General features: G+C 42.3%; 42 protein-coding genes (2 of these 42 cut by a window edge). 25 read left to right on the forward strand and 17 right to left on the reverse strand.

Annotation, left to right across the window (positions count from 1 at the left end):
- The 3 genes from mrdA to SY85_RS18685 form a co-directional block, all read left to right on the forward strand.
- Nucleotides 1-1,489 carry the 3' portion of a penicillin-binding protein 2 gene (mrdA, locus tag SY85_RS18675; RefSeq protein WP_066406452.1) on the forward strand. 617 nt of this gene lie to the left of the window's left edge, so the window shows 1,489 of its 2,106 coding nt (coding positions 618-2,106); its start codon lies beyond the left edge, outside the window; the stop codon is at nucleotides 1,487-1,489.
- The gene (gene rodA / locus SY85_RS18680) at nucleotides 1,489-2,826 is read left to right on the forward strand and encodes a rod shape-determining protein RodA (protein ID WP_066406453.1); all 1,338 of its coding nucleotides are present in this window, start codon (nucleotides 1,489-1,491) and stop codon (nucleotides 2,824-2,826) included. The genes mrdA and rodA overlap by 1 nt, the downstream gene beginning before the upstream one ends.
- A 198-nt stretch (nucleotides 2,827-3,024) precedes the next feature.
- Entirely contained in the window at nucleotides 3,025-3,762 is a 738-nt protein-coding gene (locus tag SY85_RS18685; protein ID WP_066406454.1) for an MBL fold metallo-hydrolase, read from the forward strand.
- Nucleotides 3,763-3,897: 135 nt separating this feature from the next.
- On the opposite strand, the gene SY85_RS18690 is transcribed toward SY85_RS18685, so the two are convergent.
- Nucleotides 3,898-5,049 (reverse strand): tryptophan 2,3-dioxygenase, encoded by a 1,152-nt coding sequence (locus SY85_RS18690; protein ID WP_082886590.1) that lies wholly within the window; start codon nucleotides 5,047-5,049, stop codon nucleotides 3,898-3,900.
- 147 nt (nucleotides 5,050-5,196) lie between these two features.
- On the reverse strand, nucleotides 5,197-6,483 hold the full coding sequence (gene purD, locus SY85_RS18695; protein ID WP_066406456.1) for a phosphoribosylamine--glycine ligase: 1,287 nt from the start codon (nucleotides 6,481-6,483) through the stop codon (nucleotides 5,197-5,199).
- Between the two features lie 124 nt (nucleotides 6,484-6,607).
- Here purD and SY85_RS18700 point away from each other — a divergent pair, with 124 nt between their 5' ends.
- From SY85_RS18700 to SY85_RS18710, 3 genes are all read left to right on the forward strand, one after another.
- Nucleotides 6,608-8,185, forward strand: a complete 1,578-nt coding sequence (locus SY85_RS18700; RefSeq protein WP_066409981.1) for a peptide MFS transporter — start codon at nucleotides 6,608-6,610, stop codon at nucleotides 8,183-8,185.
- Between the two features lie 69 nt (nucleotides 8,186-8,254).
- Complete coding sequence (locus tag SY85_RS18705) at nucleotides 8,255-9,886, forward strand: peptide MFS transporter (RefSeq protein WP_066406457.1); 1,632 nt, start codon at nucleotides 8,255-8,257, stop codon at nucleotides 9,884-9,886.
- 64 nt (nucleotides 9,887-9,950) lie between these two features.
- Entirely contained in the window at nucleotides 9,951-11,459 is a 1,509-nt protein-coding gene (locus SY85_RS18710) for a peptide MFS transporter (protein ID WP_082886592.1), read from the forward strand.
- A gap of 150 nt (nucleotides 11,460-11,609) precedes the next feature.
- Here the strand turns inward: SY85_RS18710 and SY85_RS18715 are convergent, their stop codons facing one another.
- Together SY85_RS18715 and SY85_RS18720 are read right to left on the reverse strand one after the other, a co-directional pair.
- Nucleotides 11,610-12,815 carry a DUF1501 domain-containing protein gene (locus SY85_RS18715; protein ID WP_066406460.1) on the reverse strand — a complete coding sequence of 402 codons (1,206 nt, stop codon included), beginning with the start codon at nucleotides 12,813-12,815 and terminating at the stop codon, nucleotides 11,610-11,612.
- A 222-nt stretch (nucleotides 12,816-13,037) separates the two neighbouring features.
- Complete coding sequence (locus tag SY85_RS18720; RefSeq protein WP_066406461.1) at nucleotides 13,038-14,495, reverse strand: DUF1800 domain-containing protein; 1,458 nt, start codon at nucleotides 14,493-14,495, stop codon at nucleotides 13,038-13,040.
- 104 nt (nucleotides 14,496-14,599) lie between these two features.
- On the opposite strand from SY85_RS18720, the gene SY85_RS18725 reads away from it, so the two are divergent.
- Complete coding sequence (locus tag SY85_RS18725; RefSeq protein WP_066406463.1) at nucleotides 14,600-15,646, forward strand: alkane 1-monooxygenase; 1,047 nt, start codon at nucleotides 14,600-14,602, stop codon at nucleotides 15,644-15,646.
- 14 nt (nucleotides 15,647-15,660) lie between these two features.
- Here SY85_RS18725 and SY85_RS18730 read toward each other — a convergent pair whose 3' ends face one another.
- The 5 genes from SY85_RS18730 to SY85_RS18750 all read right to left on the reverse strand — a co-directional run bounded on the left by SY85_RS18730 (nucleotide 15,661) and on the right by SY85_RS18750 (nucleotide 20,376).
- The gene (locus tag SY85_RS18730) at nucleotides 15,661-16,125 is read right to left on the reverse strand and encodes a GNAT family N-acetyltransferase (protein ID WP_226998902.1); all 465 of its coding nucleotides are present in this window, start codon (nucleotides 16,123-16,125) and stop codon (nucleotides 15,661-15,663) included.
- Nucleotides 16,126-16,227: 102 nt separating this feature from the next.
- The gene (locus SY85_RS18735) at nucleotides 16,228-16,872 is read right to left on the reverse strand and encodes an autotransporter outer membrane beta-barrel domain-containing protein (protein WP_066406465.1); all 645 of its coding nucleotides are present in this window, start codon (nucleotides 16,870-16,872) and stop codon (nucleotides 16,228-16,230) included.
- Nucleotides 16,873-16,983: 111 nt separating this feature from the next.
- Entirely contained in the window at nucleotides 16,984-18,018 is a 1,035-nt protein-coding gene (locus tag SY85_RS18740) for a M48 family metallopeptidase (RefSeq protein ID WP_066406467.1), read from the reverse strand.
- 1 nt (nucleotide 18,019) lies between these two features.
- Nucleotides 18,020-19,288, reverse strand: coding sequence for a serine--tRNA ligase (serS, locus tag SY85_RS18745; protein WP_066406470.1), 1,269 nt, complete (start codon nucleotides 19,286-19,288; stop codon nucleotides 18,020-18,022).
- Nucleotides 19,289-19,926: 638 nt separating this feature from the next.
- Nucleotides 19,927-20,376, reverse strand: a complete 450-nt coding sequence (locus SY85_RS18750; RefSeq protein ID WP_066406471.1) for a GNAT family N-acetyltransferase — start codon at nucleotides 20,374-20,376, stop codon at nucleotides 19,927-19,929.
- 124 nt (nucleotides 20,377-20,500) lie between these two features.
- On the opposite strand from SY85_RS18750, the gene SY85_RS18755 reads away from it, so the two are divergent.
- The 7 genes from SY85_RS18755 (at nucleotide 20,501) to SY85_RS18780 (ending at nucleotide 24,377) form a co-directional block, all read left to right on the forward strand.
- Nucleotides 20,501-20,845 (forward strand): hypothetical protein, encoded by a 345-nt coding sequence (locus SY85_RS18755; RefSeq protein WP_066406472.1) that lies wholly within the window; start codon nucleotides 20,501-20,503, stop codon nucleotides 20,843-20,845.
- Between the two features lie 19 nt (nucleotides 20,846-20,864).
- A complete protein-coding gene (locus SY85_RS18760; protein WP_226998903.1) occupies nucleotides 20,865-21,437 on the forward strand; it encodes a peptidylprolyl isomerase in 573 nt (190 codons plus the stop codon).
- Complete coding sequence (locus SY85_RS26090) at nucleotides 21,386-21,556, forward strand: peptidylprolyl isomerase (protein WP_226999098.1); 171 nt, start codon at nucleotides 21,386-21,388, stop codon at nucleotides 21,554-21,556. The genes SY85_RS18760 and SY85_RS26090 overlap by 52 nt, the downstream gene beginning before the upstream one ends.
- Before the next feature lie 400 nt (nucleotides 21,557-21,956).
- On the forward strand, nucleotides 21,957-22,334 hold the full coding sequence (gcvH, locus tag SY85_RS18765; protein ID WP_066406473.1) for a glycine cleavage system protein GcvH: 378 nt from the start codon (nucleotides 21,957-21,959) through the stop codon (nucleotides 22,332-22,334).
- Nucleotides 22,335-22,406: 72 nt separating this feature from the next.
- Entirely contained in the window at nucleotides 22,407-22,943 is a 537-nt protein-coding gene (locus tag SY85_RS18770; RefSeq protein WP_066406476.1) for an RNA polymerase sigma factor, read from the forward strand.
- The gene (locus tag SY85_RS18775; protein ID WP_066406478.1) at nucleotides 22,944-23,726 is read left to right on the forward strand and encodes an anti-sigma factor; all 783 of its coding nucleotides are present in this window, start codon (nucleotides 22,944-22,946) and stop codon (nucleotides 23,724-23,726) included.
- Between the two features lie 282 nt (nucleotides 23,727-24,008).
- Complete coding sequence (locus SY85_RS18780; protein WP_066406480.1) at nucleotides 24,009-24,377, forward strand: VanZ family protein; 369 nt, start codon at nucleotides 24,009-24,011, stop codon at nucleotides 24,375-24,377.
- Nucleotides 24,378-24,882: 505 nt separating this feature from the next.
- Here SY85_RS18780 and prfA read toward each other — a convergent pair.
- The gene (gene prfA, locus SY85_RS18785) at nucleotides 24,883-25,947 is read right to left on the reverse strand and encodes a peptide chain release factor 1 (protein WP_066409983.1); all 1,065 of its coding nucleotides are present in this window, start codon (nucleotides 25,945-25,947) and stop codon (nucleotides 24,883-24,885) included.
- A 296-nt stretch (nucleotides 25,948-26,243) separates the two neighbouring features.
- On the opposite strand from prfA, the gene SY85_RS18790 reads away from it, so the two are divergent.
- Entirely contained in the window at nucleotides 26,244-27,404 is a 1,161-nt protein-coding gene (locus tag SY85_RS18790) for an amidohydrolase family protein (protein WP_082886594.1), read from the forward strand.
- Here SY85_RS18790 and recO read toward each other — a convergent pair.
- On the reverse strand, nucleotides 27,396-28,133 hold the full coding sequence (gene recO, locus SY85_RS18795) for a DNA repair protein RecO (RefSeq protein WP_066406482.1): 738 nt from the start codon (nucleotides 28,131-28,133) through the stop codon (nucleotides 27,396-27,398). The genes SY85_RS18790 and recO overlap by 9 nt on opposite strands.
- A gap of 282 nt (nucleotides 28,134-28,415) precedes the next feature.
- Complete coding sequence (gene porZ, locus SY85_RS18800) at nucleotides 28,416-30,695, reverse strand: type IX secretion system anionic LPS delivery protein PorZ (protein WP_066406483.1); 2,280 nt, start codon at nucleotides 30,693-30,695, stop codon at nucleotides 28,416-28,418.
- Nucleotides 30,696-30,966: 271 nt separating this feature from the next.
- Between porZ and SY85_RS18805 the strand changes: the two genes are divergently transcribed.
- The 3 genes from SY85_RS18805 (at nucleotide 30,967) to SY85_RS18815 (ending at nucleotide 38,118) form a co-directional block, all read left to right on the forward strand.
- Nucleotides 30,967-33,300, forward strand: coding sequence for an efflux RND transporter permease subunit (locus SY85_RS18805; protein ID WP_066406487.1), 2,334 nt, complete (start codon nucleotides 30,967-30,969; stop codon nucleotides 33,298-33,300).
- Nucleotides 33,301-33,496: 196 nt separating this feature from the next.
- Nucleotides 33,497-36,649, forward strand: a complete 3,153-nt coding sequence (locus SY85_RS18810) for a SusC/RagA family TonB-linked outer membrane protein (RefSeq protein WP_066406489.1) — start codon at nucleotides 33,497-33,499, stop codon at nucleotides 36,647-36,649.
- Nucleotides 36,650-36,666: 17 nt separating this feature from the next.
- The gene (locus SY85_RS18815) at nucleotides 36,667-38,118 is read left to right on the forward strand and encodes a RagB/SusD family nutrient uptake outer membrane protein (protein WP_066406490.1); all 1,452 of its coding nucleotides are present in this window, start codon (nucleotides 36,667-36,669) and stop codon (nucleotides 38,116-38,118) included.
- A 186-nt stretch (nucleotides 38,119-38,304) separates the two neighbouring features.
- Here SY85_RS18815 and SY85_RS18820 read toward each other — a convergent pair whose 3' ends face one another.
- Nucleotides 38,305-38,979 (reverse strand): hypothetical protein, encoded by a 675-nt coding sequence (locus SY85_RS18820; RefSeq protein WP_066406491.1) that lies wholly within the window; start codon nucleotides 38,977-38,979, stop codon nucleotides 38,305-38,307.
- Nucleotides 38,980-39,381: 402 nt separating this feature from the next.
- On the opposite strand from SY85_RS18820, the gene SY85_RS18825 reads away from it, so the two are divergent.
- From SY85_RS18825 to SY85_RS18840, 4 genes are all read left to right on the forward strand, one after another.
- Nucleotides 39,382-42,486 carry a SusC/RagA family TonB-linked outer membrane protein gene (locus SY85_RS18825; protein ID WP_158513003.1) on the forward strand — a complete coding sequence of 1,035 codons (3,105 nt, stop codon included), beginning with the start codon at nucleotides 39,382-39,384 and terminating at the stop codon, nucleotides 42,484-42,486.
- Between the two features lie 97 nt (nucleotides 42,487-42,583).
- On the forward strand, nucleotides 42,584-44,062 hold the full coding sequence (locus tag SY85_RS18830; protein ID WP_158513004.1) for a RagB/SusD family nutrient uptake outer membrane protein: 1,479 nt from the start codon (nucleotides 42,584-42,586) through the stop codon (nucleotides 44,060-44,062).
- Nucleotides 44,063-44,695: 633 nt separating this feature from the next.
- On the forward strand, nucleotides 44,696-47,917 hold the full coding sequence (locus tag SY85_RS18835; protein WP_066406494.1) for a SusC/RagA family TonB-linked outer membrane protein: 3,222 nt from the start codon (nucleotides 44,696-44,698) through the stop codon (nucleotides 47,915-47,917).
- A gap of 23 nt (nucleotides 47,918-47,940) precedes the next feature.
- Nucleotides 47,941-49,410 carry a RagB/SusD family nutrient uptake outer membrane protein gene (locus SY85_RS18840; protein WP_066406496.1) on the forward strand — a complete coding sequence of 490 codons (1,470 nt, stop codon included), beginning with the start codon at nucleotides 47,941-47,943 and terminating at the stop codon, nucleotides 49,408-49,410.
- 75 nt (nucleotides 49,411-49,485) lie between these two features.
- On the opposite strand, the gene SY85_RS18845 is transcribed toward SY85_RS18840, so the two are convergent.
- From SY85_RS18845 to alaS, 3 genes are all read right to left on the reverse strand, one after another.
- Nucleotides 49,486-50,664, reverse strand: a complete 1,179-nt coding sequence (locus tag SY85_RS18845; RefSeq protein ID WP_066406498.1) for a TlpA disulfide reductase family protein — start codon at nucleotides 50,662-50,664, stop codon at nucleotides 49,486-49,488.
- Between the two features lie 122 nt (nucleotides 50,665-50,786).
- Nucleotides 50,787-51,746: a PDZ domain-containing protein gene (locus tag SY85_RS18850; RefSeq protein WP_066406499.1), complete on the reverse strand. Its 960-nt coding sequence runs from the start codon at nucleotides 51,744-51,746 to the stop codon at nucleotides 50,787-50,789.
- A 95-nt stretch (nucleotides 51,747-51,841) separates the two neighbouring features.
- Nucleotides 51,842-54,460 (reverse strand): alanine--tRNA ligase, encoded by a 2,619-nt coding sequence (alaS, locus tag SY85_RS18855; RefSeq protein ID WP_082886597.1) that lies wholly within the window; start codon nucleotides 54,458-54,460, stop codon nucleotides 51,842-51,844.
- 203 nt (nucleotides 54,461-54,663) lie between these two features.
- Between alaS and SY85_RS18860 the strand changes: the two genes are divergently transcribed.
- The 3 genes from SY85_RS18860 to SY85_RS18870 all read left to right on the forward strand — a co-directional run bounded on the left by SY85_RS18860 (nucleotide 54,664) and on the right by SY85_RS18870 (nucleotide 57,013).
- Nucleotides 54,664-55,635 carry a M23 family metallopeptidase gene (locus SY85_RS18860; RefSeq protein WP_066406500.1) on the forward strand — a complete coding sequence of 324 codons (972 nt, stop codon included), beginning with the start codon at nucleotides 54,664-54,666 and terminating at the stop codon, nucleotides 55,633-55,635.
- A gap of 199 nt (nucleotides 55,636-55,834) precedes the next feature.
- Nucleotides 55,835-56,338 carry a MerR family transcriptional regulator gene (locus SY85_RS25190; RefSeq protein ID WP_082886599.1) on the forward strand — a complete coding sequence of 168 codons (504 nt, stop codon included), beginning with the start codon at nucleotides 55,835-55,837 and terminating at the stop codon, nucleotides 56,336-56,338.
- Between the two features lie 162 nt (nucleotides 56,339-56,500).
- On the forward strand, nucleotides 56,501-57,013 hold the full coding sequence (locus SY85_RS18870; RefSeq protein ID WP_066406501.1) for a thioredoxin family protein: 513 nt from the start codon (nucleotides 56,501-56,503) through the stop codon (nucleotides 57,011-57,013).
- Between the two features lie 312 nt (nucleotides 57,014-57,325).
- On the opposite strand, the gene SY85_RS18875 is transcribed toward SY85_RS18870, so the two are convergent.
- Nucleotides 57,326-57,671: the end of a mechanosensitive ion channel family protein gene (locus tag SY85_RS18875; protein ID WP_066406502.1), read on the reverse strand. The gene runs 734 nt beyond the window's last position; only the last 346 of its 1,080 coding nucleotides appear in the window; its start codon lies off the right edge, out of view; the stop codon is at nucleotides 57,326-57,328.

Raw genomic sequence — 57,671 nt, forward strand, 5'->3', positions numbered from 1 at the left:
GTTTATGATCAAAGACAACAAGAACCGCTTGGTAGGTCAATATGAGAATGGGCAGTTTGATACAGCAGCGATAGCTGGTAGAGGACTGCGCACCTTTATAGATATAGATATTCAGCAGCTGGCTGAGAAACTAATGGCCAATAAAGTAGGGGCTGTGGTAGCACTCGAGCCTAAAACGGGTGGTATCATTGCCATGGTCTCCGGCCCCAATTATGATCCCAATGCCTTGACCGGCTCTGAAAAAAAGAAAAACTATTCTAAGCTAGTATTAGATGTAGCCGGCCCCTTGTTGAACCGAGCTATTGCTGGTACCTATCCTCCAGGCTCTACGTTTAAACCAATTGGTGGTCTTGTGGCGCTAGATGAAGGGTTGATCACGCCTAGGTTTGGTTACCCATGTGGCGGTCGTTACTATGCCTGTGGTATTGGAAAGCCTGCTTGTACACACTCTGGTGGTGGCCACGCTGCCACTTTGCGCCTGGCAATTGCTAACTCTTGTAACTCCTATTTTACCCATGTATACCGCATGGCAGTAGATAACCCCAAGTACCGTAATGTAGAAGAGGGCTATGCTGTATGGAGGCATTACCTCAATAACTTTGGATTGGGGGTACAATTGGGTGTTGACTTACCGGGTGAATACAGAAAATCCGGTATTCCGGATACATCCGTTTATAACCGGGTTTACCGCAACTCCTGGAGTTCTTGTACCAACCTGACCTTGGGTATAGGACAGGATATGATGCTGGCTACCCCACTGCAGTTAGCCAACTCCATGTGCATCATTGCAAACAAAGGCTATTACTATACCCCACATTTTGTAAGAGATATTGATGGCGAAACAAAAGATGATACCATCCTAAATAAATTCCGTCAAAAACACGAAGTTTTGACACATATCTCCGATACAGCTTTTGAAGCAGTGATCAGTGGTATGCAGGATGTGGTAGAAATAGGTACAGCTCGTGTGGCCAAAGTACCGGGCTTTAATGTATGTGCTAAAACAGGTACGGCAGAAAACTACCGGATCATTGATCGCAAAAAGGTGAAGCTGAAAGATAACTCCATGTTTGTGTGCTTTGCTCCACGCGAAAATCCAAAGATCGCTATTGCTGTAGTAGTAGAGAACGCGGGCTTTGGTGCTACCTGGGGTGGTAACATTGCACAGCTCTTAATGGAAAAATACCTGACGGATTCGCTGCGTCCTGAGCGGGCTAAAGAGGCCGAGCGTATTGCCAGTAGCAATCTGATGCCTCCTTATCTATCACGGTTACAATACATTGAGGACTCTACGCGTGCACGTCTCTATTTTGACCTGACCAAAGACAGCAGCTATCTTAGAAAATATATTCACAGAGGATTACCGTCTGCCCCGGCTAAGAAAGACTCTTCGGCCCCCAAGCCCAAGACCCGCCTGGCCTACTTGCCAATTTGGGAAGCTGTATTGCCTAAAGAACTAATTGATCTTAAAAAGAAATCCGTAGCCTAATGAGCAAGAGTAAGGGAAGTATTTCAAAAGGAGTGGATGTTATAACCATCTGGTTGTATATCCTGTTAGTGGGTATCGGGCTGACGGCCATCTTTGCGGTAACGTATAAGGAAGGCGATCCCATCATCTCCAGCTTTTTTACCTTCAAAACTGATTACAGTAAGCAGTTTGTCTTTTTTATCGTTTCGTTTATCATAGGAATCTTCATACTGGTCACCGATAGTAAGTTCTTCCCGGCAACCGCCAACCTCTGGTATGCCGTAGGGATCTTCCTGCTATTGCTGGTGTTTCCATTTCACTCCAATGTAAAGGGAACAGAGTCGATCATCCGTTTGGGAGGTATTCAGTTTCAGCCGGCCGAGTTCTGTAAGGTCTGTGTATGCCTGGCGCTGGCCAAGTACATTTCTCTACCCGATATGGATTTTAGCAAAAAGCGCTCGCAGCTTATTGCAGCAGCTATTGCCCTTACCCCGGCATTGATCACTATCGCGCAAAAAGAAACAGGTCTGGCCCTGGTGTATTTCTCTTTCTTTTTAGTGATGTACCGAGAAGGCTTACCACCTACCATTTTGATCATTGCCTTTTCTATTGCCGCCCTGGTAATTGCTTCCATAGTAATTGAGCCTAATACACTAGCTATTTCGCTTACTGTTATTGCGGGGTTGGTTATCCTGTTGAACAGGCGCCAGATTCGGAAGCATAAAGGTCTTTTGGTGCCCATTATCGCCTTGTGGTTTGTATGTGTAGGTATACAGCGTTTTGCCGTGCCATTCCTGTTTGCCAATGTGTTACAAAAGCACCAGGTGGAGCGTATTTATTCACTGTTCGGTAAAGACAATCCTTATTCAGAAGGCCCAATGATTGCTAACGCTGCCGGAGCTCCCAAAAAAGACAATACCGCCGACTACAATGTGCGACAATCAAAGATTGCCATTGGCTCGGGAGGATTACTGGGTAAAGGTTTGTTACAGGGTACCCAAACCCGCTATGACTTTGTACCCGAGCAGCGTACCGACTTTATCTTTTGTACAATAGGAGAGGGCTTTGGCTTTGTAGGTACTACCGTATTGTTATTGGTCTATCTCTTGCTGCTTTTCCGGATTATTATTCTGGCCGAGCGACAACGAAGTGTGTTCAGTCGATGCTATGCCTATGGTGTAGCCGCCGTTTTATTCTTCCACATTGCCATTAATGTGGCCATGACGGTGGGACTAGCACCCGTAATTGGTATCCCATTACCATTTGTAAGCTATGGCGGTACGGCCTTACTTACGTTTACCATTCTGCTGTTCATCCTGATTCGACTGGATGCAGACCGGCAGATGGTATTGCGATAACCCCCTGTCCCCCCTAAAGGGGAGACTTAGGCTTATTATACTGCCGTTATACAATCATCTTTATAGATAAATCATAAATAAGAATGCCTCCTAAAGGAGGCATTCTTATTTAACTCATATTACTAAGTAACAGGTTCTGTAAAAGGAAAACAACGCTCTAAGTCTCCCCTTTAGGGGGACAGGGGGTATCTTTGCGCCATGAAAGTGATTCCATTATCCGAGGGCTCATTTACGATAGATAAAACCAAGCTATTTGTGCCCTTTGATGAACAGACAGATGTATTGAATGAGCGCCCCATTGGAAGCTTATTAGTAGAGATCCAGCCTTTCCTGGTTATTACCTCAAAAGATGTGTTGTTGCTAGACGCTGGTTTAGGATATAATACTCCTGATGGCAAATTGCAAATCCATGAAAATATACGCGCTGCAGGCTATGAACCCGGGCAGGTAACTAAAGTATTGATGTCGCATCTGCACAAAGACCATGCAGGTGGTGTCAGCAACTCTAGATCCCGTGTTCTCAACTTCCCGAATGCAACCTATTACGTACAAAAGCGGGAGCTGGATTTCGCCTTGGCAAAAGGCCTACCCTCGTTTTTGCCGGAGGAGCTAGAACCACTACTAAATTCACCACAAGTAAAGTTTTTAAATGATGATGAAGGCACCATTGATGACTATATAACTTACTGGCATACCGGCGCCCATTCACCCAATCACCAGGTGTTTTGGATCAGGGAAGAAGGTGAGACCATCTTCTTTGGTGGTGATGATGCTCCCCAGTTGCAGCAAATGAAAGTGCGTTATAAAACCAAGTACGACTTTGATCCTGAAAAAGCCATGCACCTGCGCAAACAATGGTGGGAGCAGGGCAATAAAGAAGGCTGGCAGTTTTTGTTCTATCACGATATCAAACACGCAACGTACAAGCAGGCATAGACAAGCTTGTGAATGGTCAATGGTGAGTAGCTAGCGCACAAGGCCCAAAGATTAAACAGTGCTACATAAAAAAAGCACTCCGTTAGTGGAGTGCTTTTCGTTTATAAAGCTATTTGTAAATAATAATACTCGTTGCTAAGCGGGCCTTGTGCTATGGGTCCTTCCCCCTTCGGGGGAGTTGGAGGGGGCTGCAAATCCCAACTTCTGCTCAATCGCCTTTGGCAATTGTGGTAGTCTTCTTCTTTCAATAAGGAAAGATGTTAACTGCGCAATCTCCTTAAAGATATAGTGCTTGTCAGCAGCTGATTTTAAGTAGTCTTTACCACTGCTTCCACCTGTTCCAATACGGGTACCGATCATGCGGTGCACCATATTCATATGGCGGTGACGCCAGGTGCTTAGTTGCTCGTCGATCTCCAAAAGATTATTCAACAGCTGGAAGGGCAGTTGTAATAAAGGATAGCCGCGATACAGCATGATGAACAAAGCAGCACGATTAGCTTTAGCAGAAAGCGTATAGTGTGTTTCCTTGTGCTCAAACATCACTTCATGGAATGCTTCCAGGTTGTTCTTTTCGGCTTCCGCAAGACTGTTGCTGTAACTATTGGTATAGGCCACCCAGAATGGGTGAATATCATTGGTTTTTGATGGAGAGAGCTCTTTCCATGCTTCTGCATCATCAAAGAAAGGCATACGCTCCAGCCAGTCGTTCACCAATTGTAAGAAAGATTGGTTGGTCTCAGCCTGTTTGATCAGGTCTACGTGTTCCTGGCGTAACTGCGCGGTGTAGTATTCTTTTCCGTGGCGGTACTCAAACTTCAATCCTAGTTTGGCTTCCAACAGTTTAAACTGCCAGCTCTGAAAACCAGAAGCCGGACGCAGCATATCGCGGAAGTCCAGGAAGTCCATAGGTGTCATGGTTTCCAGGATATCAATTTGATGTACCAGCACACGCAGGATCACAACCATGCGGTTCAGGCGGTGAACCACAGTTTGCAACTCCGGTGAGTTATCATTCAGCGAAGGCTGTCGCATAATAGCAACCAGTGAATCTGCCTCGTGATGCAGCTGCTTGAACCATAGCTCATAGGCCTGATGGATGATGATAAACAACATTTCATCATGGGCAGAGGCATTCAGCTTATCGCTTTCAGGAAACTGTGCGTTTAGAATTTTGTCCAGTTGTAAATAATCGTGGTAATGCACGTCACCTGATCCAGACACTTGGCTTGCTCCAAAGGGGCAACCTTGACTTGTAGTGTCGTTTTTCAATTCATTAGCAGACATATCGTTGTACTTACTTGAGAAATTAGTTTATAAACTATGTTTTGGTTTCATATAGTGCTTCCCCATTCACGTCTCATCACTCATCACTCACGCTGCTTGCCCTATTGCGTGCAGCGTGTAGCGTTCAGCTTGCAGCTTTCTCACCACTCACGAGATAAACTCATACCCAATATCACTTCTATAATACTTGTCTTCAAAGTCTATCGTATCCATAATGGTCTTAGCATTGTCCACCGCTGCTTCAACAGTATCAGCAAGCGCTGTTACGCAAAATACGCGACCACCATTGGTAACAATGGTTCCATCTATATCCTTTGTTCCTGCATGAAATACAAAAACATCATTGCCCTGTTCAAACTCTTTCAGACCACTAATGGGTAGTCCTTTTTTGTGTTCATTAGGGTATCCACCGCTTACAGCCATTATTGTGGTTGCAAAACGGCTATCATGTTCTATAGGGGTGTTGGTCAGTTCTCCTTTAGCAGTAGCTGTTAAGAGTTCTACCAGGTCATTCTTCAACCGGGGCATTACTACTTCTGTTTCCGGGTCACCCATGCGGCAGTTGTATTCAATAACATAAGGTTCATCACCCACTTTCATCAAGCCAATGAAGACGAAGCCTTTATAATCCAGGTTATCTTTTTGCAGTCCTTTTACGGTAGGTTCTACAACTTTAGTAATCACCTTTTGCATGAAGGTATTGTCGGCAAATGGAACCGGGCTTACGGCACCCATGCCACCGGTGTTAAGACCCGTATCACCTTCTCCCACACGCTTATAATCTTTTGCTTCGGGCAGCACTACATAGTTGTTGCCGTCGGTCAATACAAATACAGAGAGCTCAATTCCATCTAAATATTCTTCTACTACCACGCGCTTACCGGCTTCGCCAAATTTGGCGCGTTGGATCATCAGCTCAAATTCAGAAACGGCTTCAACATGGTTCTGGCAGATGATTACACCCTTACCAGCAGCCAGACCATCTGCTTTTAATACAATAGGTAAGGTATGACGGTGCAGGTATTCTACTCCATCCGTAAAATTTTCGGTTGTGAATTCCCGGTAGGCGGCAGTTGGAATGCCGTGGCGGTCCATAAAAGCCTTGGCAAAGGCCTTACTACCCTCCAGTTGGGCGGCTTCCTGTGAAGGACCAATGATCAGCAAATGTTGCGTGGCAGGGTCTGTTTTCAAATAATTAACTAAACCTTTTACTAAAGGTTCTTCCGGACCTATCACAACAAGTTCAATATTGCGTTCTAAACAAGTAGTTTTGATTGCTTCGAAATCCGTAACGCTAAAAGAAAGGTTAGTACCATGTTGTGCAGTGCCGGTATTACCGGGTGCTATAAACAACTGGTCACAAAACTTGCTTTGCGTCAATTTCCAGGCAAGCGCATGCTCTCGTCCGCCCGAGCCTAATAATAAAATATTCATGAGGAGGGAGATAATGTGGTGCGAAGTTCGGGGAAGAAGGTGAAAGAACAGAAATATATCTGACAACGGTATTTTTCACTATTTTGTACCCCTCATCAATAAAATGTCTAACGAAAAGGCTATTATGAATTCAACTATTCTAGAAAAAGACGTACCCCAGAAAGGTCACCCAAAAGGTTTGTATGTGTTGTTTGCCACAGAGATGTGGGAACGTTTTAACTACTATGGCATGCGCGCCATCCTGGTGCTGTTCATGACCAAAGCATTGTTGTTTGATAAGGCTTTTGCTTCCAACTTATATGGAAGCTATACAGGGCTGGTGTATTTAACACCCTTGATCGGTGGTTACATGGCCGACAGATATTGGGGTAACAAACGCTCCATTATTGTTGGTGGATTGATCATGGCCATCGGAGAATTTTTATTGTTCTTCTGTGGTTCATTATATAATAGCTCGGAATCGTTGTCAACGCTTCTATTCTTTTCCGGCCTAGGCTTTATGATTGCCGGTAATGGATTCTTTAAACCAAATATTTCTTCTTTAGTTGGTCAGTTATATCCTAAAGGAGACAGACGCATTGATGCAGCCTATACCATCTTCTATATGGGTATCAACGTAGGTGGTGCTTTTGGACCTTTCCTTTGCGGTTTGGTAGGTGACACCGGAAACCCAGCTGATTTTAAATGGGCCTTCCTGGTGGCCGGTATTGGTATGTTGATCAGCGTAGTAGTTCAACTACTTTTTCATAACAAATATGTTAAAGATCCAAAATCAGGCGAGGTGCTTGGCTTAACACCTACAACTCATGTAAACGTTGATGAGACTGATAAAGGCGATGTGTTGAAGCCAGTAAGTACTCCAAGCAAAGCAACCAACCCGTTTTTGATGGCGGTTGGGTTGTTATTGTTCTCTTTCCTTGCAGTTGGTTTGATCTATGTAGATGCCAAAGTATTTAGTTACTTATTCTATTTATTGATCGCTTCTATCGTGTTGATTGCTTCGATCATCTTTACCGATAAGAAATTGACAAGCGGTGAGAAAACAAGAGTAGCTGTGATTTTCATCGTATCCTTCTTCGTGATCTTTTTCTGGAGTGCCTTCGAGCAAGCCGGTGCTTCATTGACATACTTTGCCGAAGAGCAAACACAACGCCAGGTAGGTTCATTTACAGTGCCTGCCAGCTGGTTCCAGTCGTTGAATTCCGTTTTTGTTGTGGCTTTTGCCCCTCTATTTGCCTGGTTATGGGTTAAGATGGGAAAAAGAGAGCCGTCTTCGCCTACTAAAATGGCATTAGGTCTGTTCTTGTTAGCAGTAGGTTATCTATGGATTGGCTTTGGTGTAAAAGATGTAGCGCCAGGTGTAAAAGTGAGCATGATCTGGTTAACAGGTATGTACGCTTTGCATACATGGGGTGAACTGTGTTTATCTCCTATTGGTTTATCAATGGTAAACAAACTGGCTCCATTGAAATTTGCTTCTTTACTAATGGCCGTTTGGTTTACAGCTAATGCATTTGCCAATAACCTGGCTGGAAAGCTAAGTGCCTTGTATCCAGAAGCTGGCAAGCCTACCGTTTTCCTTGGTTATCAAATGACCAATATGAATGACTTCTTTATGTTGTTCGTAGGTATGGCAGGTGTTGCTTCTATCATCTTGTTCCTGCTTTCTAAGAAGCTGCAGACGATGATGAATGCTAAATAATCACACAATATATTAATTCACAAGGGTGGTGTTTTTTACATCACCCTTCTTTTTGTAAACACATGAATTATGTTTAAGAAACATCCGAAGGCGCTTCCTTTTTTGTTTTTTTCTGAAATGTGGGAACGCTTTGGCTACTACTTGATGGTGGGCATCTTTACGCTTTACCTCAAAGATGTAAAAGCTGGTTTTTCCATGACGGAAGCGGAGGCCGCTGATCTCTATGGAACCTTTATTGCCCTTGTATTCTTAACACCTTTCTTAGGTGGCCTGCTGGCCGATCGTTACCTGGGTTATCGCAAATCCATCATTGCAGGCGGTCTCTTAATGGCAGTAGGTTACAGTCTGATGTTTGTACACAGCCTGGCTACTGTATATACAGCTATGACGCTGGTGATCATTGGTAATGGTTTCTTTAAGCCTAATATCTCCACCTTGTTAGGTAATGTGTATTCTACCCCGCAGTATGAAAAGCAAAAGGATGATGGCTACAATATCTTTTACATGGGTATCAATATTGGCGCCTTCATCTGCAACTTTATCAGTGCCGCCCTATATAGTGCTTATGGTTGGGGCTATGCGTTCTTGTCGGCGGGTATAGGGATGTTTATAGGAGTGATCATCTTTATAGCTGGTACGCGCCACTATAAAGCCTTTGACATAAAGAAAGAGGTGAGTGAGAACGATATGCCGATGTCGAAGATTGTGATGCTCATATTAGTACCATCCATCATTGCCGGTGTTATTGGCTGGATGATTCCAGGTTCTTTGGTTGGATCCGATTCTACGGATGCTTTCATCTTTGCTTGTATACCGGTGATCTATTTTTATGCATCGCTATACTTTAAAGCAAATGCAGAAGATAAGCGCCCGGTTGCAGCCTTGCTGGCCATCTTCGCAGTAGTGATCTTATTCTGGGCCGTGTTCAAACAAAATGGTTCTGCTTTGAATACATGGGCCGACCGCTATACGGATCGCACTGTTACCGGAAACACAGAGCATGCATTTCGTTTCTTTAAACAGGCGCAGCCACTGGCATATAAAAAAGACTCTGTTGCATTATACGATGAGCAGTTTCGTTTGCAAAAAGAAAACGGCGTAGTCGTAAAGGAATATAACTATCCTACTTATTTTCGCAACATTCCGGAAGCAGAACGCCCATCAGATGGTAATGAAGTAAGTTTATGGGCTACCAACTTAAGCCAGTCCATCAACCCTGGTTGGGTAATCGCTTTAACGCCATTGATTGTGGCATTCTTTACCTGGATGCGGCGTCGGAATCGTGAGCCTTCTACGGCTACCAAAATAGCGTTTGGATTATTTATTTCAGGGTTATCAGCTTTAGTAATGGTTGGTGCTGTGTATGCCAGTAACAATGGGGCTGAGAAAGCCAGCGTATTATGGCTGATCTGCAGCTACGGTGTGATTACTATTGGGGAGTTGCTGTTAAGCCCCATGGGATTATCTATTGTGTCCAAGCTTAGCCCGGTTCGTATTACCTCATTGATGATGGGTGGCTGGTTTTTATCAACCTCTATTGGTAATAAACTATCGGGTGTCCTTGCTACGCTTTGGGATACGTATGATCATAAAGCCAACTATTTCTGGTTGAACTTTATCCTCCTCATGTCAGCGGCCATTCTTTGCTTCCTGCTGCTACGTTGGTTAAACGGCATCATGAAGGAAAAAGGGGTGAAATAGTTGCCAACTCAAATCATGTTTTAAATCGCCGTAACGGCACTCAATTCGTTTTTCTAATAATACCATGATAGAACTTAAAACATCAGCGGCGCCAGTAAATAAGTTGGAGGCGCCTGTTAGCCGCAAACACCCCCGGCAATTGTATATGCTGTTCTTTGCCGAAATGTGGGAACGATTCTCATTCTACGGAATGAAGGCCTTGTTGTTGGCCTATATGGTTACCCAATTGAAGTTTGATGAACCCAAAGGTTACGCCATTCTGGGTTCCTATGCAGCATTGGTTTACACGATGCCGATGTTTGGCGGTATGATGGCAGACCGCTTTCTGGGTTACCGACGAAGCGTTTTATTTGGAGGCATACTGATGTCGATAGGGCATTTGGTATTAGCCATTCCAGAAGACTGGAGTTTCTTCTATGGCATGGCTTTCATTATCTGTGGTAATGGTTTCTTTAAGCCTAATATTTCCAGCCTTGTTGGTACGCTTTACAGTAATAACGATCCTAGAAAGGATAGTGCCTTTTCACTCTTTTACATGGGCATCAACATAGGTGCTGCGCTTGGTGGGATACTCTGTGGCTATGTAGGTGAGCGCATCAACTGGCATTATGGCTTTGGTCTTGCCGGTATTTTTATGATACTCGGTCTTATTGTATTTGCTATAGGTAAGAAGTCGTTATTGGAAAAAGGTCTGCCTCCAGATGAAGCTTATTTGAAAAAGCCACGGTTTGCTTTTGTAACAACAGAACATATTATTTATGCGGCTACCTTACTGGTAATTCCAGTCATCGTTCTGCTGTTTCATCAATATGAGGTAATGGATTATCTCATGTTTGGATTAGGGTTGGCAGCTATTTCCTATATTTTATTCGTGGCTTTCCAGTTAGAAAGAGGGGCTAAGTTTAAGCTGTTGGCGGCCTTGGTAATGATTGTCTCCTCTACGCTTTTCTGGGCCTTTTATGAGCAGAATGCAGGATCGCTGAACCTCTTTGCTATGCGTAATGTGGACATGCACTTTTTTGGCTTTGATTTGCCCGCTTTATCTGTCAATAACTTTCTGCCGCCAGGCTGGGTGATCCTACTAAGTTTGGTTTTTGCCTGGCTATGGCCATGGTTAAGCAAAAGAGGAAAGGAGCCTTCTACACCTTTGAAGTTTGCGTTGTCTTTCATTTTAATGGGTGTTGGCTTTTTAGTGTTTTACCTGGCTTGTAGCATCAGTAAATCAAATGGCTTGATTCCGCTGTGGGCCTTCGTTGCCGGCTACTTCTTTGTTATCTGTGGTGAGTTGTGCATATCGCCTATCGGTCTTTCCATGGTAACCAAATTAGCACCTGCTAAAATTGTTGCCTTGATGATGGGGATCTGGTTTTTTGCAAGCGCCATTGGTGAATTTATGGCTGGTAAAATTGGCTCCTTAATGAGTGTGCCTGAAAATGTTGTAAACGATCCGGTGCAATCCCTGCCTTATTATGCAAACATTTTGAATAAGATTGGATTGGGTTCAATCGGTATTGGTGTGTTGTTGATTTGCTTAGTGCCCGTAATCCGTAGATGGATGAAGGATGTGAAGTAATTGTTATCGAATACGCAATTAAATGAAGAAGCACTCCCTAAAGTGGAGTGCTTTTGTATTTATTGATCTCTTTGTAAACGTAACGTATTGTTGAAAAGCCAAGCGCTGTGCTTTGGGTCTCCTTCCCTTCGGGGGAGCGGGAGGGGGGCTTTAAATAAACTTCAACTGCTCATACTTTTTACCTAAGATCTTCTGATCATCGGCTCGTAACCACTTATCTAACACCGTAGCATATACGTTTTTAAAATCTACTTTATATTTCAGATCGCCTTCATCCAGATCATTTAAATCAGGCAAGGCATTAAGAATACCTTTTTCTTTTAGTCCGCCACCAATAAAGAACATGTTGTTTGCTGTACCATGATCGGTGCCACCACTTGCGTTTTGCGCTACACGGCGACCAAACTCTGAAAAGGTAAAGAACAATACATCATTGAAGCGGTTGTTGGCCTTCAGGTCTTTGATAAAGGCCGCTACGGCATCATTCATTTCCTTAAATAAACGTTGCTGTTGCTGCTCCTGGTTAACGTGTGTATCAAAGCTGCCTAGCGATACATAATAGACCTTGGTGTTGATCTCTGAATAGATCAGAGAAGCAATGGTTTTTAAGTTTGTGCCTAACTCTGTCTTAGGGTAATCTGCTCCAGTAGGATGCAGACGGGACTGCTTAAAAATATAGTCTGCAGATGAAAGTGTTTCGGCCATTGTTTTATACAAATACTCTACTGGCTCTTCATCATGATGATGGTCTGCACTGTGTTGTTTGGATACCTCTTTAAAGAAACGCTCATTGCTGGTACCAAACAGGCGCTTGGGGTCTTTAAAAGCCAGTGCTTTTGCCTGCTCTCCCTTCAAGGCAAGACTTAGCACATCGTCCAACTCAAGGGCTTGAGTAGGCTTGTCACAGCCACTACATTGAGCATCTAAATAGCGCCCCAACCATCCCGTATTCCAGTACTCATTGCTTTGACTGGCGGTATGCCAAATGTCCATGCTACGGAAGTGTGAACGGTCAGGGTTAGGATAACCTACATTGTTCAAAATGCCTAGGGAACCATCGTGGTAGGCATCTGCAAAGGCCGATAGGGCAGGATGCAAACCTACTTCATCGGTTAGGCTAATGGCTTTCTCGCGCGTCACGCCAAGGCGAGGGCGTGAACGGTAATAAATATCATTACGTACAGGGATAACTGTATTCAAGCCATCATTGCCACCACTTAACTGCAATACTACAACTACCTTATTGCCAGCCGGCACCATGGCTTTGCCTTCAAAGGCTTTTAAAAACTTAGGCACCATAAATGAAGCCGTAGCTAATGATCCTACCTGTAGAAATTCGCGTCGTTTGATTAACATATGCGGCCCCTCCCAACCTCCCCGAAGGGGAGGAGTCCTACCCACAGCCCTGAAGGCAATGAGAGAACTATATTTTTATTTTGTTTATGAATTAAATTGTTGAAGTGAGCAACTATCTATAAGTGCTGCTTACTTGTTATCAACTTTATAGTAAAGAACTAATTGTAAAAACAATGCTGACCTGACCTAAGTTCCCCCTTCGGGGGACAGGGGGCCAGCCCCCTAACACATCTGGTACTCCGGCGTACTCATAATTTGTACAGTGGTGCTCTTAATAAAGTTCTCGCGTCCACTGCTGTCTGCATAGTTCTGAATAATGTCTTTTCCATAGCGAGGCACTACCTGCAGCAAGGTGGCTTGCAATGTTGTTAACAAGTTCTCTCTTGACACACTGTCAAACTGCTTGGTGTACAACTTCCAGAAGATATCAGCTTGAATAGGTTTGCCAGCCTTACCAGATTGTCCATTTTTACCCATGCTTCTTTCTTCTTGCCCACCGGTCATGTCATCATCTGTCTTGGGGCGAATGTTGAATTCATCGGCATCGGTAAAGAGCTGCGGTAGACGTAAGCGAAACATTAATGAAGAGCTGTCAATCCAGTTCTTCCCACCTGGCCAGCCAGCAACATTAGGTGGGTAGAATAACAATTGTCCCAATAGCCGTTGTACCAGTAATAACGCTTCTTCATTATCTACTGCCATCGGTAGCATGCGTTGCATACCCACAACTAATTCTACAGGCGATTTAATGCGGGTGCCAATATTTTTTTCATCATAAAACCAGTCGGCAGTAAAGATGTCCTCCATTAGCTGACTGATATTGTAATCGCTCTGGAAAAAGCGCTTAGACAGCCACTCTACTTTTTCATTGTCTACTGTTTCATTCACAAAGTAGCGGTAGATCTTTTGCGTTATATAACGGGCGGTTTGTTCATGATCCAATAAGATATCCAACACATCCTCACCGGTAAAATTTCCGGTCTTTCCTAAGACCGTTTTATTATCGGTATCATGCTGAAACCGGCGAAAGACAAACTCGCCTTTGATGTTGGAGCTCCAGCCGGTAAAGGCACGAGCGGCTTCTTTAATATCCTGTTCGGTATAATGGCCTCTGCCCATGGTGAATAATTCCATTACTTCACGGGCAAAGTTTTCATTGGGATGGTCCTTTTTGTTTTGTGCGGCATTTAGAAAGTTGAGCATGGCAGCCGATTGCGATACTTGAAGTAACAGGGTGCGGAAGCTGCCCAATGCATTCTGGCGAATGATATCCAACAACTGTTGCTGGAAGAAGATATTCAGGTTGCGAGAGGCGAAATGACCGTGCCAAAAGAACGCCATCTTTTCCCGCAGTTGCGCATCGCTGCTTACCAGCTGCTCCAGCCAGGTTAAGTTCAGGCTTTTAATACTGTCGCGTTGTTTTTGACGCACCATCTTGCGGTCTGCTTCTTCCAGGGCTTTCTTTTGTTGCTGGCGCCCCGCTTCTTCAGCGCCCATAAAAAGGCCTTTCAAATAATCATCAGCAACATCTATGTAGGCAGGCTTTTTAGAAGAGGCTTTTTGTAAAGCTTTGAAAAGGGCTTTAGGTGAAATTTCTTTTAGTTGTTCCAGCTGCTCAGTAGCAGGGCCAAAGCCGGCACGCCACATGAGATGCTGATTCTTAGTTTGGTTGGAAGGCATAAAGCGGGTAAGATTTGCAGTAAGACTTTCGTTAGGAAAAGAAGTTTAACGTCTTTTTAAAAATACATAAAGCAGCTGGTTTTAATTAAATTTGATTCAACCGTATGCGCCTTAGGGTATTTAAATATTCTTCACCACTACTGCTTTATACAGCTGCTTTGCTATCTTTCTTTGCAAGTGGCTTCCTCGTATGGATACCACTGTTATATGCCTGGTTGTTGATCCCAGCATTGGAATTGCTTCTAAAACCTGATGAACATAATCTGTCAGCCGCAGAGGAGGAGCTAACGAAGAATGATCGTATATACGATTGGTTGCTCTACATGATTGTTCCGCTGCAATACCTGTCTTTGGCTTGCTTTCTTTATAATGTTACTTATGCTACACCCGATACGATTGACATCATTGGGAAGACCATGGTGATGGGTTTGTTATGCGGCACATTTGGAATCAATGTAGGTCATGAGCTGGGCCACCGTGTCGACAAGATGGAGCAGGGACTTGCAAAGGCGCTGTTGTTAACGTCCTTGTACATGCATTTTTTTATTGAGCATAATAAAGGGCATCATAAGCGTGTGGCTACACCCGATGATCCCAGCAGTGCTCGGTTAGGAGAAACGGTTTATGGTTTTTACTTCCGCAGTATTGTATTTGGCTACCTAAGTGCATGGGAAATAGCGGCTAAGGATGTAAAGAAGAAAGGCAAGTCTTTATTCTCCTTGCAAAATGAAATGTTACAGTTCCAGTTGATTCAATTGGGGTTTGTGGTAATTATTTATGTAGCCTTCGGCGGATGGACTTTGTTATATTTTATCCTGGCTGCCATACAGGGAATGTTACTGCTGGAGACTGTCAACTATATTGAGCATTATGGTTTGCAGCGTAAGGAAATTGGCATGGGTAAGTATGAGCGGGCTATGCCAGTGCATAGCTGGAACAGCAACCATGTTATTGGGCGCGTAACCTTATTTGAACTCAGTCGTCACAGTGATCACCACTACCTGGCTAGTCGTAAATACCAGATCCTGCGTCACCACGACAACTCACCACAAATGCCTACAGGTTATCCGGGCATGATGATCCTTTCCTTAGTACCACCAGCTTGGTTCTATGTAATGAATAAACGGGTAAGGCAGTTACAGTCTGTGTAGTTGTTAGAAATACTTTAAGGCACCAATTCCATAGATAAGATAGGATAGGGCTTGCCCATGCTATCTACATCAGAGCGGGAAACCACTTGAAACCCCATATGCTTATAGAAGTCTACTGCTTGATGATTGTCTTCGTTCACATCTACCTTTTTGGCACCCAATTGGCTAATGGCATAGTGTAAAAGCAGTTTTCCAACCCCTTTTTCTATATTGAATGGATCAATAAACAGCATCTCTATTTTATCTTTTACCGTTCCTAGAAAACCAACGATATGGCCGCGCTCATTCCGGATACAAAACAGGTTAACCGCTTGAAGAAACTCGTTTAAAATCAGTGGCTTGAAATACTGGATGTCTTCTTCTTTTAAGAAGTGATGGGTAGCTCGCACAGACGCTTCCCACACATCTACGATTTCCTGGAAATCATCAGGAGAAGCCGCTTGGATGTTTTCAAAGATTTGCATTGATTCAATGCTCATATAAAAGCAGGTTTGGTAGACCAAAGGTATAAACGATAAAGAACTTTTATAATATAAAGTAAAGCTGCTACATCTCTTGATGTAACAGCTTTTGGATGAAGTTTATTTGCCCAAAAGAATTCGGAAACCGATGTAAAGTGATGAGGAAGGATTAAAGTTGGTGGCAAGGCCAATGTTCTTATTTGCTGAAGTCGATTTAAGGCCAAACGTCAAGTCCTCTATCTCCTCATTGTTATAACTTAAATTAACCAGGTCATTTAAATAGGCTTCTAAATGGAAGCGTTTACTAATAGCGTAGGCAATGCCGGGCGCTACAGAAGCCGTTATAGTTTTTGAAATAGAATTCCGGCTCTGATTAGTATTAAAGGTCTGTTCTCTTTTAGATCGACTGTATTGCATTCCTCCATTTCCAAAAAGGAGAAAGTTTTTACCTAGAGATGTATAACGCCGAGAAAACAAACCTGCAGAAAAACCATTTGATTCATCTTTCTGCATTGGTGTACTAGGTTTAGACATAGACTTTGAATAGCCTGCACTCGCGCCTATAACCCACTTCTCATTAATAGCCACTCCAATTGCAGGAGTAATATGAAAGGAGTTATAATCACTTTCGTTTGTTCCAGCTTTTGATTGCTGTTTAATATAACTAGCTCCACCACCCAATAATATGGCCCCCTTTGTGATCTGCGCTTGAGAAATAGTAGCGAAAGAAATAAATGTGCAAGCTAAGAGTAACGTTTTCTTCATGTGTTGTTGGTTTTGTGTTCTTAAAGACAACACACTGAAAAAGATGATGCATGAAAAAATCAGCTTAACAATTGTTTAGCGCCGTGTTAAAAGAAAGTAAAGGGCTACCTGCTATTTTTTTAACTGAGTAAAAAGCGTTTGTAATGTAGCGTTAGTAGACGAAGAACCTTTGCAATAAGATAGCTTTTGAATATGTTGAATTCGGTTTTCCAAATCTGGATGACTGCTTAACCACTCATAGGTAGTGTTACTGGAAGCAGGTGTTTCTTTCTTCAGGAGTTGAAACAAGCGCACAAATCCATCGCAACTAATATTACGATCGGCTAACAGCTTGGCGCCATATTCATCCGATTCCGTTTCCAACTCACGACTGTAGGACAACTGTTTTATATCATCAGCGTTTTGAAGTAATACGTTGCCCGCTACTGTTATATCGCCCATCAGCAGTGTAAAGAATACCTGTGATGATAGTTTGCGGAACATGCTACGTAGCGAATGCCGTTTTTCCACATGCGTATATTCATGTGCCAGCATAGCTGCCAGCTCTTCGTACGATTGCATGCCTTTCAGGAGCTCGTCATAAACAACAATATGACCGCCTGGCATGGCAAAGGCATTCGGGATATCGCTCTTCACTACCGTGATCTGTATGTTGTAGGCAGATGGAATCTTTAGTTCATCAAAAAAGCTGTTGATATAGGCTGTCTTGGCTTCATCAACAGTAAAGGTGCCGCGCATGGACTGGTACATCTGTTCACCCAATTGCGTCTCGTAAGAGATCGGTACTTTATTGGCCATGCTGGCTGCCAGGCGGGGCAGGGCAAAGAAATAGAACAGTATTCCTACGGCCACCATAATCACCAGCAATTTCAAAAGCGTGCTGCCTCGGTGTTTGTGAATGGAGCCCGACTGCTGTTGTACAGCCTGAGTCAGTTCGTGCGAAAAGCTATCAGAATGAAGCGAGATGGTTTGTTGAGGATAGCCGGGATAAGAAAACCGTGTTGGCTCCAGCTTCATGATCTGGTCGTAGTACCAATAGGTTTCTTTTCCCGGCTCTAATTGTATGATCAGCCGATGTTTATCTAATGAAAGCGTTACCAGCGTTTGCTGGTCGCCATACTCATATGTAGCATTAGCTGTCGTCACCTTAAATCATTTCGCTGCCAAAATAGCTTTGTAACACCGGTGGCAGCAGAATGCCATTTTCTGTTTGGTTGTTCTCCAGCAAGCACGCTAATATGCGTGGTAAAGCCAAAGAACTTCCGTTTAGTGTATGTACCAGTTGTGTCTTACCATTGCTATCCTTATAGCGAGCCTTCAAACGGTTGGCTTGGAAAGATTCGAAGTTAGAAACAGAGCTAACTTCCAGCCATTTTTCCTGCGCGGCACTATAAACTTCAAAATCATAAGTCAGCGCTGAAGCAAAGCTCATATCCCCGCCGCACAAACGTAAAATGCGATAATGTAGTCCTAATGACTGAACCAGTTTTTCTACATGCGCCACCATTTCATCCAATACTTCGTAGCTGCGCTCGGGCTGAACCACTTGTACAAGCTCAACTTTGTCAAACTGGTGTAGGCGATTCAGTCCGCGTACATCCTTACCATAGCTGCCGGCCTCACGGCGGAAGCAAGGCGTGTAAGCAGTCATTTTGATCGGCAGGTCTGCTTCTTTTAAGATCGTATCGCGGTAAATATTGGTTACCGGTACTTCGGCAGTAGGGATCAGGTACAGGTTGTCAACCGTTACATGATACATCTGTCCTTCCTTATCAGGCAACTGGCCGGTACCATAAGCAGAAGCTTCATTTACCATTAGCGGTGGCATATACTCGGTATAACCAGCCTGTGTATTATAGTCCAAAAAGTATTGGATCAAGGCACGTTGCAGCTTGGCACCCTTGCCTTTATATACAGGGAAGCCACTGCCGGTAATTTTGTTACCCAGTTCAAAATCAATCAGGTCGTATTTCTTTGTAAGGTCCCAGTGTGGCACTGCAGATGCAGGAAGTTCAGGTTTACTGCCACCGGTACGCACTACTTCATTGTCTTCTGGAGTTCTACCCTTTGGAACCAAAGAAGATGGTAGGTTGGGAAGACGAAGCAATAGATCGTTAACTTGTTTTTCTTTCTCGTCCAGCTCTTGTTGCACCGGACCTAGAACCGTTTTCAGCTGCTCTACTTCTTTCTTTCTATTCTCCGCCTCTTCTTTCTGGCCTTTGCCCATCAGCATACCAATTTCTTTGGACGCTGCGTTGATCTTGGCTTTGGTATCATCAAACTGAAAGGTCAGTTTCTTACGCTCATCATCTAGGGCAATGATCTCGTCTACCAGGTTCGGCTCACTAAAATGCTTTACGGCTAAACGTTCTTTCACCACTTCCGGTTGGCTACGCAAAAAGGCTATCTGCAACATATTTCTTCTTTTTGTAGAGTATTTGTAGTGCGGCAAAGATATGGCTAAGAGAGGCTAGGAGGAAAAAGAGATAAAGAGAGGTTTTTAGCACAGAACAAAGAAGAAGAATATTGAACAAGGAACAAGGAAGGATGAATATTGAAGGAAGGAAATGTTCAATGCTCAACGTTCAATACTCAATGTTCAATGAAGAGAGGAGGAGGATAGGAGGATGGTAGGAGCCGTAGTGAATGTGTAGTGCAGGTAGGGGGCTTTTTCTGTGCAGTTGGTACGGACTTACCTACAGAAGAGGTACAGACTAGGTACAGACTAGGTACCGATAAGGTACAGAAAAGGTACTAGAGACTAGGTAGGGCCTACGCATGTCCCCGGTCCGCCTAGGGCGGAGAGCACCTACGCTCTGGAATCCTATTATCAAATTCCAAATTCCTCTAATCTGTAGCCACTTACCGGGAGAGTTAAAGGGGATATCCTCCTCTAGTAGTCCACTACTGACTCACCACTCATTACTCTTCCCTTTTCACGTCTCACTTCTGGCATTTCACGATTTCTCACCACTCACCACTCACCACTCACCACTGACCATTCACCATTAGCTTTCTTTCTGTGGACTGTCGTCTGTAGACCGTGGACTCATCTCACCGCTCGCAGCTTTTCTCTTTATAGATCCCTGGCCTATGCACCTGCATCCACGGGGTTATGGAAGAAATGGGCTCAAAGCCAAACTTCTCATACAGCCCATGCGCGTCGCGCGTGGCCAGCAAAAAGCGGCGGAGACCCTGTAGGGTAGGGTAGTTCATGATCACTTCCATCAGCCAGCGGCTTAAACCCTTACCACGGTAATTCGGATCAATGAATACATCGGCCAGGTAGGCAAACGTGGCTTCATCACTGATCACACGGGCAAAGCCTACTTGCTGCTCTCCGTGAAATACCGAAAAACAAAGGGAGCCTTTGATAGATTTTTCAATAATGGGCTTAGATATACCCTCAGCCCAATAAGAGTTAGTTAAGAACTGGTGGGTGTAATCGACATCAATCTTTTCCTTGTCTGTGGTAATGCTATAATCATCTTTGATCCATTCCATAAAGCGGTACTATTTGATTATTCGTTAGGGCAAACGCAGGTGCTTGGTCTTCACATACAGGTCCTGCAATTCACTGCCACTTTTTCTCTTTCGTCTCCTTCGTACTCTTAGCTACCTTTGTGGTATGCAATTTAGTGATGATCTACAAAGCCGCTGGTGGAAATTGGAAGAAAAGCTAATGGAACGATTTGGCAAAAAGCCCGATGTGGAAAGCATTCTCTACCTGATAGGCATCCAGGAATTTGGTGAAATACGAAAGAAATTTTCGAAAGAACAGAAGCAAGACCTTATGCATATAGCCGTTTGTACGTTACTGTCACCCAGTGGCTATTACGAGCTATCGCATGTGGATGAAGACGGCTGGCCGCACTTCACGCAATTGAAACCCATGCCCAACATGATGCCACACGAGCAGGAGAATTTCTTAAAAGACCATATCTTACTGTATTTTCAAAACCTAGACTATTAAACAAACATACGTACCTACTATGATAAGACTATTCATGCTGACAGCATGCAGCCTATTGCTTGCAGCTTCCTCCTTTGCCCAGCAAGATGTTAAGCTGAAAAAGAAAGACCGCAAGCGCGATATTGAAATGGTAACTACAGAAGGTACCATTGTATTACGCTTATCAGACTCTACTCCTTTACACCGCGACAACTTTCTACGCCTGGTGAAATCAAAGTATTATGACAGCGTGTTGTTTCACCGCGTTATCAAAAACTTTATGATACAAGGTGGCGATCCGGATAGCAAACGTGCTGCTGCGGGAGTAGCATTAGGAGAAGGTGGTCCCGGGTATACAATACCAGCCGAATTCCGGACAACATTATTTCACAAGAAAGGTGTGCTGGCAGCAGCCCGCGACAATAATCCGGAAAAGGCCAGCAGCGCCAGCCAGTTCTATATTGTGCAGGGAAAGAAGTTTACTGATGCCGGCTTAGACTCTGTAGAAACGTTTCGCCTGAAAAGAAAACTGCCCGCAGATCAACGCGAGGTGTATAAACGATTGGAGGTACCCCACACCTTGATCAGAACTATACGGTATATGGTGAAGTAGTTCGCGGCCTAGACGTTGTAGACCGCATCGCTGCCGTACCTACCAGTCGCACACCACCCGACCGTCCTGTTACCGATGTACGTATTATAAAAGCACGATTGGTAAAAAGGAAGAAATAGTTGGAACCACGATTTGGGGAGATTATTGGGATTAGAGGAAATGGCTGATGTGAGGATGGCTGATGACTGATTTAGGTTGAAAGGTTAACAAGTTGAAAAGTTGACAAGGAAGGGAGAGTGATGAGAGAGAATGTTCAATACTCAATGATCAACTCGAAATGTTCAATAAAGAGAACATGAATTGATAATAAAAAAGCACTCCAATTACGGAGTGCTTTTTTATTATCGCCTATCATTTCTTTGCGTCTTTGGACCTTTGCGCCTTTGCGAGAAGCCTTCTCCTTTTCTCTGTGCGAAATCCTTCCTCAGCGCCCCGGTGCTCCCCGCGTGAAACCAAATCAGCAATCTTCAAATCAGAAATCAGAAATTCCGGTTAATATTGCAGCTTCAAACGTCAAATATGAACTTTCCAGAAAATTTACGGTACACAAAAGATCATGAATGGATTCGCGTAGAAGGTGATGTAGCCATTATTGGTATTACTGATTTTGCACAGCACGAATTGGGCGATATCGTATATGTAGAAGTAGAGACCATTGGCCAAAGCTTAGAAGCGGGTAGCGTATTTGGAACAGTAGAAGCAGTAAAAACAGTTTCTGATTTATACCTGCCTTTAGCTGGTACGATCACAGAACTGAACCCCAACCTGAATAACAACCCTGAGCTGGTAAACTCCGATCCATATGGCGAGGGTTGGATGGTGAAAATGAAGTTGAATAATGTTGCTGATGTTGACACATTGATGGATGCTGCTGCCTACCAAAGCCTGGTGAGCTAAGCCATCAATCTGTTTTTCAATAACAATCGTATATCCACAGCATGCCCTGTCCATTGCTGCCCAAGACCTACGTTGAGCGTTAGAACCACATACACCGAGCAAGAACTGGTATCTCTTTTACAACAAAAGGACAACCAGGCTTTTAGTTATCTCTATGATAACTATGCTGGCGCCTTGTGTGGAGTGGTAAAACAAATTGTGCTCGACGATGCCTTGGTCAGCGATGTGGTGCAGGAGGTCTTTGTCAGCGTTTGGCGTAAAATTGATAGTTACGACCCGGCAAAAGGGCGCCTGTTTACCTGGATGCTGAATATTGCCCGCAATGCTGCTATTGATAAAGTTCGCTCACGGAGCTATCAGGCCGGATTGCGTCAGCAATCCATAGAAGGGAATGAGTATTCACTTCCAGCAGTGCGGCCCGGCATTGATGATTTTGGACTGAAGCGTGTGATCCAAAAGCTAAAAGAAGAGCAACGACTGTTGATTGATCTGTCTTATTACCAAGGTTATACGCACGAGCAAATAGCTAAAGCACTGAACATACCGTTAGGTACAGTGAAAACGCGCTTGCGTAGTGCATTGATCCAGTTAAGAAACTTATTACAATAAGTGAACGTAAAAGAGTACATAGCAAGTGGTATTGTAGAAAGCTACGTCTTAGGACTGGCTTCGGATGCCGAACGGCAGGAGTTTGAACACGCCTGCAGCCAGTACCCCGAGGTAGCCCAGGCCCGGAATAGCTTTGAACAGACACTGGAGGCGAAGCTTTTACGGGAGGCTATTCCACCTCCGGCGGGGTTAAAGGCCAGGATTGAAGACCAGTTGTTCAATCAACCTGTTATGCAGCCAATGGAAACGCTGGAGACTCAACCGCCAGTACGTTCTATTGGGGCCTGGAAATGGGTAGCAGCCGCTTCTGTAGTACTATTAGCCGGATCTTTATATTGGGCCTTTAACACCCATACAAAGTATCAGGAGCTACAGGAAGCCAACCGCCAGCTGCAGCAAAACCTGAATGAATCTACCGCGCAGCTCAACGAGATCAAAACTGAGCAGGTGCTGTTGCACAAATCAGGTATGAAGATGACCGCCTTGCAAGGCACAGCCCATTCACCGGCATCTTTTGTTACTGTGTATTGGGACACCGCCAGCAAGGATGTCTACATGATGATCAATAACCTACCCCAACCTGCTGCTGACCAGCAGTACCAGTTGTGGGCCTTATTAAATAATCAGCCAATTGATTTGGGCGTATTTGAAATGCAGCAGGAAAAGCTGCTGGTGCGCATGAAAAATGTACAGCAAGCCCAGGCTTTTGCTATTACTCTTGAGCCTAAAGGCGGTAGTCCCAGTCCTACATTAGATAAGATGTATGTAGTGGGTAAACTTTGATAGTTGTACAAATTTTCCAACGTAATAATAACGAGGCACTTTTTCAGGTGCCTTTCTTTTTGGGGATAGTGAATCGTTAAAGATTATTGGTTAAAAGTTATCGATAATCAACACTGATTATCATACTCTTTAATGTACAATAACCCTTTTCACGTTTCACGAAAAATCACTCACCTTCTCGTGCGTACAGTCTCCCTTACTGTGGGCTGTCGTCTGTTGACCGTGGACTTATTTCTTACGTTTCACGATTAACAATTCACTTCCTAACCCTTATTTTGTGTTATGATAGTTTCTGTAAAGCTGCGCTACACCATACTCACGCTCTACTTTATCACCATGTGCATTTTATTTACCTTGCCGGGGTCGGCTTTTCCCCAATCCGGATGGATGGGAAAGGTTTTCTTTGATAAGTGGGTGCATATTGGCCTTTTTAGCCTTTTTACCTTCCTGATTTGCTGGGCTATGCAGATTAGCCTCAAACGGGGGATGATGACTGCATTTTTGGCCGCCGTTATTTATGGGATCTTAGTGGAAGTTGTTCAGGATCAATTCATTCCTAATCGTTCATTTGACCTGGGCGATTGGGCTGCAGATATTGTTGGCAGTTTTATCGGTATTTGGTTTTGGAACCTGAAGTATATAAAAAAATAGACCCCTGTGGAAACAGGGGTCGCAACCAAAACTAACTGCTTATGAGAAAATTGACTGCTTTATGTGAGAAAGTCTTTATATGTATTACAAAATAGGTGCCAATAATTTTTTAGTATCTGTTAATGCTTTTCAAAACCTGTTGCAAAATCCTAAAGAACTACCGACACTTATAATTTAGAAAAGACTGTGCCAGTTTTTATTTATGCTTTGCTAATGAATGATACGGATAGGGTATTGGGGATATACCTCCACAAGAAACAATTTAATGTGTAAAAAAGCAATACACAATTACTCAGTAAAGCACATAAACGTTAGTGTTAGAAAAATCCATTGGGCAAATGATTGAGTTTCAATTGCTATGTATTAAATGGAATAGATTGAATAGGTAAAATTTACGATCTGAGGTTAAATAATTAGCCCCTTCTTAATAGAAGGGGCTAACCGTTAAAACAACTTTAAATCGCAAACTTTACACTTTAAGTTAGTGGCTTTTGCCTGGGTTCCGTTAATCCTGCTTCACCATCTTCTCTGCGTTTTCCGCAAATTGAAGTGCATCAATTAATTCCTGGATATTACCATTCAGCACATCCGGTAAGTTATATAAGGTTAAACCAATGCGGTGATCAGTAACCCGACCTTGGGGAAAATTGTAAGTGCGGATCTTAGCACTTCTGTCGCCACTGCTCACCAAAGTCTTACGATGGCGGGATATTTCCTCTTCTTGTTTTCGTACCTGTTCTTCGTAGAGTTTCGTCCGCAACATTTGCATGGCTTTTTCCCGGTTACCTAACTGAGAGCGTTCTGTTTGACAAACTACTACAACACCTGTTGGTACGTGGGTCAAAAATACCTTGGTCTCTACCTTGTTTACATTCTGACCACCTGCACCACCACTTCGCGCGGTTTCCATCTTTACATCACTTTCCTTTAATTCAAAATCCACTTCTTCAGCCTCTGGCATCACTGCTACAGTAGCCGCACTGGTATGTACACGGCCGCTGGCTTCCGTATCGGGCACACGCTGTACGCGGTGTACACCACTTTCAAATTTCAATGTACCATATACATCATCACCTGTTACTTCAATCTGGGCTTCCTTATAGCCGCCCACTGTACCTTCATTTTCACTCAACAAGGCCGTTTTCCAACCACGTTGCTCACAATACTTCATATACATGCGTACCAGGTCGCCGGCAAATAGCGAAGCTTCATCACCGCCCGTTCCGGCACGGATCTCCAAAATAGCATTTTTCTCATCCTGCGGATCTTTCGGAATCAGCATCTGGCGGATAGAGCCTTCCATCTTCTCCTTCGTTATTTCAATTTCCGGCAATTCTATCTTAGCCAGCTCACGCAATTCTTCATCACTTCCACTCAGAGCTTCTTTGTAGAAATCCACATCATCCAACACCTTACGGTAATCACGGTAAGCATTTACAATCTTTTCAAGGCTGCGGTATTCCTTGCTCAGTTGCCCAAACTTCTTGTTATCGGCAATTATTTCAGGGTTGGTAAGTGCAACACCTAAATCATTAAAGCGGGCCTGTATGGCGTCGAGTTTATCTTGCATAAGAAAAATAGGCTGCAAAATTACATATTTGCAGCCACGATAAAGGTATTTTAGAGCCTGTTTAAGATTTATATCAAGTTGTGCCACGGTTGCAGCAGGTTTTGAATATCAGTAAAGGCAGCTTATAACCGTGGCACAACTTGCTCCAATAAACAGAATCTAAATAAATAATAGAGGAGTGCCACGGTTATAGGCGGTATGTACAGGCTTTTAAAACTCGAGGTAACCGTGGAACTCCTCCTAAAAGGAGCTATGGTAATCAGGATCTAAAATCGTAAACAGCTCTAAGTCATTAAATGAAGATGAGAAAACTGCAGGCCGATTGGCTTTTTGATGGATATACCCTACAAAAAGATAAAATATTGATCTTGGATGAGGCGGGAGCCGTACTGGATGTAATTACTTCACTAGCCCCAGATAATGAAATAGAACGGTTTACCGGCATCTTGATGCCCGGTATGATCAACTGCCATTGCCACCTGGAGTTAAGCCATTTAAAGAACAGTATTGAGCCTAAAAAGGGATTGGTAGACTTCCTGCTATCCGTCATCCGCTTGCGCAAGGATAAAGATGAAGAACAAGCCAAAGCTGATGCAATAGTGGCAGCTGAAAAAGAAATGTATGAAAATGGCATTGTGGCCGTTGCCGATATTGCCAATACCGCTGATTCTGCAGCTACTAAAAAAACTAGCCTTATACAATGGCATACACTGATAGAAGTGATCAACCTTTGGGACGCCAATCTTGAGCAGGCTTTTTCAAGATTCCAAAGCGTACAGCAGGTGTTTGAAAGGGCCAACCTGAAGGCTGTTATTACGCCTCATGCACCTTATAGTGTTAGCGCAGCCACCTTTAAGGCCATCAATGAAGCGACAGCTGGGCGTGTGATATCGGTGCATAACCAGGAAACCGCGCCTGAGAATGAATTGTTTGAAAAGGGAAGTGGTCAGTTTCTGGAGTTCTACGAGTTGATCACCGGTAAAGCTCATAGCCCTTTTGCTACCAGCGGAAAATCCAGTTTGCAAACCTGGCTGTCTCATTTTACCAAGGGACAAACTATTATACTGGTACATAACACCTATACGCAGGAAGCCGATATTATATGGGCAAAAGAACATGCCGCAGCGCATGGGCTAAAGCTGGTATTTTGTCTCTGTCCCAATGCTAACCAATATATTGAAGACCGCTTGCCTCCTGTAGATCTGTTGATCAAGCACAACTGCCATGTGGTGTTAGGAACCGATAGCTATAGCAGCAACTGGCAATTGAGCATCGCTAAAGAGCTAGCCATTTTGCACGAACACTTCCCTCAAGTACCATTAGCTACTTTGCTGCAATGGGCCACCAATAATGGTGCAGATGCAATAGGCTGGGAACGTTTGGGTTTATTTGAAAAAGGCAAAACGCCAGGGGTAGTACTCTTGCAATCGGATTTTAGTGTGCAGCGCTTAGTTTGAAATTTCGCGCAGTACGGGTAGTGTACGCATGGTGCCAAAATCGGGTACATGCAAAGCATAATAACCCTCCAGCGCGGTTAAGATTCGACGACGCATATCCTGGTTCAGTTTTACATCTTCCAGCTCACTGGGTTGCATCACTTTTAAAATATGTGATACAGCTTCTGCTTCGCGGTCTATTAGATAGTATGAATGTTGTGGCTGTTCTTCTGTGAATACACCTTCCTGCAGGTCCAGGTAGTGCTTTGCTTCTGTATATTCATCATTGATACGGAAGCCAAAAAATACAGCTAGATGTAAGGCAATAAATAAAGGGAAATTGGCTGTTACAGTAGGTGAGGCTTCATCCAGGTGCAGCAAGGCATCTTCTATAAAATAAAAAAGCTCGTTGTTTGGTTCTGGTTCTTTCAGACACTTGTTGAGCAGTTCAATAGCAAACAGCGCTACGGCGTTTTTGAATATATCAGAGAACAGGTGCTGGTACAAATAGGACCATTTGTATTCCTTAATGCGCTGCAGGTTTTTAAATTCATTCTTGTACACTACCAGTTCCAGTAAAGAGGCCGGCTGGAAATAAGCGCCTTTAGCAGTACCTTTTTTTGATACCTGGCGGATGCCATTTACCAAATAGGATTGCAGGCCGAACAACTCGGTAAATACAGACACAACAATGCTGGTCTCTCCAAATTTCACCGTGCGCAATACAACGCCTTTTGTTTTATGAACCATAAATCACTTCCTTGAACCAATTTAATCCTTTCAACGTGTAAATAAGATGACAGTTGATAGATGACAGTTGACAGCACCCAACAATCAATTTTTCTTTCTTCTTCCCTCATTATTCAATATTCCTTGTTCGTTATTCTCTCTCTCTTGTCAATCTGTTACCCTGTCAACTATCCCCAGTCCTCTGTCAACTACGAACACCTCGGCTGTTTAGCTTACAGCTTGTAGCATGCAGCTTGCAGCCCTTTTCACGTCTCACGTTTGACGTTTCACGCTCCCACCTCTCTATTTAGCTATAAAAACAATCTTGCCAGCTGCGCGCTCCTGCTGCTGTTCGTCGGTTACTAATACCAAATACACGCCAGTGGCCACGGGTTGGCCTTTGGCGTCTTTGCCATTCCATAGGGCTTGCCCTCCCAACGAGCGGGTTTGATACACCAGCCTTCCGTTCAGCTCAGTGATCTTCACTGTACTATTAGCGGCCATTCCTTTTATGGCAATGACACCACTAAAAGTAGGCGGTACAGGATTGGGATAAATAAACAAGTCTTTCTGCATCACCGTGGCTTCAGTAGCAGTACCTCGATACGATACTAAGCCTTTGGCTGTGGCGATAAAAACATCGCCGGTTGTCCCATCTACAGCTATCTGTTGAATATCATTACTGGGCAGCGGACTGTTAGTTTCTGTAAAGCGTTGCAGTACTTTATCGCCTTCAGCACTGATCAACCATACACCATTGCGTGTACCAATCCATTTGCGGTCAGCACCATCTACAGCTATCGCTCTTACTTCTTCTCCTTTAAATAGATAATTAGCAAAATTGCCTTGCTGGGCTACTGGTAATATGGCCTCGCAGCCGGTAGTGGTGAAGGCATCAAAAGGACATTGAATAATACCAATGCCATCATTGGTGCCTACCCATATATAACCGTTTTTGTCTTTGGCTATTGTGAGCACTTCATTACTGGGCAGGTTGCCATTGCCGCGGCCACTGCGGTACAAGCGCCACAGGTCGTCGGTTTTGTTGTCCAGCGTGTTATTGTGTTGGAGCAACAACAAGCCATTGCCCGGCGATACGATCCACAACTGGTTGACATCGTCTATTAATAGTTGTGATACCGCATTATTGGTTAAGACGTATGGCGATGTAAAGGATTGCCAGGTGTTATCTTTTTTTAGCACATGCAGGTACGTTGCAGCGCCTGTGTTGGAAACCCAAAGATTTTGCTCATTGTCAAAGACCAATCCATTTATGCGAATGCTGGTTGGATCACTGACAGTACCACTAAGGGGCGCCTGCTGAATAATGTCAAATTGATTGTTGGACTTAAAGTGCAGTAGCCCTTTGCCAAAAGAGCCAATCCAAACTGTTTCATCGCGGGGATCGATGGCTATAGAGGCTAGGTCGTTAATACCTGCCAAAGCAGGGTGGGAGAGCTGGCTAATATTATGCCATTGCCTTTCCTTATACAGGTACAAACCAGCGGGTTTGTGTAAGGGATCTCCTATGTTGCTGGTACCGCCGGCTGTAGCATATAGCGTACTGGCATAGGCGACTAAATTGCCGCTAACTACTTGAAGAGGAGCATTAGGTTGGTAGGGTTCTACTTCGGTTGCACTAAAGCGTGATAGACCTGAGGTGGAGTCAGCTACCCATACCATTCCATTATTGACGAGTGCTTTTTTAGGAATAGCCGTAAACAACGGATGCTGAACGTTTCTGTAAGTTGTACCATCGCTGTTTAAAACAACTACCTGGTTGTTGCCAGCATTCTTCTGTGTTACTGCCAGCTTATTTTCTGTTGTATTGATAGAAGTAATGGCAGACCCATTTTCAAAGAAAAGATTCCAGCTTGAGCCATTCAGTACAAACAGCGAGTCGTTTTGCAATGCAATGATTTTACTATTGAGATTCACTACGCCCTTACATGCTGTTGCCGTTAATCCATTGTTGCCAGAAAGGAATTCCCAGGAGTGATAATCGGCTGGGTTAGGATTTGTTACTGGTGTGCGTTTAAGTCCTTCTTCTGTAGCAGCATAAAAAAAGCTGGCATCCTTGGCTACCATGTAAGTAGTTACATAATGGCCGTTATTACCGATGATCCAGGAGTCTCGGATCTCATACTTGTTGGCATCCAGCACAATAACCCCTAAGCCGGTAGATGCATAACACAGGTTATTGTCTGTAAAAAAATGGTGAATGGTTTTATCGTGATTGACCGTTTCTCTTTTTAATTCAGGAATATTGATAATACCTTTTGTGGTGAGCACATCAATGTTGCTGCTGGTATAGCCAATCCACAGTTTTTGCGAAAGCTTATCAAATTGTATAGTGCTGATACCCGTCTCGCTGAGTCCAGACACCTTGCTGAACCGCTCGATTTCTTCACTGGCCAGGTCCACACTAAAAAGGCTAAAAGGGGTAGCGGCATATATCCTATTAGTAGAAGCTGTAACATCGATAGCTATACCATAAGGTAGGTGTTCGCGCCAGGTGCCAATGGCAGGACTTTGAGCAAAAGCTTTGGTTACCAATACAAAGAAGAGTAGCAGATATCTCACTGCTCAAAAATATCAAAGCTTAACTAAACCATTGCGTTAAAGCTGTTTTATAGTAAAAATGAAAACTATGATGCCGCTATTCTCTCTAAACCCCTAATTCCCAATACCTTTATTATTCTCCCTTGTCAACTTATCAACTTGTTAACCTGTCAACCCTCTCTCAGCTCACAGCTAAAGCTCACCGCTAGCAGCTTTCATCAGCTAATCTTCACATCAGCTAATCAGCTAATTATCCTTTTTCCGTTTCTTTGTTAGAATAAAAAATAGGCCTATGTGGAAATCCTTTGGAGAAGGTGTATTGCGTTACCGCTTGCCCCTGTCAATACTTTTGATTGCGGCTACGGTATTTATGGGCTGGCATGCCAGCCAGGTAAAACTGAGTTACGAGTTCTCCAGGGCTATTCCTACCGATAATCCCAAATACATTACGTACCAGAATTTTAAAAAGCAGTTTGGGGAAGACGGCAACCTGCTGGTGATAGGCGTACAGACCCAGAATTTTTTTAAGCCGGGCTTCTTTAACGATTACAGGATTTTACAGCAAAATATCAAAAAAGTGACAGGCGTTGAAGATGTGCTGAGTGTACCCGCGGCTGTTAATCTTATTAAAAACGAGGCTACGGAGAAGCTGCAGCCAACACCTATTTTCCGGGATACTGTTTTATCGCAAAGCGAGTTAGATAGCAGTGCCGCTGCTTTCTATAACCTGCCTTTTTACCAAGGGTTATTATATAATCCTCAAACCCATGCCTGGCTAATGGGGGTGCATGTGAACAAGGATATTATGTCCTCGCCCAAACGTTCGGCGCTGGTAGAAAAAATTGTGCAGCTAACCAATGCGTTTGAGGTTAAACAAGGTACCACCGTTTATTTGAGTGGACTTCCTTTGATCCGCACCATGATGGCCAATAAGATACAGCGGGAAATGAAGTGGTTTACCCTGATTTCGCTGGCCCTGTCTGCGTTGATCCTGCTGTTGTTTTTCCGCTCCTTGAGTGCCATGGCCTTATCGCTGGCGGTAGTTATAATAGGGGTGATCTGGAGCTTTGGTACCATGCACTTGTTAGGGTATAATATTACGTTGCTGACTGCCCTGATCCCGCCATTGATTGTGGTGATTGGGATACCCAACTGTATTTATTTTTTAAACAAATACCACACAAGCTATAAAGCAACGGAAAATAAACAGGAGGCCTTGGTACAGATGATTGCCAAGATGGGGGTAGTAACCTTGTTTTGTAATATAGCGGCAGCCATTGGCTTTGCCGTTTTTGCGCTTACTAAAAGCCAGATTCTAAAAGAGTTTGGGGTAGTGTCTGGTATTAATATCATGCTACTGTTCTTCATTTCCTTGATATTGATTCCTGCAGTATTAAGTGTTATGGCTGTACCCAAAGCGCGCCATGTAAAGTACCTGGAGTCGCGCCGTTTGCAGCGCTGGCTAGATAGGTTAGAAGGCTGGTCGCTGGATCATCGCAAGACGATTTATGCGGTTACGGCAGCCGTATTAGTAGTAGCCATACTGGGTATTTTCCGTTTAAAGAGTGTGGGATATATTGTAGATGATCTGCCTAAGACCGATAAGATCTATACTGATCTGAAGTTTTTTGAAACACATTTTAGAGGGGTAATGCCATTGGAGATTGTAGTAGATACCAAAAAGAAATATGGTGTGTCGCGTAACCTCAATAACCTTAACCGGATCGATACTCTTACACAATACCTGGCCTCCCGGCCATATATTGGCAAGCCTCTAACTATTACAGAAGGATTGAAATTTGCCAAACAGGCTTTCTTTGAAGGTGATAGTTTGAATTATACGATGCCTTCGGAGTATGATCTGCCGGCACTGGCACAGTACCTGCAAATGAAACAGGAAGCCGGTACATCCAACTCGTTCACCAAGCTGGTGAATTCCTTTATGGATAAAGACCGTCAACTGGCACGTATAAGTGTGAATATGCAGGACGTAGGCAGTGCGCGACTACCGTTGATCTTAGACAGTATACAACAGCAAACCAATCGTTTATTCGACACGGCCAAGTATAATGTACAACTAACAGGTAGCTCTGTTACCTTTTTAGAGGGTAGTCGCTATATCATCAATGGACTTAAAGAAAGTATTTTCTGGGCATTCCTGCTCATTGCGCTATGTATGTTGTACTTATTCCGTTCTGGCCGTATTTTATTATGCTCGCTGCTACCCAACATTGTGCCGCTGGTCATTACGGCCGGTGTTATGGGCTGGGTAGGCGTGCCGCTGAAACCTTCAACAGTATTAGTGTTTAGTGTGGCACTGGGGATAGCTATAGATATTACCATCCGGTTTTTGGTCAACTACAAGCAGGATCAAAAACAGATAGCTGATACCAAGCAGAATGTAATTCAAACCATTCATTCTACAGGGCTTAGTATTATATATACCTCTATTGTATTAATTGCCGGTTTTATAATCTTTTGTTTTAGTGGGTTTGGAGGTACACAGTCCCTGGGCTGGTTAACATCCTTAACACTTGTGGTGGCTACGGTTGCCAACCTTACCTTGTTGCCAGCGTTGTTGATTTCGTTGACGCCATCACGTAAGGATGTACGACAGGGTTTCTAGGTATATATACTTAGTACATGTTAATAATGGTTAAAAAAAAGCTTTTCTTTTTTTATATTCGGTGCAGCAGGTTATCCTGCTTATATGTCTTTTTATCCATTGTATTTACCATTAATCCATTTTTTGGTTTTTGGGGATGTGGTAAAAGACATAGATCATATGGTTTTTATTAACTATAGATAAATCTACATTGCACATGAGGAAATTTCTACTGCTAGGCGTAGTGGCTTTGCTATGCACGCTACAGGTATGGGCGCAGCGCGCCATTACCGGCCGGGTGACCGACGACAAGGGCAACCCGATCCCCAATGTATCCATTCAGGTAAAAGGTACTAACGTGGGTACCGTTTCCAAAACTGATGGTACCTATACTTTAACAGTACCAGCTAACGGCAAAACAATCGTTTTTTCATCCGTTGACATGGGTACGCAGGAAGTGAGTATTGGTAGTCAAACAACCATCAACGCTTCGCTACAGTCTGCAGACAAGAATTTGCAGGAAGTAGTAGTAGTAGGTTATGGTACACAACGTAAAACAGAAGTTACAGGTAGCGTATCCTCTATTGCAGGTAACAAACTTCGTGACCAACCACTACAAAGTTTTGAACAAGGTTTGTCAGGTAGAGCCCCAGGGGTGAATATTTCTATCCCCAATGGTGTATTGGGTAATGCACCCATTATTCGTGTAAGAGGGGTAAACTCTATTTCACTTAGTTCTTCTCCATTGATCGTAATCGATGGTGTTCCTTCTTTTTCTGGTGACGTAGGTAGTGGTGCTACAGCCAGTAACTTGTTGGGCGACATCAACCCTTCTGATATTGAAAGTATTGAAGTGTTGAAAGACGCATCTGCTGCAGCCATCTATGGATCAAGAGCATCTGCGGGTGTAATGTTGATAACCACAAAGAAAGGCCGTCAGGGCCGTGCCCGTGTTACCTATGAAGGTTGGGCCGGATGGACCAAGCCTTATAACGTAGTAGATGTATTGAATGCGCAGGAATTTACCGATCTGAAAAATGAAGGATTAGTGAATGCTGGTACAGCGCCCAATGGTACCACACGTGGCTTCTATACCATGAATGACGCTAACGGCAACCTTATCGATACCCGTTGGTATGATTACGTTTATCGTACAGGCTTTGCTCAAAGCCATAGCCTCTCTGTTTCTGGTGCAAATGATAAGACCACTTATTATTTCTCAACTGGCTTTACTGACCAGGATGGCATGTTTAAAAACAATGACTATAAACGAATGACTGGTCGCTTTACGTTGGATCATAAAGTGACAGATGCCATCACTATTGGTGGTACATTCAATTATACCAGTACCAATACCTCTGGTCTGAATACGGGTTCTACAGGTGCGGCTTTCAATACGTCAGGTGCTGCACGTCTTGCTTTTGGTCTGGCACCAAACGTAAGCCCTTATAATGCAGATGGCAGTTATAACATCAATACGACATCTAACACCATTGGTCAAGGTGCTAATAAGTCAGCACTGGCATTTACCAATGCTGTTATGTTGTTAGACATGGATAAGTTTACAACAGCCAATGATCGTGTACTGGCTAACATTTATGGACAAGTTAAGTTGATCAAAGGCTTAAACTTTAAAACTTTATATGGTATCGACAACCTGAATAGTGTTAGTGAAAGCTTCCAAAACGCTATTCATGGTGATGGTAATAGTACTGCCGGTAATGCTACTAATACCTTGTTACGCCCTCGCCGTTGGAACTGGCAAAATACATTGAACTATGATACGCGTATTACCGACAATCATGGTTTGAATGTGTTAGTGGGTGCTGAACAGCAATACACTAAAAATGACAACTGGGGTGCTAGCCGCAGAAGAGTGTCTGATCCTTTCTTTAATGAATACCAAGGTGGCTTCACTGAGATAGTGGCTTCTGGTAATGGCCTATCAGAGAACTTCTTACAGTCTTACTTTGGACGTGTTAACTATGACTACAAACGCAAATACTTCCTTTCTGGAAATATTCGTCGTGATGGTTATTCTGCATTTGCCAACAAATGGGGTACCTTCTATGGCGGTTCAGCAGGTTGGGCTTTATCAGAAGAAGGCTTCTGGAACTCTTTAGGAATTGATAATGTTGTTAACACCTTCCGTCTGCGTGGAAGCTATGGAAAAGTGGGTAACTTCTCCGGTGTAAGCAGCTATGCATACCAAAGCCTATATGGTTCTGGTCTTTATGGTTCTTATGCGACAATCGGATTTAACCAAGCTGGTAATAGAAACCTGACTTGGGAAAAAAGTGCTAAACTCGATGTTGGCTTTTCAGCAACAATGTTGAAGAATCGCTTAAATGTTGAATTCGCTTATTACAATAATGACATTACAGATTTGATCCTGAATGAGCCGCAAGCTCCTTCAAGAGGTGTTCCTGGAAACTCTATTGCGGCGAACATCGGCAGCATGGTTAATAAGGGTATTGAATTAAGCCTGGGTGGTACTGTTATTAACAAGAAAGACTTCTCCTGGAACTCTAGCATTAACATTACTACCGTTAAAAACGAAGTAACCTCATTAGCTAATAATAATGCTGATATCCTGGTTGCTACTGGTGGTTTGGAATCTCCCTCTATGATACGGGTAGGAGAGTCTATTGGTAGTTTCTTTGCTGTTCGTACAGAAGGTGTTAACCCTAATAATGGACAAAGAATCTTTGTTCTTAACGATGGTACACGCGTGCAATACAACCATGCGGCTGCTTCTGCCAGCAGATGGACACGTGTTGATAATGGAGCCGTATCCCGCGCTGCCAGCCAGGCGGTAGACGGTGTTATCGTAGGACCTGCACTTCCTCGCTTCTTTGGTGGTTTTGACAACACAATCAAGTATAAAGGCTTTGACTTTAATATTCTATTGTATTACAGTGGTGGTAACTATGTATATAATGGATCAAAAGCTGGTTTGCATGACAACCGTAACTGGAACAACGCTAAAGATGCGTTGAACCGTTGGACAAAAGCGGGTGATAATGCAGAATGGCCTCGTGTAGTATTTGGCGATAATATATCTAATGGTTCGGGTATTGTAATGACCAACAATATTGAAAAAGGCGATTTCATTAAAGGACGTAATATCTCTTTGGGCTATACGCTTCCTAAGAATCTAGTAGGAAAAGCTAAAATCAATAGCGCAAGAGTATATGTTGCTGCATTGAATGCCTTTACTATTACTAAGTACTCAGGTTTTGATCCAGAAATTCAAAGTAATAGCGGTGGCGGTACTGCAGACCAGGTAGTTAACGCTGGACCAAGCGTAGATAGAAACGCAGCGCCTTTGGCTCGCACGATCAATGTTGGTATCAATATCGGATTTTAATCATTAAAGGGAAAAACATGAAATTCAAAATATTAGTTTTTATAACCGTTGTCGGCTTAAGTGCATGCCGAAAGGAATTATTAAACCCCATTCCACAAGCATCTATATCGGATGCGGTTGCCTTTGAAACTGCAGACCGCACATTGGCTGCCGTACAAGGGATGTACTCTAGCGTAAAGTCAGGTGCCTTCTATGCTGGTCGCTATTATAACTATCAAGACATACGCGGTGAAGAATTTATAAATGAAACGGCCAATGGTGTAACCAACCTACAAACGTGGAACTTTACTGTTAATTCAGGCACAAATGAGGTGAATAACTTATGGAATGCCGCATATGCAGCAATTAATCGTATCAACGTAGTGTTAGCGGGTGTTGACAAATCTCCTATTAGTGATGCTTTGAAAAATCAATACCGCGGCGAAGCCCGTTTCCTGAGAGCCTTAGCTTATCATTCATTGGTTACCATTTATGCACGGCCATATACAGATGGTAATGGTAGTAAACCCGGCGTAGTTATCTATACTGAGCCTCAAACCAGCCAGGGTGACAGTAAGAAGGAGCGTTCTACAGTTGCTGAAGTATATACTTTAATTCTGGAAGATCTAAACTTTGCAGAAGCAAACCTGCCGCTTACAAATGCTGCTCCTCCATCAGAGTTGAATGTAGTGCGTGCTCATAAAAATGCAGCTATAGCATTGAAAACCCGTATATATCTGCACATGGGACGTTACAATGATGTAATTACCGAGGCAAACAAAATTGTAACAGGAACTACATCATTTAAAGCCGGTACTGGAGTACAACATGAGTTGAATAGCGATGTTGCTGCAGTGTTTAGAAGTGGATTAACGTTGGAGAATATCTTTTCCTTCCCATTCACTTCTGCAGATTTACCTGGTACGCAAAACAGTTTGAACTCTTACTATAGTCCAGGTTCTTCTACTGCTTGTACAAGCTGTAGCGGTACCGGAGAGTATTCTTTGAATGCCACTGGCAATGGTATCGTAGCTAACACCGGATGGACAGCTACCGATGCACGTCGTACCAATTTTGCCCAAACTATTGGCACAAAAACATGGTTACGTAAGTGGACAGCAAATGGTGACTATGTACCTGTTATTCGCTACTCAGAAGTATTGCTGAATCTGGCGGAAGCGTTGGCCCGTACCAATGGGTTGGATGCAAAAGCAATCGCCTTGTTGAATGCCGTTAGAAAGCGTTCCGATGCAAGCACTACGCTGGCCCCAGCTACACAACAAGCACTGATAGACGCTATTCTGATAGAGAGAAGAATAGAGTTGTTAGGTGAAGGTTTCCGTTCAAGAGACCTGATGCGTTTAGGTATGGCTTTCCCAGCCAAGGGAACCATTGGCGCGGTTGGATATAACGAAAATCTGTATATCTGGCCTATTCCTTCCGGTGAGGTATTGGTAAATACAATTATCGATCAGAACCCCGGTTATTAATACCGGTAATAGAATTAATAAAAGCCCGCTGGTTTTCCAGCGGGCTTTTGTTTTTATGTAAGTAGTAAGGTTGATTAAAAAGTGGAAAAACTTAATTGATAGTATAATTCCCTTGTTTGAAAAATAGTTTTAAAGTAAAAAAACAAAACAGTAAGAAGGATGTTGTTTAACAAACCTGTTCTATTGTTATGAATTGTTTAGTGAATTAGCGTAAAGGAATAGTTTTTTAAGATCGTTTTCAACAGAAAGGTCAAGCGCATTGGAGTTGATAAAAGTCTCGATCTCAGGCTTAAACTTGGGGAAATACTTTAGAAAATTCTTTTTAGTTGCAGGAACAACGTTGTTATTAGCGTCCATAATAAAGTAACTTATTTCAAAAGTACCGTAAGTTCCTTCATTGGGATTTAACTTGATGCTGGCTTTATCTGCAGGTGTGTAATTATTAATATTTATAGCAGCAGAACCGGAAACGTTTTCACCATATGCACCGCGTTGTTTTTGGGATTCTGAAGATCTTTTTTGTTTTGAAGCAAGTTTAAGGTTATTATAGGTTTCAACAATTTTTAAATAGCCCTTGTCGTAATAAAAAGAATCACTTCCAATAATGACAACTTGAAGGGTTCCTTCATTGGCTAAAGCTAGCGTATCTCCTTTTGTATTAATGAAATGTATTTCTTCTAAAGCGAGATTGTAATTAAGCCGGGCTTCTGTTGTCTGACCTGTTTTGAAGAAAACTTTACCACTTATAAATTGAGAATAATAATAAAAGTTAGCCGCAACTTGTCCTGCATGGGAGCTAGATTGGCAAAAGGCAAACTGGTGAAAAGTCAAAAAAGCAAAAAGGATAAACGATTTTCTCATAATTAGTAATTGGTTGTCTAAAATACTATTAAATAGTGCGTACGTATTATTTTATGTATAACCTTCTTATTGATAACTACATTTTGCTCTTTCTGGCCTACTCTCTATGCTCCTTATGATTTTTACTAATTGAATAACAGTAACATAGGAACGTTTAATTCTGATGTATTTGAGATGCATATAAATAATTATGCATATTTGTTATAGTTAATAAACCACCTATTAAATAATATGAGCATTAAAAATTATTTAATTTTTTTTCACAAATCCATATATTCGTGCAGCACATCTGTACCAAATGTGGTCTATTTCCCTCCTAACCTACCTTACCACCGAATTTTGAAAGACCGTTTCATAAAATTTTAATTGAGAAAGCTTTAATTTTTAAAAACAAGTATGCAAATGAGAAAAGCGCTTATGCTTATGCTGGGCCTGTTTGTGTTATGTACACAACTCCTAGCGCAAACCCGGACGATCTCAGGCCGGGTTACAGATGAAACAGGAAATGCTGTTTTTTCTGCATCCGTTCTTGCAAAAGGGACACGGGTGGGTACAACAACAAATAACAATGGTAATTTTACATTGTCAATTCCTGCAAATACCAAGGCTCTTGTTATTTCTGGTGTAGGCTTTGCCGAACAAGAAGTAGCTGTTGGTAGCCAAAACACAATTTCTGTGAGCTTAAAAAGCCAGGCTTCTGGCCTAGAAGCTGTCGTGGTAACTGGATATACCCGCGAAAAGAAGTCAAACTTCGCTGGTGCGTCAACTGTAATCGGAGCAAAGGCTGTTGATGCAACGCCAGTAGGTTCTTTTGACCAGGCTTTACAAGGTCGTGCACCTGGTTTATTGGTAAACTCTGGCTCTGGTCAACCTGGTACAAGTGCACAAATCACTATTAGAGGTGTACAATCAATCCAAGGTGCTGGTGCTCAACCATTATATGTAATTGATGGTGTGCCTTTGCCTTCATCTGATATGCAAACAATCAACCCTAATGACTTTGAGTCTATTACTGTATTAAAAGACGCAAGTGCTGCAGCTTTATATGGTGCTCGTGGCGGTACTGGGGTAATTGTAATCACTACTAAAAAAGGACGTGCGGGTGCGACAAATTTCTCATTCCGTAGTCAGTATGGCCTTACGCAGGCACCTGATTTCTCTCGTCTGAATATGATGAATTCTTCAGAGATTTTACAATATGAAGAAATGTTGGGTGTTGCCGGTGCAACTACTAATACACCAGGTTGGGTATATTCAAGAAAAAACCCAGCTAACGCTAGTGCTTCCGCGGCTACATTAGCTCGTTATGACTTTATGTTAGATAGCTTAAGAGGTATAAACTCAAACTGGAGTGATCTCTTGTATCGTCAAGGTGTATCAAAAACATATGAGTTGAATATGAGTGGTGGTACAGATAAAACAAAGTATTATCTGTCTGCTGGTATGTTTGATCAGCAAGGTATTGACAAAGGTGCTGCATTAAAAAGATATACTACACGTTTTAATCTTGAACATTCAGTTAATAGATTAACCGTTCAGTTGAATGCTGCTGCAGGTTATTCTAAGACAAATTATTCTGAAGGTGAATGGTTAGGAAATAGCGCAAGAAGTCCATTCCAGATGACCTACCGCGCAAAGCCTTACGAAAACCCATATAAGGCAGACGGTTCATTGAACTATGGCACTAGCACTACATTGGCTTTAAAGCAAGTGGCTAACTTATTAGAAGGTATTGAGAACACTGTTTATACTCAAAACCAAATTAAAGTTAACTCTGGCTTGACATTGTCTTATAAAGTGGTGCCTTCTTTAACATTACGTAATACATTAGGTATTGATGCGTCCAGCAACGTTTACCAACACTGGATCAATCCAGGTTCTTTCTACGGTGCTGGTTCTACATACAATGCTGGTGAAGACCGCGAAGCTTACTCTTTATCAAGCCAATTAATCAATACATCAAGTGCTATCTTCAGCAAGAAGTTTGGGGCTCATGAAGTAGAAACTGGTGCTTTCTTTGAAGTTGTAAGAGCTCACCAAAAAGGTTTAGGCTTCCTGTTGTATAAGTTAGATCCACGCTTGGGAGCTACTGGACAAAATGCCGGTGCTCTTCCTGTAACTGGTACTACCGCTGCTCAATCTGCTTCTTCTGCCAGCACTGGTTATGGTATTCGTTCCTATTTTGCAAATGCTAGATATACTTACAATAATAAGTATACACTAACTGCAAATATTAGACGTGATGGTACTTCAAGAATTGTAAACTTAGACAACCGCGAAATCACTACCTGGTCTGCTGGTGCAATTTGGAATGCTATACAAGAAGGCTTCATGAAGGATCAAAACATCCTTTCTGATTTAAGAGTTAGAGCTTCTTATGGTATTGTTCCTAATATTGGTAGTATTCCTACTTCTAGCTATTCTATTAGTGGTGGTGTTATTGGTGTAACTAACTACCAAGGACCTCAGGTTCCTTCTTTCGGTACAGGTAACTCTCAATACGCTGGATCAACTGTAACTGGTCAAGGTCCAACAACACCGGGTAATCCTGATTTAAAAATTGAAAGAATTAAAAAAGCAAACCTTGGTGTTGACTTTGCATTGTGGAGAAACAGAGCTCGCTTTACAGTAGATGCCTATAACAACAAAACGATCGACCTCTTTGTAAATAACCCACTTCCTGCAACATCTGGTTTTGCTAGCATGAATATCAATGCCGGTATAATGACCAATAAAGGATTTGAGTTTTCTGCAGTAGTAGACGTAGTGAAACAAAATGACCTGAACGTAGCTATTGGTATCAACCACTCTATCAATAAAAACAATATTGAAGACTTAGGTGCAGTAAATGAGTACTTCTCTGGTACATTCTTGATCAAAGAAGGTCTTCCTTATGGTTCTCACTATACCTATCATTACCTGGGTGCTGATCCTACTACTGGTAAGCCTCAATTTGAAACGCTTGATGGTAAAACGACAACCGATGCTGCACAAGCGGGTCAGTTTGCCAAGTTTGGAACATATTTACCTAAGCACGTTGGAGGATTTAATGCTGAAATCCGTTACAAAAGATTTAGCATTGATGCATTGTTCTCTTATCAGTTTGATGTAGTAAGAAGCAATAACACAAGAAACTGGATCACTCGTGGTACAGCTGGTTATCATGCTTCTGTAAATGCATCTAAAGAGATGTTAACTAACCAGTGGATGAAACCAGGTGACCAAGCTTACTTCCCTTCTCCACTTTATGACAAAGGTTTCACTTCTTCTGATTTGGAAGATGCGAAGTTCTTACGCTTCAGAAACTTAAATGTGGCTTACCAGATTCCAGAAATCAAGGTTAAGGGAACTACAATCCTGAAGTCAGCTCGTTTTTATATCCAAGGTCAAAACTTGGCTATCTGGAGTCCATGGACTGGTCTTGATCCAGAAGACAATAATAATATCAGCTTGAACGAGTATCCAAATCCAAAAATGTTTGTAACTGGTATTGATATTAATTTCTAATTAAAAAACTATTTCATCAATAGTGCGTTATCTGTATTGCAAGTGCAAATGAAATAATAACGCACTATTGATTGACAAAATGGTAAAAACAAACAAAATGAAACATTACAAGATATTATTTTCATCAATGCTCGTTCTTGCATTAGCTTCTTGTAAGAAGGTGATTGATGTAAAAGAAACTGACTTCGTTGGGGGAGATATAGCCTTAAAGACGGTTGAGAATAACGAACAAGGGGTAGTGGGTGCCTATTCATTATTAGGTAATGAGCAAGCTATCTTACTTAATGCAACGTTTGCTGATGAAGTGAAACGTGGCGAATTTTATAATGCCGGTACTACACACGAGTGGCAGTATACTTCGACTGACATTGGCTTGAGAGATAATTTTACTGCATTAAATATTTTCTATCGCGCTATCGACCGTGTAAACAGAGTGTTGCAGGCGTTACCAAAATCCGATTCTACTCGTACTGGCGATAATAAACTGCGTGATCAATTAAAAGGAGAAGCGTTATTTATTCGTGCATTCAGCCATTTTGAACTATATCGTTTTTATAGTGGTGCTTCTGATCCTAATGCCTTAGCAATGGTTTATATGGAAGAACCTTCTATTAAATCTACTACCCGTATTGCAGTAGGGCCTTATTTTGACAAGTTAAAGGCAGATTTAACCGCTGCTAAAGCGTTACTTCCTTCTGCTGCGTCTACTGAAGCACAAACTTTACGTGCCAATAAATTAGCTGTAGCTGGCTTACAGGCTCGCATTGCCTTGTATCTGAAACAGTGGGATGATGCCATTACTTACAGCACTGAATACATCAATGCTCTTCCTTTGGCTTCTAAAACAGAGTTCCCTGACATCTGGACTGATGCAAAAGTGACAGAAGTAGCTTTCAAACTTAAGAGATCAGCTACTTCTTTAGGATACTTGCGTTTTGATGCCGGTACAACTGCAACTACAAGATTGGGTTCTTTATTTAGAGCGACTTCAACATCTGCTACAAGTATTGGTAGTGTTACCTGGGTAGTATCTGATAAACTTTGGAGCAGTTTTGATCAAACTAACGATATCCGCTTTGCTTCTTACTTGAAAGACGAATCAGTTTTAAGCAGCGCAAGCCCTGCTCGTCCTTCTCATATCGTTAAAAAATATGCTGGTGGCGCTTATGGTACTGCTACAGAAAATTTGGTCGATGCTAAAATTTTCAGAACAGGTGAAATGTATTTGATTCGTGCTGAAGCAAAAGCTGAGAAAAACGACTTAGCTGGTGCTGCTGCTGATTTGAATGCTATAAGAGCAGCTCGTATTACTGGCTATGTTACTGGAGTTTTTGCATCTAAAGACGCATTAATTACAGCAATCATGGACGAGCGTTTCAAAGAATTGGCATTTGAAGGTCATCGTTTCTGGGATTTAAGAAGAAGAAGCTTACCGGTTGTACGCTTAGCTTCCGATGCTCCTGCCGCTTCTGCAACTACACTTCCTGGAGGAAACTTCCGCTTTGTATTACCAATTCCAAATGCAGAAGTACAAGCTAATCCTACTATCCAACAAAATACTGGATATACCAATTAATCAATTAGCTTTTTGATATAATAGAAAAGGCCTCTTTAAAAAGAGGCCTTTTCTATTATATCAAAACTTATATCCTAATCATCTCTTTTAATTCCTTGGTTTCTAAGCATAGAAATATACTGCTGTAACATTAAATATTTCTCATGGTGATAAAAAAGGGAGTTAATTTCTCTAGATGAATTGAATGCAAATCCAAATATGGCACAAAACCCTTTTTTAGGTTGGAAGTGTTATTTTAAAACAAAAGAGCCGCTGAAATCAGCGGCTCTTTTGTTTTAAAATAAGAACATGGCTTTCTATTCGAAGGTTTATTTATGGATGTTAATTCTTTTAAGTGTATCCGCTGGCATCTTATTGCAATAAAGTTGGGCTTTTCGATAACGTGGTATATAAAACGAAAAATAATAGCTTATGCATTGGGTTTAGACGTTGATATATGCCGTTCCAACGGAAGATATGGCCATTCTAAAAGATATTAATTTATATTTTAAAACATCAAATATATTCATGCAGCAAAATGATTAGGGTCAATGTCTTTAACCTAACCCTCTACTGTATCCGAATACCAAGAAATAAGGAAGTATATTCCTTCCAGACCAAGTGAATTCTATTTATTAATAAAACCAAATGCAAATGAGAAAACTGTTATTGCTCATGGGCTTTGTGCTTATGCTTGGAACGGCATGGGCGCAGCGCCAAATTACCGGTAAGGTTTCCGACGATAAAGGAAATCCGGCCCCCAATGTATCTGTACAAGTAAAAGGGTCAAAGGTAGGAACCGTTACTGGGAGTGATGGTTCGTTCACATTAACTGTTCCAGCTGATGCAAAGACATTAGTAATCTCTTCCATCGGATTTTCTACACAAGAACTATCCGTAAACGACCGATCCAATTTTGCACTTACACTACAAAAAGAAGATCAGAGTATGTCTGAAGTAGTGGTTGTGGCTTATGGAACTGCTAAGAAAGGCGCTGTAACTAACTCTGTTGCACAAGTAACAGCTAAAGAGTTGGAAAACCGTCCGGTTACGAACGTTATTAGTGCATTGTCAGGTGTAGCACCTGGTGTAACGACGAACTCTAGCAATGGCCAACCTGGCTCATCCCCTGCGGTTAGGATTAGAGGTTTTGGTTCTTTAAACGCTTCAAGTTCTCCATTATATGTAGTAGATGGCGTACCTTATGATTATGATATCAGCAATATTAATGTAGATGATATTGAAAATGTATCAGTATTAAAAGACGCTGCTTCTTCAGCACTTTATGGTGCACGTGCTGCAAATGGCGTTATTCAGATCACAACAAAAAAAGGAAAGAAAGACCGTACTCAAATTTCTGCTAATGTATCGCAGGGATTTGTATCTCGTGCTATTGAAGAATATGAGCGCGTAGGTGCTATGGACTATTATCCATTGATGTGGGAGGCATATAGAAATAGCCTGGTCTATCCAACTTCAGGTGCGGCTATTCCTGTTGCAGACGCAAGCCGTTTAGCTTCAGGATTATACCCAAGAAATACTGCAGGTAATCAGATTTATGGTACACGAACTTTTTCTGATATCAGTCAGTTATTAGCCTATAATCCGTTCAATGTAGCAAGAACAGAAATTGTGCGTCCTGATGGTACATTGAATCCAAACGCGAAATTATTATATGCCGATGATTTGGATTGGTTGCAGGAAATTCAGAGAACAGGTTCTCGTGGAGACTATACGGTAAGTGTAAGTGGTGGCGCACCTAAAAGCGACTACTATTTGTCTCTTGGATATACGAATGAAAAAGGATATGTAGAAAACTCTGATTACAAACGGTATTCTTCAAGACTGAATATGAACACCCAACCTTTAGGCTGGTTGAAATTAGGCTTGAATATAGCAGGTATCGTTACTAAAGCAAACCAAGGTGCAGATGATGGAAGCAGCACTGGCTTAGTAAATCCATTTTATACAAACCGTATCATAGGACCAATCTATCCGGTATATGCACATGATCAAACAACTGGTGCATATATCCTGGACGAGAAGGGAAATAGAATATACGATTTAGGCAGTATGGCTAATTTAGGTTTGCCGAACCGTCCTACCATTGGCGGTCGTCATGCTATCTATGAAACATTGTTAAATGAAAACATCCTACAGCGTAATGCTTTGAACAACCGACTTTCTGCTGAAGTAAGCTTTTTGAGAAACTTTAAGTTTACTACTAATGTAAGTGCTGATATCAGCAATAGTCTACGTTCTCAATTTGAAAATAAGATTGTAGGTGATGGTGCGCCTAGTGGTAGAGCTAGAAGAAATACCTCAGATAACCTTACATTGACAATCAACCAATTGTTGAACTTCAATAAAACTTTTGGTAGACATACTGTTGAAGCATTAATTGGCCACGAAAACTATGATGCAACCTACAAATCAGTAACAACGCTGCGTACCGGCCAAATTGTTGATGGTATTACCGAGTTATCCAATTTTACAACTACTGCTACTCTTGCATCAAACAAGGACAGATACAAGATTGAAAGTTATTTATCAAGAGCTAACTATAGCTTAGATAATAAATACTTCCTTTCTGCTTCATTACGTCGCGATGGTTCTTCGCGCTTTCATCCAGATAACAGATGGGGTAATTTCTGGTCAGTAAGTGGTGCATGGCGTATTGACCAAGAAGCCTTTATGAGCAACCTTTCTTGGCTTAGTGCACTTAAGTTGAGAGCTTCTTATGGCCAAGTAGGTAATGATGATATTTTGGATGCAAATGGAAATAGCATCTATTATGCATACCAGTCATTCTATAATGTAGGGCAGAATAACAATACAGAACCTGGTGCAGCACAGTCTACAACCTCCGCAAATCCTGCGTTGAAATGGGAAAAGAATAACTCATTTGATGTGGCTCTAGATTTCGGATTATTAAAAAACAGAATAAACGGTTCCGTTGAGTATTTTGATAGACGCTCCGATAACCTATTATTCAGAGTACCTCCTCCAGTTTCATCTGGTACCCTTTCTGATCCTCAGAATGCTGGTTCTATGTACAATAAAGGAATTGAAGTGAGTGTGAATGGTGATGTGATAAGAAAGCATGATTTCAATTGGAATCTCGGTGTAAACTGGACCACTTTTGAAAATAAGATCACCAAAATGCCACAGACTGAAGTGATAACAGGTACACAGAAATGGATGGTTGGGCAATCTCGTTATGATTTCTGGTTGAGAGATTGGTATGGTGTAAACCCTGCCGATGGAGCTGCCTTGTTTGTTGCTAATGCAAACGTTCCTGCTAATTCCTTTATTATAAAAGAAGGTGGCAAAGACGTACTGGTAACCACTGATCAGAATAACGCAGCTTACCATTATGCAGGTAGTGCGATTCCTGACTTCTATGGTTCAATAATCAACTCATTGAACTATAAAGGCTTTGGTCTTTCTTTCCAATTGAATTATCAAGTGGGTGGTAAAGTATATGATGCTGCATATGCTCAATTAATGCATTCTGGTAGCTATGGTGTAGCTATGCATACAGACATCACAAAACGCTGGCAGAAAGCTGGAGATATTACCGATGTTCCTCGCTTGGATGCCGGTAGAAATACAACGTTTGGTGTAGCTTCTGATAGATGGCTTGTTGATGCTTCTTATTTGAATGTTCAAAACGTAACATTCCATTATACCTTACCAAAGGGTCTTTTATCTAAAGCACATTTACAAAATACCCGAGTATATGTAAGTGGAGAAAACCTTTATATGTTTACAAAGAGACAAGGTCTGAATCCAACGCAAAACTTTACTGGACAAACGTCAAATGTTTACGTTCCTTCTCGTGTGATCACAGCTGGAATTAACCTGTCACTTTAATTTAAATTACTTATCAAACGAGTATGAAAAAGTTTAAGCTTATACATTTTATGATATTGGGAGCAGCCGTAGGCTTTAGCTCCTGTAAAAAAGACTACCTAAATACAGCGCCAACTGGGCAGGTAGCAGATGAGTCATTGTTTTCAACAACTACCAACTCAATGATTGCTTTAAATGGTCTGCATCGCATCATGTGGAACCAATACTTCAATCAGGATGAGGCTGGACACGGCTCTATGATGATAAACGTTGATAATCTTGGGGAAGACTTGATTAATAACTCAACATCAACAACGACCTTTTTTCAGGCATTGTATCGTTGGGATGCTCACCGTAATGCTAACAGTAGCCAAGCTTATTTTGCCTATTACTTTTACTACCGCATTATTGCCAATGCGAATATGCTAATTAATAATATTGATAAAGCATCAGGACCTGATAGCGAGAAGAAGATTATTAAGGGCGAAGCTTTGGCTTATCGTGCATGGGCACATTTTAATTTAGTGCAGCTTTTTGGTAAGCGTTATGACGCTGCTACTAAACCTAATAATCAGTTAGGTGTACCTTTATTGCTGACAAATACAACTACAGGTCAACCACGTGCTACTGTAGAAGAAGTGTATGCACAAATCAATAAAGATTTGGATGATGCTATCACAAACTTAACTGGTTATACAAGAACATTTAAGTCACATTTTAATGTAAATGTTGTAAAGGGTATCAAGGCACGTGTAGCTTTAACGCAACAGGATTGGACAAACGCTGCCAAGTTTGCTGCAGAAGCCAGAACAGGCTTTTCTTTAATGAACGAAACACAATACCTTGCTGGATTTAGTGATGCTACTAACCCAGAGTGGATGTGGGGTAGCATAATTCCTACCGACCAAGGTACTTTCTTCTACTCTTACTTTGCATACATGTCATCTAACTTTAGTTCTAATGCTACAAGAACTAATCCACGCTCTATTAATTCTAAATTATACAATGCCATCACTGCAACCGACTTCCGTAAGCAGTTATGGACTCCTGCTGGTGTTACACCTCCTGCAAGTGGTACAAAGTACCCTTATACAAGTGTAAAGTATAAAGTAAAAGATGTTAATGTAAGTGTTGGAGACGTTGTATATATGCGTGTAGCAGAAATGTACTTGATTGAAGCAGAAGCAAATGCCCGAGCTGGTAAAGCTACTGAAGCTCAGAATGCTTTATTTACATTAGTTAAAAGCAGAGATGCAGCTTATGTAAAGTCTACCAATACAGGAGATGCCTTAATTACAGAGATCATGCAACAACGTAGAATTGAACTTTGGGGTGAAGGTTTCCGTTTCTTCGACTTAAAACGTACAAATAGTGCATTAGATAGAACAGGAGCAAACCATAATACCACCGTTGCAGTAACATTAAACGTTCCTGCCGGAGATAAAAAGTGGGAGTGGTTAATTCCTCAAGATGAAATGAATGCCAACCCTGCTATGGTACAAAATCCTCTTTAAGAGAGGAGTGATATTCTTAAATAAAAAAGAGCCGCTGATCATCAGCGGCTCTTTTTTATTTAAGAATGTTAGAAGCTATTTTACTACTTCTGCTAACTTCTGCACTAATTCTTCTCCTCTCAGATTCTCCGCAATTACAATACCGTTTGGATCTAGCAACACATTAAAAGGTATGCCTTCAATATTATACATTGGCACTACCATGCTATCCCAATACTTCAAGTCACTTACATGTGTCCATGTTAAGTCGTCGTTTTTAATAGCGCTTGTCCAGGCATTCTTTTCCTTATCTAAAGAAACACCAAGCACCGTAAAGTTCTTGTTCTTAAACTGTTGGTAGGCGCGCACCACGTTAGGATTCTCCATGCGGCAAGGCTTGCACCAACTAGCCCAGAAATCTACTAACACGTATTTGCCTTTAAAAGAGGAAAGTGAAACAGGAGTACCATTAACATCAGACAAAGTAAAATCGGGCGCTGGTTTATTTAAAAGACTTCCACCAGCGGCTACTGCCGATTGCTGTGCCTGGCTTTGTTGCATAGTGTTACGTATGCTAGCTAAGCCAGTGTGTGTTGGAAACTTGCTTGCTGTTTTGTTGATAACATCTGCAGTTTGAGCAGGAGAGAAGGGCTCCAGGCCTAAGCCAGCGTTTGAAGCGTAGCTTTGATAAGATCCCAACACAAATACTGAAAGTGAGGGGCTATTGCTCTTATTTAAAACATCATCTACAAAGTTCTTATAGGCGGTAACAGCAGCTTTCTTTTGTGCACCAGCTACATTTATAATACTATCGGCATTCTTTTGGTGACTTAAACTATCCAGTTGTACACTCATTGAATAAATTGAAGACAACTGCGTGTTACTCTTACTGATAAAGTCTACAAGTGCTTGGCTGGCTGGAGAACCATTTACAGCATAAGGTTGCTGTACGTTCGCTACATCTGCTGTGACAGTAACTGTTGAAGCGTCGTTGATAACGGTGGCTACAGGATTTACCTGTTGTGTTAGTCGTAAAACATACAGGTTTTCTTCTTTGGCATTGGTTTGAAGCGTAAAGCTGCCATCTTTCCCAATTTTAGCCGAATCCACAATTATAGGTTGCATACTGCCAATTGAAGCCTCTTCAAGGAAGATAACATCAGCATGCGCATTTTTGATAGTTCCCTTTACAGTAAAATTATCGCCGCTTTTTTCACTACACCCTATAAAAAGGACAACACTAAATAGGCCAAGCCATTTATTCGGATTATGCATCGAAAATGATTTTATAAAAGTTTAAGTTCAGCAAAAATAGCCTATTTGCCTGCAGCCAATTTCTTAAAATACAAAAGCCGGATAGACATCCGGCTTTGCATGCACAATATATAATAGAGAAACTATAGATCAGCGGTTTTTAACTTACGTGGGATTTTAACTTCAATAGTTTGAGGTTTGCCATTACGCAATATTTTAAAGGTGTAAGAGAACTGTTGGCTGCTGCGCGAAACCTCTCTGCGTAATTCGTCAGTGCCTTCAATTTCATTTTCTCCTACATGAGTAATAATATCACCCTCTTTGATGCCTGCTTTAGCGGCTGCACTTTCGTCATCAACCTCTAATACTTTTACACCTTTACCATCTTCAGTGTCTTGTACAGACAGTCCTAATTTTGGACGTCCACCATATACATAGGCATTGCCTCTGTACTGTGTTACTGGCGGCATTGGTACACGGGGGGCTGTTATGGCTCTAATATTTACGCCCTTCCATTTGCTTAATTCTGCTGTTGTTGTTTTTTCTTTACCGTCTCTTAAATAAGTGATTTTTACTTTATCGCCTGGTTTATGGGCTTGAACAGCTTTCGTTACATCTTCTGTACCTTCTATCTTCTTGTCATCAATCTTGGTTATGATATCACCTTCTTTTAATCCGGCTTTTTCTGCTGCACTTTCTTTACTAACAGTAGATATTTCAGCTCCTTTATCATTTTCATCTGTAACTACACCAAGCATAGCACGATTGGAGTCTTCTGATAAAAGTGAAAATGCGTTGGTATCAAATTGCATATTCCAAACGTCTGGAGATGGGCTGAGGTTGGTATAATCTTTATATCGGTGAACATTTACCGATACATCATTATTACCCTTAGCTTCCTTTCCGTTAATGGTTACTTTGTCTCCAGTAATCTCAATAACGGTTTTCTCATTCACATCACCTGAGCGATTGATAACGATGGTTTGTCTTTCTTTATCGCTCTTATCTTTATCACTCTTGTCTTTCTCTTTCTGAGCAAATGCCGGTACGGTAACTAAGGCGATGCCCATCATCACGAATCCTTTAATAAAATATTGATTCATAAGCTCAAATTTTTCTACGTTTAATTTCGTAGATCAAATATAGAAAGGTTTTCTGTATTACGAAAACTTTCGCAATTGTTAATTTGTTGAGCGGATTATAACAGCCCTTTTACGGCTTCAATTACTTGATGAAGGGCAGAAGCGTCTTGTCCACCGGCAGTTGCCAGGGTTTTTTGACCACCGCCGCCACCTTTAATCAGGGGAGCTACTTGTTTTTTAATGATTTGTCCTGCATCCAAGCCCATTTCTGCTGCTTTTGCTTCATCAAATAGCAGAACTATGCTGGCCTTGCCTTCTATATTAGCCACCAGAACAATTATATAATCAGTTAAACGGGGCTTTAACTCAAAGGCCAGTTTTTTCAAAGCATCTGCATTGCTCACTTCTACTACTTCGCCTATAAAGTTTACGCCACCAACTTCCTGTACGCGATTTAATAACGTATCACGAAGTGTTTGAAGAGCTGCCAGTTCAAAGCGCTCTAATTGCTTTCTTAAGGTAGTTGTTTCTTCGTTCAACCCTTGTATAGCTTTTACCAGGTCTTTAGGGTTCTTTAATGCCTCCTTAGCTGTAGCTAACTGCGTTAGCTGATCATTTATATATTGTTCGGCTGCTGCTCCACAAATGGCTTCTACGCGGCGTACACCAGCAGCTACAGCACCCTCTGAAGTAATTTTGAAAAAGCCAAGCTCTCCTGTTGCACCTACGTGAGTACCACCACATAATTCAATAGAGTAGGAAGGATCCATAGTAACTACACGAACGGTATCGCTATACTTCTCTCCAAATAAGGCCATAGCACCCATAGCAACAGCTTCGTCTTTCGACATTTGCTTAATGACTACAGGAATATTCTCACGGATTTTTTCATTAACGATCTTTTCAACTTCAGCCAGTTCTTCTGTTGTCACTTTGGAGAAATGCGAGAAGTCGAAGCGCAAATAATCAGCATTCACCAGTGAGCCTTTCTGAGCCACATGGGTGCCTAATACTTTACGTAAAGCAGCATGCAATAAGTGCGTAGCGCTATGGTGCAAAGCAGTGCGTTTCCTCTTGTCAGCATCTACGTGCGCTGTTACTTCACCATTAAGATCGGCGGGTAGCTTTTCTGCGAAGTGTATAATCAGGTCGTTCTCCTTCTTGGTATCAACAATATTGATAGTGGTACCATTTACAATTAGTTGGCCGGTATCACCTACCTGGCCACCACTTTCTGCATAGAAAGGCGTTTTGTCTAACACCAGCTGGTAGGCCTCTTTGCCTTTTGCCTTTACTTTACGATAACGCAGTACTTTGGCTTTCGCTTCCAAACTGTCATAGCCTACAAACTGTGAATTGCTGGCATCTTCATTTACAACTACCCAATCTTCTGTATCAGTAGCTGTGGCCGCACGGCTACGTTCTTTCTGCTGCTGCATTTCTTTGTTGAACGCTTCTTCATCAATGGTCAATTCTCTTTCAGCAGCGATCAGGCGAGTAAGGTCAAAAGGGAAACCATAAGTATCATACAATTCAAAAGCGTCTTTGCCGGCGATACTTCCTTTGGCCTGGCCGATTATATCTTCAATGCGTTTCAAGCCCTTTTCTAAAGTGCGTAAGAAGGCTTCTTCCTCTTCCCGAATCACTTTGGTTACAAACTGTTGCTGCTGGTGCAGTTCAGGGAATACATTTTCAAACTGGGCTGCTAAAGCAGGAACTAGCTGAAACAACAAAGGTTGCTGGTAGTTCAGGTAAGAATAATAATAACGTACCGCTCTTCTTAAAATACGGCGAATTACATAACCGGCACCTGTATTGGATGGCAGCTGCCCATCAGCTATGGTAAAGGAGATGGCGCGGATATGATCAGCAATTACACGAAACGCTACATCGCTTTTATTATCCGTTTTGCCATAGCCTTGGCCACTAATGCTTTCTATTTTTTCGATAAGGCCTGTAAAGACATCTGTATCGTAGTTGGAATTTTTGTTTTGCAATACACGTACTAAACGCTCAAAGCCCATACCTGTATCAACGTGTTTGGCTGGCAGCGGTTGCAGGCTGCCGTCTTTCAGGCGGTTAAACTGTATGAATACGTTGTTCCAGATCTCAATTACTTCCGGGTGGTCTGCATTTACTAATGTTCTGCCATCCACTTTTTGCCTTTCTTCATCGGGACGTGTATCTACGTGAATTTCGGTACAAGGTCCACAGGGGCCTGTATCTCCCATCTCCCAAAAATTATCTTTTTTGTTGCCAAGCAGAATACGGTCTTCTGCTATCCACTTTTTCCATTCAGCAGCTGCCTCTTCATCTTTAGGAAGACCTTCTTTAGCATCACCTTCGAATACGGTTACATACAGGCGGTCAACTGGTATTTGAAATACCTTGGTCAGTAATTCCCAACTCCACTCAATAGCTTCTTTCTTGAAGTAATCGCCAAAGCTCCAATTGCCCAGCATTTCAAACATGGTATGGTGGTAATGGTCTACACCTACTTCTTCAAGGTCGTTATGCTTACCGCTTACGCGCAAACACTTCTGAGTGTCGGCAATGCGCGGATTCGGTGCTATTTTGTTGCCCAGGAAGTAGTCCTTGAACTGGTTCATGCCCGCATTGGTAAACATTAGGGTAGGGTCGTTCTTTACAACAATAGGTGCTGAAGGCACGATCAGGTGCTGTTTGGAGCGGAAAAACTCTAAAAACTGAGAGCGGATGGCTGCACTGGTCAACATAGCTTTATCTGATTGGTTTTCTCGTAATCGATATATTTGCTTTCCCCGCTAAGCGGAGGCTGGCAAAGGTAACGATTAGTAAATCGTGAAACGTGAATTGGAAAAGGTGAAAAAGGCCTAATTCGCCAGATAATAGAACGGGAAGAATATCGTTAAACGTTAATCCATTACGCCCTTTTGAATACGGATGAAGAACCGCCACCATGAAAAAAATCAAATACTACTATAATACTCATACACTGCGTTATGAAAAGCTGATTACCCCCTTGCGGGTGAAGCTCCTGCGCATTTTTGCCTTCATAGCTACAGCGTTGGTTACTTCTGCTCTGATTTCCTATTTCGCTTTTCAGTTTGTTGGTTCTCCAACAGAAAAGCTGATTAGGTCTGATAATGAGCGGATGAAGTACCAATACCAGGACCTTAGTAAGGAAATAGATGAGCTGCAGCAGCAAATGAAGGAACTGGAAAAGCGCGATAATGACGTATATCGTACCATTTTTGAAGCGGCTCCCATTCCTGATACAGCCCGTGCTAATGCCTTAGAAAGAGAAAAGGAGATTACCAAAGTGGAAAATATGCGTGACAATGAACTGGTACGCTCTATTTATGGTTCCCTCAATAACCTGACCAGCCGCATTACTGCTCAGAAGAAATCGTATGACGAACTAGCGGTATTAGTAAAGAATAAAGAAAAATTACTTAGCGCAACCCCTGCTATTCAGCCAGTGAGTAACAAGGATCTGAACCGTATTGCTTCAGGCTTCGGTTATCGTATAGACCCTATTTATAAAACGCCTAAGCTGCATGCGGGTCTTGACTTCTCGGCGCCGCAGGGCACCCCTATTTACGCCACTGCTAATGGCACGGTAAAGCTGGCCACCTATAGTGACGCTGGTTATGGTAATCATGTCATTATTGATCATGGGTATGGATACGAGACCCTGTATGGTCATATGGTGCGGGTGAAAGCGCGTAGCGGACAAAGAGTAACGCGCGGAGAGGTGATTGGTTATGTGGGTTCAACAGGTAAATCTACAGGCCCGCACTGCCACTACGAGGTGCATAAGAATGGCCAAAAGCTCGATCCCGTTTACTTTTTCTATAACGACCTTAGCCCTCAACAGTTTGATGCCTTATTAAAGAGAGCACAGGCATCGAACCAGAGTTTTGATTAACCCCCTGTCCCCCTAAAGGGGAGACTTAGATCAATGTTTCCTTCTCTATAAAATCCATTCATTAAGATACTAGTACAAATAAGAACGCCTCCCATTAGGAGGCGTTCTTATTATGGTTTGCTTATAAAGATAAAAGCATAATAAAAAGTCTGCTAGACCTAAGTCTCCCCTTTAGGGGGACAGGGGGTATCTTTGCTCCATGGCTAAGGGACCACTACCACAAATACTGTTTGATTTCTCTGACGAAAATGAAACTACAGGAGAACAAGAATTCCTGTCAGGTAGGCCTATCCCTGTACCTATAGAAAAGCCAAAAGGAAAGCGCGGACGCAAATCATTAAAAGCCTTGGAAGAAGAGGCCGACCTGGTAAATGTACCCCCTGATGAAGAGCTGTTTCAGAAGCAATACTATGCCATTGGGGAGGTGGCGCAAATGTTCAATGTAAAAGGCTCCTTGCTGCGTTTCTGGGAAAAGGAATTCGATCTTACATTACGGAAGAACCGTAAAGGCGACCGCTTTTTTACACCTAAGGACGTAAAGAACATTCAATTGATCCATGACTTGGTACGTCGCCGAAAGTTTACGATAGAAGGCGCTAAAGACTATATCAAAAGTGGAAAGCAGGCAGAAGCAAAGTATGAAATGATTCAATCGCTTCAACGCATGCGGAATTTCTTACTAGAGTTAAAAGCGAACCTGTAATACGTTTAAAGGTTAATGTCTAAGGTTTGAAGTTCCTTATATTACTAAAGACATTACAGTTTTCAACAACCTTAAACTTTAGACTTGAAACCTGAAACCTTTAACATATTCCCTCCATTCTGATTGTGCCTACATGTTAACTTTGAAAACAACAGTTTCCTTATGCAAAAATTAGTCACCCTATTTATAGCCAGTTTTTTTGCTGTAGCGGCGTGGTCGCAAACCGCAGAAGTATCTAAAGATGCCAGCGGAAATAAAGTGCTCAAGGGCTTTATAACGCAGCAACAGTTGGTTACCGATTCTTCTTTTCAGTGGTTTTTAAACAACCAGAAAGGATATACACCCTATTCGACCGCATTGGAAGCTTTTAAAAACGCCAAAGACAGCATTCACATCTTAGCCTTCGGTGGCACATGGTGTGATGATACTAAACTCATTCTGCCTAAGATATTTGCGTTAGCAGATGCCGCCGGATTTTCACAAGATCATATCACGTTGTTGGGTGTAGATCACAATAAAAAAACGATCAATCACTTATCTGAAGCCTTTAATGTAGACCATGTGCCTACGTTTATTGTTTTAAAGAATGGTAAAGAGATTGGCCGTGTGGTTGAGTGGGGCAAATACGGTATGGTGGATAAAGAGCTTGGTGAGATCATTAGCGGGAAGAAATAGCGTAAGGATCGTGAAACGTCAAACCTGAAAGAGAGCTGCAAGCTACACGCTGCAAGCAGTCCCCTCCCGACCTCCCCGAAGGGGAGGAGAGCCAGCGCTCAAAACCAGAAGATCAAACACTCTTACATAACATAAGCACTCCACTTAAGGAGTGCTTATGTATTTACACTCTTCTTCAATAATCAATAATTATTAATTACTAATCATTGATTATTGAACATTGCGCATTGAACATTTCCTCCACTTCTTCTTTCATTATTCCTTGTTCCTTGTTCAATATTCTGCATAGCTTCCGCCGCGCGGATCTCCCCTTTAGGGGCCGGGGGCGATCGGCGCTGGCGCTACCGCTCCGGCAATCTTGATATCCAGTTTTTCCAGTGTTTGGATAGCAAAAAGGTTTACGGCCTGCTTAATGGTATTAAAGCGATTGATATCAATAGGCAGGGTAGAGAAATCAATATGAATAACAATTGCCTGGGCATTGATATCACTGAGTAACACATTATATCCTAACAAGTCGGTTACTTTGGATAAATAGGTTTTCATTTCTGCTATGGCTTGTTCTACTTTCTCTGACGGGGTCTGTAAGCTAATGTGAAGGTGCAGGTCATTTTTACGCTGTGAGCGCAACGATAGGTTATCCAGTATACTATCTACC

This window comes from Flavisolibacter tropicus, assembly GCF_001644645.1.
Lineage (GTDB): Bacteria > Bacteroidota > Bacteroidia > Chitinophagales > Chitinophagaceae > Flavisolibacter > Flavisolibacter tropicus.

Bases quoted from the DNA above. Each gene is read 5' to 3' on its own strand.
- SY85_RS18705 (WP_066406457.1), top strand. From the start codon at position 8,255: ATGTTTAAGAAACATCCGAAGGCGCTTCCTTTTTTGTTTTTTTCTGAA.
- SY85_RS18690 (WP_082886590.1), bottom strand. From the start codon at position 5,049: ATGTCTGCTAATGAATTGAAAAACGACACTACAAGTCAAGGTTGCCCC.
- SY85_RS18810 (WP_066406489.1), top strand. From the start codon at position 33,497: ATGAGGAAATTTCTACTGCTAGGCGTAGTGGCTTTGCTATGCACGCTA.
- SY85_RS18815 (WP_066406490.1), top strand. From the start codon at position 36,667: ATGAAATTCAAAATATTAGTTTTTATAACCGTTGTCGGCTTAAGTGCA.
- SY85_RS18830 (WP_158513004.1), top strand. From the start codon at position 42,584: ATGAAACATTACAAGATATTATTTTCATCAATGCTCGTTCTTGCATTA.
- SY85_RS18840 (WP_066406496.1), top strand. From the start codon at position 47,941: ATGAAAAAGTTTAAGCTTATACATTTTATGATATTGGGAGCAGCCGTA.
- prfA (WP_066409983.1), bottom strand. From the start codon at position 25,947: ATGCAAGATAAACTCGACGCCATACAGGCCCGCTTTAATGATTTAGGT.
- SY85_RS18760 (WP_226998903.1), top strand. From the start codon at position 20,865: ATGATAAGACTATTCATGCTGACAGCATGCAGCCTATTGCTTGCAGCT.
- SY85_RS18820 (WP_066406491.1), bottom strand. From the start codon at position 38,979: ATGAGAAAATCGTTTATCCTTTTTGCTTTTTTGACTTTTCACCAGTTT.
- rodA (WP_066406453.1), top strand. From the start codon at position 1,489: ATGAGCAAGAGTAAGGGAAGTATTTCAAAAGGAGTGGATGTTATAACC.
- SY85_RS18790 (WP_082886594.1), top strand. From the start codon at position 26,244: ATGAAGATGAGAAAACTGCAGGCCGATTGGCTTTTTGATGGATATACC.
- SY85_RS18845 (WP_066406498.1), bottom strand. From the start codon at position 50,664: ATGCATAATCCGAATAAATGGCTTGGCCTATTTAGTGTTGTCCTTTTT.
- SY85_RS18825 (WP_158513003.1), top strand. From the start codon at position 39,382: ATGAGAAAAGCGCTTATGCTTATGCTGGGCCTGTTTGTGTTATGTACA.
- SY85_RS18755 (WP_066406472.1), top strand. From the start codon at position 20,501: ATGCAATTTAGTGATGATCTACAAAGCCGCTGGTGGAAATTGGAAGAA.
- serS (WP_066406470.1), bottom strand. From the start codon at position 19,288: ATGTTGCAGATAGCCTTTTTGCGTAGCCAACCGGAAGTGGTGAAAGAA.
- SY85_RS18700 (WP_066409981.1), top strand. From the start codon at position 6,608: ATGAATTCAACTATTCTAGAAAAAGACGTACCCCAGAAAGGTCACCCA.
- SY85_RS18710 (WP_082886592.1), top strand. From the start codon at position 9,951: ATGATAGAACTTAAAACATCAGCGGCGCCAGTAAATAAGTTGGAGGCG.
- SY85_RS18835 (WP_066406494.1), top strand. From the start codon at position 44,696: ATGAGAAAACTGTTATTGCTCATGGGCTTTGTGCTTATGCTTGGAACG.
- SY85_RS18685 (WP_066406454.1), top strand. From the start codon at position 3,025: ATGAAAGTGATTCCATTATCCGAGGGCTCATTTACGATAGATAAAACC.
- SY85_RS18725 (WP_066406463.1), top strand. From the start codon at position 14,600: ATGCGCCTTAGGGTATTTAAATATTCTTCACCACTACTGCTTTATACA.
- recO (WP_066406482.1), bottom strand. From the start codon at position 28,133: ATGGTTCATAAAACAAAAGGCGTTGTATTGCGCACGGTGAAATTTGGA.
- gcvH (WP_066406473.1), top strand. From the start codon at position 21,957: ATGAACTTTCCAGAAAATTTACGGTACACAAAAGATCATGAATGGATT.
- SY85_RS18715 (WP_066406460.1), bottom strand. From the start codon at position 12,815: ATGTTAATCAAACGACGCGAATTTCTACAGGTAGGATCATTAGCTACG.
- SY85_RS18780 (WP_066406480.1), top strand. From the start codon at position 24,009: ATGATAGTTTCTGTAAAGCTGCGCTACACCATACTCACGCTCTACTTT.
- alaS (WP_082886597.1), bottom strand. From the start codon at position 54,460: ATGTTGACCAGTGCAGCCATCCGCTCTCAGTTTTTAGAGTTTTTCCGC.
- SY85_RS18720 (WP_066406461.1), bottom strand. From the start codon at position 14,495: ATGCCTTCCAACCAAACTAAGAATCAGCATCTCATGTGGCGTGCCGGC.
- SY85_RS18850 (WP_066406499.1), bottom strand. From the start codon at position 51,746: ATGAATCAATATTTTATTAAAGGATTCGTGATGATGGGCATCGCCTTA.
- SY85_RS18730 (WP_226998902.1), bottom strand. From the start codon at position 16,125: ATGAGCATTGAATCAATGCAAATCTTTGAAAACATCCAAGCGGCTTCT.
- SY85_RS18860 (WP_066406500.1), top strand. From the start codon at position 54,664: ATGAAAAAAATCAAATACTACTATAATACTCATACACTGCGTTATGAA.
- SY85_RS18750 (WP_066406471.1), bottom strand. From the start codon at position 20,376: ATGGAATGGATCAAAGATGATTATAGCATTACCACAGACAAGGAAAAG.
- SY85_RS18735 (WP_066406465.1), bottom strand. From the start codon at position 16,872: ATGAAGAAAACGTTACTCTTAGCTTGCACATTTATTTCTTTCGCTACT.
- SY85_RS18805 (WP_066406487.1), top strand. From the start codon at position 30,967: ATGTGGAAATCCTTTGGAGAAGGTGTATTGCGTTACCGCTTGCCCCTG.
- purD (WP_066406456.1), bottom strand. From the start codon at position 6,483: ATGAATATTTTATTATTAGGCTCGGGCGGACGAGAGCATGCGCTTGCC.
- SY85_RS25190 (WP_082886599.1), top strand. From the start codon at position 55,835: ATGGCTAAGGGACCACTACCACAAATACTGTTTGATTTCTCTGACGAA.
- SY85_RS18870 (WP_066406501.1), top strand. From the start codon at position 56,501: ATGCAAAAATTAGTCACCCTATTTATAGCCAGTTTTTTTGCTGTAGCG.